Raw genomic sequence first — 56350 nt, forward strand, 5'->3', positions numbered from 1 at the left:
CCCACCCGCACACCGGCATCGTCCTCGACGTCAGCTCCACCCCGTTCCGCGTGCCGGCGGCGCTGAAGAAATACCTGCGACTACGCGATGGAACCTGCCGCTTCCCCGGCTGCAACCGCGCCGCCGGCCACTCCGACCTCGACCACACCATCGATAAACAATTCGGCGGCCCCACCACCGCCACCAACCTCCACTTCCTCTCGCCCGCCCACCACAACCTCAAACACTTCAGCGCCTGGAAAGCCGTCGCCGACCCCGACGGCACCGTCCACTGGACCAGCCCCGCCGGCAAACACTACGCCACCGACCCCGCCACCCGCATCAACCCAACGCGACAACAAGCAGCACCACCGGCAGCAGCCCCACCCGAACCACCAGCCCCACCACCGCCCGACCCGCCCGCACCGCTGCCGCCAGCCGAACCGATCAGCGACCCGTGGAATAGCGACTGGAACGGCAGCTGGAACACCGCGTGGGACACCGACCCCACCGAGCCCCCACCGTTCTAGGGTCGACGGACAGGCTGAACAGCACCGATTCTCAGTGAATGCTGCGTCGCCAGATTGCTGTCGTTGGGCGCAGCCCCCGAAATGGAGGGTCGGGGAGTTAGCGGCGGAGGCGCAGCCAAAGACCGGCCAGGGGCGGCAGGGTCAGGGTCGCGGAGGCGGGGCGACCGGCCCAGGGCTCGTTGTATGCCTCGACGCTGCCCTGGTTGCCCACCCCGGAACCACCGAAGTCGCCGGCATCCGTGTTGAGAATCTCCTCCCACGCTCCGGCGAATGGCAGCCCCACCCGGTAGTCCGTGTGCGGCTGCCCGGCGAAGTTGAAGAAGCACGCGACCGGAACGCCGTGGTTGTCCCAACGCAGGAACGACACGATGTTTTGGCTCGCGGCACCGCCGTCGAGCAGCTCAAAACCACCCGGGTCGTTGTCGCGGCTCCACAGGCTCGCGTTGTCGCGGTAGACCCGGTTGAGCTGACCGACCAGGTTGAACAGGCCGCGGTGCGCCGGCTGGTCGAGCATCCACCAGTCCAGGCCGCGCTCCTCGCTCCACTCCGACCGCTGTCCGAACTCGCTGCCCATGAACAACAGTTGCTTGCCCGGGTGCGCCCACATGAACGAGAGGTAGGCGCGCACGTTGGCAAGCTGCTGCCAGGAGTCGCCGGGCATCTTTGACACCAGGGCGCCCTTGCCGTGCACGACCTCGTCATGGCTGATCGGCAGCAGAAAATTCTCGCTGAACGCGTAGATGAACGAGAACGTGATGTCGTTGTGGTGGTACGAGCGGTACATCGGGTCGACCTGCATGTACTCGAGCGAGTCGTGCATCCAGCCCATGTTCCACTTGAACCCGAAGCCGAGCCCGCCGCCGCTGGTCGGCGCCGTGACCCCGCCCCAGTTGGTGGATTCCTCAGCGATCATGATGGTGCCGGGGTTGCGTTTGTAGGCGGTCGCGGTGATCTCCTGCAGCAGGCTGATCGCCTCGAGGTTCTCGTTGCCGCCGTACCGGTTCGGCTCCCACTGGCCGTCTTCCCGCGAATAGTCAAGGTAGAGCATCGAGGCGACCGCGTCGACGCGCAGGGCATCAATATGGAATTCCTCGAGCCAGTACAGGGCATTGGCGACGAGGAAGTTGCGCACCTGCATCTGACCGAAGTCGAAGATGTACGTTCCCCAGTCCAGCTGTTCACCGCGGCGCGGGTCCGGGTGCTCATACAGGGCCTGGCCGTCGAAGCGGGCGAGGGCGAAGTCGTCTTTCGGAAAGTGGCCGGGCACCCAGTCCATGATTACGCCGATGCCGGCCTGGTGCAGTCGGTCGATCAGGTAGCGCAGGTCGTCTGGCGAGCCGAACCGGCTGGTCGGCGCGTAATAGCCGCTGACCTGATAGCCCCACGATCCGCCAAACGGATGCTCAGCCAGGGGCATGAATTCCACGTGCGTGAAGCTGAGTTCGTTCAGGTACCCGACCAGCTCGTCGGCGAGTTCCCGGTAGCCGAGCCCGGGTCGCCAGGAGCCCACGTGCATCTCGTAGATGCTCATGGCCTGGTTGTGCGGATCGGTGGCGCTACGGTTGGCGAGCCATTCGGTATCCGCCCATTCGTAGTTCGACGCCGTAACGACCGACGCCGTCTGCGGTGGAACTTCGGCGAGGCGGGCCATCGGGTCGGCCTTATCGACCCAGGCGCCGGACTGCGCGAGCAGCTGGAACTTGTAGTTGGTGCCGAGCGCCAGGCCCGGAATGAACAGTTCCCACACGCCGGTGCTGCCCATGTTGCGCATGGCGTGGGTAGAGCCGCTCCACCCGTTGAAGTCACCGATGACCCGCGCGGCCTGCGCGTGCGGCGCCCAGACCGCAAACGAGGTACCGGTCGAACTGGCCGTGACGCCCTGGTGCTGACGGTGGTGTGCTCCCAACACGTCCCATAGGCGTTCGTGGCGGCCCTCGCCGATCAGGTGCAGGTCGAGTTCGCCGAGGGTCGGAATGAAGCGGTAGGGGTCGTCGCAGATCCACGGTGGCGCCGACTCATAACGGGCTTCGATCGTATAGTCGCTGAGCCCGACGGTGCTTTCGCCCTGCCAGATGCCGTGCGCGAGGTGGGCCAGCTCAACGTGCGACCCGTTGGCGAGAATCGCGAACACCTCGGTGGCGAGCGGACGCAGCGCCCGGATGGAGACGCGCGGGTCGGACACGCCGGTCTGGTGGGCGAGGTGCTGGCCAAGGATTTCGTGCGGGTTGTAGTACCGGCCGGCGGCGACGGCCTCGAGCACGTGCTCGGGTATGGTCGCGGGTTCGATCGGGGCCGAGTTCTTCTGGACTGTGCTCGGCCCGGATTTCGGGGACTGTGCCTTCTTGCCGTCGATTTTCTTTGCCTGACCCTTCGTATCCGTGGACTCGTGCTTCTTGTGTTTCTTGTGTTTCTTGTCTTTTTCTTTGTGACCGCTCATGCTGGGGCCGAAGTGTGCGGTGTGACGTGCAGAATATGCACCGGCTCTGTGAAGGCGTCGAGTCGCACGAAGTTGTCGGCCGCCCAGGTCCAGGTGGCTCCGGAGACCAGATCGTGCACGTCGAAGTTTTCACCGCGGACAATGCCGAACCGGGTGACGTCGAGGTGCACGATACTTTCGCGCACGGAGTGCGGGTCGACGTTGGCGACGATTATGAGAGCATCCGCTTGGCCGGTGCCGGTGAACGCGGCGTCGAGGTACTTGCTGTAGACCAGAATCGAGTCGTCGTCACTGGCGTGGATGTCGAGGTTGCGCAGTTGCGCGAGCGCCGGATGCTCGGCCCGAATGCGGTTGAGCAGGGTGAGGTAGGGCGCGAGGGACTTGCCGAGCTCCTCGGCCTTGCTCCAGTCGCGCGGCCGATACTCGTACTTCTCGTTGTCGATGCTCTCTTCGGCGCCGGGCCGGGCGACGTTCTCGAACAGGTCGAAACCAGAGTAGACGCCCCAGCTAGGCGCTGCCGTAGCGGCGAGGGCCGCGCGAATCTTGAACGCGGCCGGGCCGCCGAACTGCAGGTACTCGGTGAGAATATCCGGCGTGTTCACAAACAGGTTGGGGCGCAGAAAATTGGCCGTGTCGTTGGCGAGGCCGTCGAAGAATTCCTCGAGCTCAGTCTTCGTGTTGCGCCAGGTGAAGTAGGTGTACGACTGCTGGAAGCCGACCTTGCCGAGCGCCTGCATGATCGCCGGGCGGGTGAACGCCTCGGCCAGGAACACCACGTCGGGGTCGGTCTGATTGACTTCGGCGATCAGCCACTCCCAGAAGTCCAGCGGCTTGGTGTGGGGGTTATCGACCCGAAAGATGCGCACGCCGAGGCTGATCCAGTAGCGGAGCAGGCGCAGCGCCTCGAGCCGGATGCCGGCCGGATCGTTGTCGAAATTGATCGGGTAGATGTCCTGGTATTTTTTCGGCGGGTTCTCGGCGTAGGCGATGGAGCCGTCGGGCAGGGTCGTGAACCACTCCGGGTGCTGCTGCACCCAGGGGTGGTCGGGGGAGGCCTGCAGGGCAAAGTCGAGGGCGATCTCAATGCCGAGACCGGCGGCCTTTTTCAGGAAGGACTTGAAGTCGGCGACGGTGCCGAGGTCGGGGTGGATGGCATCGTGGCCGCCGTCGGCCGAGCCGATCGCCCACGGCGAGCCAGGATCACCGGGGGCGACTGTGAGTGAATTGTTTGGACCCTTGCGGAAGGCCTGCCCGATCGGGTGGATCGGCGGCAGATACAGCACGTTGAACCCCATCGCCGCGACGGCGGGCAGGCGTTTCGCGGCGGTGGGGAACGTTCCGCTCTTCCAGCTGCCATCTTTTTGCCGAACGGCGCCCTCCGAGCGCGGGAAGAACTCGTACCACGAGCCCACCCCAGCCCTGGCACGTTCGACGATGATGGTGCGTTCGGCCGAGAGCGAAGCCAGCCCGGCGAGGGGGTGAGCGGCGATGGCTTGCCGCAGCGCGGCATCCGAGACCGCGAGTAGTCGTGCGGCGGCCGGCTTGCTGGTGTCGGCGAGGGCGGTCGCTGCGGCCTGAAACAGGCGGCGGGCCGCGAGCAGGCGATTCTGGTCGATGGCGGCCTGCTGCAGCAGCGCGCCGCCGATGCTGAACATGAGTTCCACGTCGATGCCGGCCGGAACCTTGATCTGCGCGTTGTGTTCCCAGGTGGCGAACTCGTCGGCATAAGCACGCACCCGATACCGCCAGTGGCCGGCGACGCCGAGGAGCACCTGCACGCCGTAGCGGTCGGTCCCCTCGCCCTGCAGCAGCATGGGATGCCGGGTTTCGCTGCCGTCGGGCGCCGTGAGCTGCAGGTCGACGCCGATCAGGTCGTGGCCCTCACGAAAAGCGGTCGCGCCAAATGGGACGACCTCGCCGGCGAAGGCGCGGGCCGGCCATTGGTTGTCGTTCAGCTGAGGCGAGAGGTCGAGAACGGGGATACGGCCAATGGCTGCGCCGGAGGCACCGCTAGCCTCTTGTGGAGACGCACCGGCCGTGGCGCTGCTCGATGCTGTCGGCAGGATCGTCTTTTTTGCTGCTGTCTTGGCCACAGAATGACCGTAGCGTGAAAGCGTGGCAATCATGCTCGCCTCGCGCCAGCCTCGCCCTCGGGACGCGAACATTCGGCGTTACGTGTTCGTCATCTGGCACCCCTAAGGTTGACCTCGTGAAGGCCATCCGCAAATTTACCGTCCGTGCCGTCCTCCCCGCGCCCCTCGCGGCGCTGGAGGAGCTTGCCGGCAATCTTCGCTGGTCGTGGCACGAGCCCACCCGCCAGCTGTTCGAGCGCATCGCCCCCGAGCTCTGGCGCGAGATCGGCACCGACCCGGTCGCCCTGCTCGGCGCCGTCGACCCGCACCGTCTCGACGATCTCGCCCAGGACCACGATTATGTGGCCGAGGTCAACTCCGCCCGAGACGCCCTGCGCGACTATCTGGAGCAGCCGCGCTGGTATCAGAGCCTCGCCGGCGAGAAGCCCGCCGCGATCGCGTATTTCTCACCGGAATTCGGTATCGCCGCCGCGCTGCCGCAGTACTCCGGCGGCCTGGGCATTCTGGCCGGCGACCACCTCAAGAGCGCCTCCGACCTCGGCCTGCCACTCGTCGGCGTTGGCCTGTTCTACCGCGCCGGCTACTTCAGCCAGGCCATCTCGCCGGACGGCTGGCAGATGGAAAGCTACCCGCTGCTCGACCCCGACGGGCTGCCGCTCTCCGTGTTGCGCCGAGCCGACGGCTCTGCAGTGCAGGTCTCGCTCGCCCTGCCGGATGACCGAACCCTGCATGCCCGGGTCTGGCAGGCCAAGGTCGGTCGGGTGCGCCTGCTGCTGCTCGACGCCGACATTCCCGAAAACGCCGACGACCTGCGCCTGGTCACCGACCGGCTCTACGGCGGCGGCGGCGAACACCGCCTGTTGCAGGAGCTGCTGCTCGGCATCGGCGGCGCACGCGCCGTCAAACTGTGGAGCTCGCTGCACGGTCTGCCCGAACCCGAAGTGTTCCACACCAATGAGGGCCACGCCGGTTTTCTCGGTCTGGAGCGCATTTCGAGCCTGATCGGCGAGGGCTTGAGCTTTCAGGAAGCCCTGCAGGTGGCCCGCGCCGGAACCGTCTTCACCACCCATACCCCGGTCGCCGCCGGCATCGATCGGTTTGAACGCTCCCTGGTTCGCCGCTATTTCGGCACCGACCTGCTGCCCGGCGTTGACGTCGAGGACCTGCTCGCTCTCGGGGCCGAAAGCTACGCCGGCGGTTCCTCCGACGTGTTCAACATGGCCATCATGGGCCTGCGCCTGGGCCAGCACGCCAACGGCGTGTCGACCCTGCACGGGGAGGTCAGCCGCCGCATGTTCAACGGCCTCTGGCCCGGTTTTGATTCAGCGGATGTCCCGATCACCTCGATCACGAACGGCGTGCACGCTCCGAGCTGGACCGACCCTGCGCTCAAGAGCCTCGCGCTCAATAAACTCGGCACCAGTGACACGTCAACGGCCAACTGGGCCTCCGGCGAGGTCTCGGACCAGGATCTCTGGTCGGTGCGCGGTCAGATGCGCCTGCAGTTCGTCGAGGATGCCCGCCGGCGCTTGCTGAACGCCTGGCGCGACCAGAACCCGGGCGGCATCCCCCCGGCCTGGATCGGCCGGGTCTTCGACCCGAACGTGCTGACCATCGGATTCGCCCGCCGCGTGCCCACCTACAAGCGACTGACCCTGATGATGCACGACCCAGAGCGGTTGCGTGCCCTGCTGCTGCACCCGGAGCATCCGATTCAGATCGTGATTGCCGGCAAATCGCACCCCGCCGACGAGGAAGGCAAACGGCTGATCCAGAAGATCGTGCAGTTCGCCGCCGACCCGGCGCTGCGCAGCCGCATCGCATTTCTGCCGGACTACAACATTGCGATGGCCCAACTGATGTATCCGGGAACGGATGTCTGGCTCAACAATCCGCTCCGCCCGCTCGAAGCCTGCGGCACGAGCGGCATGAAGGCTGCGCTGAACGGCGCGCTCAACCTGTCGATCCTTGACGGTTGGTGGCCGGAATATTACGACGGCAAGAACGGCTGGGCGATTCCCTCGGCCGATTCCGCCGGGGATTCCGCTGAACGTGACCGGCTCGAGGCCGAAGCGCTCTACGAGCTGATCGAGCACCAGGTCGCGCCGATGTTCTACGAGCGTAACGCCGACGACGTGCCCGAACGCTGGGTCTCCAACATTCGGCACACGCTGTCCACGCTGTCACCGCAGCTGTCAGCGGATCGGATGGTGAGCGAGTACGTGCAGCGCCTGTACCGTCCGGCCGGTCATTTTGAGGCGCTGATGTCGACCAACAACTATCGGGCCGCCCGCGAACTGGCTGCCTGGAAGGGCAAGATCGTCTCCGCCTGGCCCCAGGTTGCCGTGACCCACGTCGAATCCGGCGGGGTCTCCTCGGTGCCCGAAGTGGGCGACGACCTGCACCTGCGGGCGCACGTGCAGCTGAACGGGCTGTCCGCCGACGATGTGACCGTCGAAGTCGTCTACGGCAAGAGCCTCGGTACCGACGAACTGCGCGATGTCGCGATTCAGGCGCTCGCTCCGGCTTCGCTGAAGGAAGCACCGGCCGGCGGAGCGTCCCTGTTCACCGGAACGGTCGAACTCGACCGGGCCGGAGCCTTCGGCTACACCGTGCGGGTCGTGCCCAAGAACGCGCTGCTGATCAGCCCGGCCGAGATGGGTCTGGTCGCCGTCGCGAACTAGCGGTTGCGGCCGGCCCACCGGTTCACGCTGGCCGGCTCATGCTGGTCGGTCAGGGGCGCGCGGTGCTGCGCGGAACGAACGCGCCGTGCGCCCGCATCAGCTGCATCGAGGCCCCCGGCACGAACAGGCGAGCGCCCGGCGCATGCTCGATGACCGAATCGCACAGGTCGTCGTGACTGGAATCCCAGAGCAGCGTGTAGGCATCCACTCCCTCGTGTTTGGGCAGGGTGACGGTCTCATCCTGCTCGCGCGCGTTCACCACGAGCAGGATGCGGTTGAAGGCTTCGTGCTCCGGTGTGGACGCCGCCATGTACTGCAGGGTGCGTTCGGTGGGGGAGTTCCAGGCGTCACCCTGCAGCGCGTCACCGGCGATGTTGTACCAGTCCAGTTGGCTGGCGCTCGGGGTGGTCTCGCCGAACCGGCCGAAGTGCACCGGCCGTAATGCCGGGTTCTCCCGGCGCAGCTGCAGCAGCCGCCGGGTGACTCGGTGCAGGTCCTGCTGCCAGTCGTCGAAGTCCCAGTTGAGCCAGGTCAGCTCGCTGTCCTGGCAGTAGGCGTTATTGTTGCCGCGCTGGCTGCGACCGAATTCGTCACCGGCCGTGAGCATCGGAATTCCGGCCGACAACAGCAGCGTGCCGAGCAGATTACGCATGGCCTTGCGCCTTGTGGCCAGAATCGCCACGTCGCGGGTCGGGCCCTCGACGCCGTGGTTGTACGAGCTGTTGTTGTCGGTTCCGTCGCGGTTCGACTCGCCGTTGCCGAGGTTGTGCTTGCTGTTGTACGCGGTCAGGTCGGCGAGCGTGAACCCGTCGTGTGCGGTGATGAAATTGAGCGAGGCGAGTGGGCCGCGCTCTTTGGAGAAGGTGTTCGACGAACCGGCGACGCGGGTCGCGAAGCGTCCGATGCCGCTGCCGGCCGAGCCGGTCAGGCGCAGGCTCTGCATGTCGGACAGCCAGAAGTCGCGCATGCGGTCGCGGTAGCGGTCGTTCCATTCGGTCCAGCCGGGCGGAAAATTGCCGGTCTGCCAGCCGCCCTGGCCGACATCCCAGGGTTCGGCGATGAGCTTCACCCCGGCCAGCTCCGGGTCGTCACGAATATCGCGCAGCAGCGGATGCTCCGGGTCGTAGACGACGCCGGCGTCACGCCCGAGGGTCGCGGCCAGGTCAAAGCGAAAACCGTCGATCTGCACTTCGTTCGCCCAATACCGCAGCGAATCGAGCACGAGCCGCCGGGGCACATCATGGCTGAAGTTGACGGTGTTGCCGCAGCCGGTCACGTCGATGTAGGCACCGGACTCGTCCTGGCGGTAGTAGGCGGCGTTGTCGATGCCGCGCAGGCTGGTCACCGGGCCGTTGCGTCCCTCTTCGGCGGTGTGGTTGTAGACCACATCGAGGATGACCTCGAGCCCGGCCTCGTGCAGCAGCTTGACCATGCCCTTGAATTCCCGCAGCACGGCTTCCGGACCGGCCGACTGGGCGGCCTGGGTGGCATAGTCGGCGTGCGGCGAGAAAAAGTTGAGGGTGTTGTAGCCCCAATAGTTGATCAGGCCCTGTTTGATCAGGCGCTGCTCCGACACGAAGGCCTGCACCGGCAACAGCTCGATCGCGGTCACGCCGAGATCTGTCAGGTAGCGGATGGTCGATTCATGGGCCAGACCGGCGTAGGTTCCGCGCAGGGCAGCCGGAACGAGCGGGTTGAGCCGGCTGATCCCACGCACGTGCGCTTCGTAGACGACGGTGTGATCGAGCAGCGTCGCCGGTTTGGTGGCACCGTTCCAGTCGAACGCGTCATCGACGACCGAGGACTGCCACAGCCCGGCACCGACCCGCACCAAACCACGGGAATACGGCTCGATCAGGGTTTTCTCCGGGTGAAAGGAGTTATTGGGGTTCGCCGGACCGGAGACGCGAATGCCGTAGCGCCGTCCCGGTGACAGGGTGCGAGATTTACCGGACCAGACGCCGTGCACGTCCTTGGTCATCGGCACGCTCTTGATGATCCAGTTGGGGTCGGTGTCGTCGAACAGACACAGGTCCATGGCATCGGCGTGTTCGGCCCAGACGCGCAGTTCACCACCCGCGCTGGTGAGGCGCACGCCGAGATTGCGCAGGGGGTCGGCGGAGCTCATGAGTTCAAGAGTAAGCCGTGATCAGCACTGGCATCCGCTCATCTGTAAAATAGGGGGATGGTTGTCTATTTGGATCATGCGGCGACCACGCCCATGCTTCCCGCCGCTATTGTCGCTTACGCCGAGGCGATGGGGGTCGTCGGTAACCCCGCGTCCGTGCACAGCCAGGGTCAAAATGCGAAACGGATGCTCGAAGAGTCGCGTGAAATCGTGGCCGCGAGCCTCGCCTGTGACCCGATCGAGGTCGTCTTCACCGGCAGCGGCACCGAGGCGATCAACCTCGGCATCAAGGGTTTGTACTGGGCGCGCGCACCACGCCGGCGCATTCTGGTTCCCGGCGGAGAACACCACGCCACGCTCGACACGGTCGAGTGGCTGGCTCAGCACGAAGACGCCATCGTCGAGTGGATTCCGCTCGACGACCGGGGCCGCATCGACCTCGGTGCGCTCGAGGCCGCCATTGCGCGTGACCCGCTCGATATCGCCCTGATCAGCGTGATCATGGCCAACAACGAGGTCGGCACCATCGAACCTGTCGCGGAGGTGGCGGCGCTCGCCGCAGCCCACGGCATTCCGGTGCACGTCGATGCGGTCGCTGCCTACGGCTATATACCGGTCGATTTTCGCATCCTCGCGGCCGCGGGCGTGTCGGCGCTGAGCGTCTCGGCGCACAAGGTCGGCGGCCCGGTCGGCATCGGGGCGCTCGTGCTCGGTCGTGCCACGACCGTCGAACCTCTCATTCATGGTGGCGGCCAGCAGCGCAAGGTGCGCAGCGGCACCCAGGATGTCGCGGCGGCGGTCTCCTTCGCGGTGGCGGCATCCGCTCTCATAGCGCACGGCGATGTAAACGCTCGCCTGATGGCGCTGCGCGACCGCGTCATCGCCGGTGTGGCCCTGGTCGCGCCGGGGGCGCAGCTCAACGGTGACCCGACCCACCGGCTGCCCGGCAACGCCCATTTCAGTTTTCCGGGCTGCGAGGGCGACTCGTTACTGTTCGCCCTCGACGTTGCCGGCGTGTCGGTGTCGACCGGATCGGCCTGCCAGGCCGGCGTGCCTGAGCCCTCGCACGTGCTGCGAGCGATGGGACGCAGCGAGGTCGAATCCCGTGGGGCGCTGCGCATCACGCTCGGGCACACGTCGACCGACGTCGACGTCGACGCGCTGCTGGCGGCGCTGCCCGCGGCGCACGCCCTGGCGCTCGCCGCAGGCATGGCCGATCGAGTGCCCGGGCACTGACCGTTACGTTTGCGGGGTCAGCACTGGCGCGTACACTCGTTGGGTGAAGGTTTTAGCAGCAATGAGTGGCGGTGTTGATTCCGCCGTCGCAGCCGCGCGCGCGGTCGAAGCAGGGCACGAGGTGGTTGGCGTGCATCTCGCACTGAGCCGCATGCCGGGCACGCTGCGCACCGGCAGCCGCGGCTGCTGCACCGTCGAAGATTCGATGGATGCCCAGCGCGCCGCCAATATCATGGGCATTCCTTACTACGTCTGGGATTTCTCCGAACGGTTCAAGCTCGACGTCGTTGACGACTTCATCGCCGAGTACGCGGCCGGCCGCACCCCGAACCCCTGCATGCGCTGCAACGAGAAGATCAAGTTTGCCGCCCTGCTCGAAAAGGCCATCGCCCTTGGCTTCGACGCCGTCTGCACCGGCCACTACGCGAGCATTCTGACGGATGCCGACGGCAACAAGGAGCTGCACCGCGCGGCCGCCTGGGCCAAGGATCAGTCCTATGTCCTCGGCGTGCTCACCGCCGACCAGATCAACCACTCCATGTTCCCGCTCGGCGCCACGCCGACCAAGGCCGAGGTGCGGAAAGAAGCGGCCGAACGCGGCTTTTCGGTGGCGAACAAGCCCGACTCCTACGACATCTGCTTCATTCCTGACGGTGACACCAAGGGCTGGCTCGGCGAACGCGTCGCCCCGGTCACCGGCGACATTCTCGACCGGGAGGGCAACACGCTCGGCCAGCACGACGGCGCCGTTGCCTTCACCGTGGGCCAGCGTAAAGGGCTGTCGATCGGCACCCCGGCCGCCGACGGCAAGCCGCGCTTCGTGCTCGAGGTGCGCCCGATCACCAACACCGTCGTCGTCGGCCCGAAGGAGGCGCTCGCCATCAAGGAGATCGCCGGCAACAAGTACACCTGGGCCGGGCTCGCCCCCGAACATCCAGAGGTGGAATTCGCCTGCCACGTGCAGATTCGCGCTCACGCCGACCCGGTTCCGGCCGTCGCCCAGATTGTGTCGACCACGGCCGTGACCGGCGTTGACGGTTCTGTCGAACTGCGCATCATTCCGAACGAACCACTCAATGGCGTCGCCCCCGGCCAGACCGCCGTCGTCTACGTCGGTACTCGGGTGCTCGGCCAGTGCACCATCGACCGCACGGTCAGCGCCGTACCGATCTCTTCAGGCAGTTCCGTCTCAGCACCTACCGCTTCGGCCAGCCCCGTCCCGGTCAATGCCTGAGTCCGTCGCGGATTCCACCCCTGACGCGCTGAGCGCAGCGGCAGCCGAGGCTGCTGATATCACCACCCGCGTGCTCGCTGCCCGCGACGCCTACTACGGGCAGGACGCGGCCGTTTTCTCCGACGCCGACTACGACCGGCTGGTGCAGCGCCTGGCCGAACTCGAACGGCTCTACCCCGAGCTGCAAAGCCAAGACAGCCCCACCCAGACGGTCGGCGGGCGCGCCGAAACGACCCTGTTCGACCCGGTCACCCACGCCGAACGCATGCTCAGCCTCGACAACGTCTTCTCGATCGAAGAATTCGAGACCTGGGCTCGCAAGGCCGCGGAGAATTCCGGCCGCGCCGTGCACTACCTGTGCGAGCTCAAGATCGACGGCCTAGCCATCAACCTGCGCTACGCCAACGGCGTGCTCGTCTCGGCGGCCACTCGCGGCGACGGCGTCGTCGGCGAAGACGTCACCGAGAACATCGACCTGGTCCCCGGCATCCCGTCTCGGCTGGCCGGCAGCGGGCATCCGTCCTTGATGGAAGTACGTGGCGAAGTCTTCTTCCCAGTGGCTGCGTTCGACGAACTCAACGCCGCGCAGTCCGCCGCGGGAGAGCGGGTGTTCGCGAACGCCCGCAACGCGGCGGCCGGGTCGCTGCGACAGAAAGCCGCCGGCAAGAACACCGACCAGTTGGTTCTGATGAAGGCCCGCCTGGGCCGGCTGCGCATGCTCGTGCACGGCATCGGCGCCTGGGAGGACCCGCCCGTGCAGGCCCAGTCCGAGGTCTACGGCCTGCTCGAAAGCTGGGGCCTGCCGACCAGCAGCTACTTTCGCGTGGTCGAGTCTGTCGCCGAAGCGGCCGAGTTCATCGAGTACTATGGAGCCCACCGCGGCAGCGTCGTGCACGAACTCGACGGTATCGTCATCAAGATCGACGAGCTCGCCCTGCACGCCGAACTCGGCGCCACCAACCGCGCGCCGCGCTGGGCCATCGCCTACAAATACCCGCCGGAGCAGGTCAACACCAAGCTGCTCGACATCGTCGTCAGCGTCGGCCGCACCGGCCGCGCCACACCGTTCGCCGTGATGGAAAAGGTGCTCGTGGCCGGCTCCGAGGTGCGCCAGGCCACCCTGCACAACCAGGATGTCGTGAAGGCCAAGGGCGTACTGATCGGCGACACCATCGTGCTGCGCAAGGCCGGGGACGTTATTCCCGAAGTGCTCGGCCCGGTCGTGGAACTGCGCGACGGCACCGAACGCGAATTCGTCATGCCGATCAACTGCCCCGAATGCGGCACCCCGCTGGCCGCGGCCAAGGAGGGCGATATCGACCTGCGCTGCCCGAACGCGCGCAGCTGCCCCGCCCAGGTGCGCGGCCGCGTCGAGCACATCGGCAGCCGCGGCGGCCTCGACATTGAGGTGCTCGGCGAGGTCGCGGCCTCCGCTCTCACCCAGCCGACCGTGCCCTCGCGGCCGCCGCTGCCGACCGAGGCTGGACTGTTCGACCTCGAATTGGCCGACCTGCTGCCGATCCAGGTGATCGTGCGCGACGCCGAAACCGGGCTGCCCAAGGAAGACGACGACGGCACAGCCCGGCAGCGCATGCCCTTCCAGCGCAATCCCACGGCCGCCGAGAAGAAGCAGGGACTGGAGGGCCCGCAACCGTCCTCGAACGCGCTCAAACTCCTCGTCGAGATCGATAAGGCCAAAACCAAGCCGCTGTGGCGCATCCTGGTCTCGCTCAATATTCGTCACGTCGGCCCGGTCGCCGCCCGCGCCCTGGCTAACCATTTCGGCTCCCTCGACGCCATTCGGGCGGCGTCCCGCGAGGAACTCGCCGAGGTCGACGGTGTCGGCGGCATTATCGCCGACGCGGTGTTCGCCTGGTTCCTGGTGGACTGGCACGTGGACATCGTCACCCAGTGGGCCGCGGCCGGCGTGCAATTCGCCACGCCGGGCCACCCCGGTCCAGGCGCGGCCGAGACGGCCGGGGGAGTGCTCGCTGGGCTGACCGTCGTGGCTACCGGCTCGCTCGAGGGCTTCACCCGGGAGGGCGCCCAGGAGGCGATCATCGCCGCGGGCGGCAAGAGTGCGTCCAGCGTGTCGAAGAACACCGACTTCGTCGCTGCCGGGCCGGGTGCCGGGTCGAAGCTCGGCAAAGCCGAAACCCTCGGCATCCGAATCCTCGACGCCGACGAGTTTCGAACCCTGCTCGCGGAGGGGCCGGCCGGGTTGGCGCCGGCACCCGAGTCCTCCGCCGCGCCGCCCCACTGACCTTCTCCTTGATTTCCCGCGAAACTCCGTCGGCTGCGCCCGATCTGACCCGCTCTACCGAATCACCCCGCGTCACCACGGTCAACGACAACCACGATGAATGCTCCGCCGGAGTCTTCCGGCGGAGCATTTTCACACCGCGCAAACAGCACAATGCAGATGCTGCGGCGAGTTCGTTCGGCAGCGGCCTACTCGGGCTTGAGGATGACTTTCGTCCACCCGTCGGTGCGGTCGTTGAAGTTCTTGTAGGCGTCCGCGGCTTTGCTGAGCGGGACCTCGTGGGAAACGATCCACGATGGCTTAGCCTTGCCCACGGCAATCAGGTCCCGCAATTGCCGGTTGTATTTCTTCACCGGGCATTGGCCGCTGCCCATGCTCTGGCCCTTGAGCCACTGCAGGCCGTAGTCAATGGCCAGCTTGCCCTGCTTGGCGTTCTCGTCGAAGCCGCCGGGATCTGCCGGCAGAAAAACGCCGACAACACCAATGCCCCCGGTGATGCGCACGGACTGAATCAGCCGATTCAGAGTCATGGCGGGATCTTCGGTGCCCTGTGGGTCGTGGGCCTGATAGCCCACGCATTCACAACCACGGTCCGCGCCGATACCCTTGGTCTGGTCCAGTACGAACTGAACCGGGTCCGTCTTCGAATCATCAACGGCAATCGCACCGATCTGCTCAGCGAGGGCCAGCCGGTCCGGGCGACGGTCCACAACCCAGACTTTACTCGCGCCCTTGATCGTGGCAGACAGGGCGGCCATGAGCCCGACCGGACCCGCACCATAAATCACTACTGTGTCACCGGGCATCACGCCGGCCATTTCGGTAGCGTGGTAGCCGGTAGGAAAAATGTCCGACAGCATCACGTAATCGTTTTGCTTTTCTACCGCGTCTTCACCCAGGCGCAGGCAGTTATTGTCGCCGTAGGGCACACGCAGCATTTGGGCCTGCCCGCCGGGATACGGACCCATTCCGGCGAAGCCGTAAGCGGCGCCCGCGCCGACCGGATCTGGTTGTGTGGTCATGCAATAGTTGGTGAAACCGCGTTCGCAGTTCTTGCAAAACCCGCAGGAAATATTGAACGGCAGCACCACGTGCTCGCCGACTTTGACCGCATCGACGCCGTTACCGACCTCGATGACCTCACCCATGTTCTCGTGGCCAAACGTGCGTCCCACCGCGAAATCGGTGCGTCCCTCGTACATGTGCAAATCTGAACCGCAAATATTTGTCGCCGTAATGCGTACCAGAACGTCAGTGGGACGTTCAATCTTGGCATCCGGAACGTCGTCAACACTGACCACGTTGGGACCCTGATAAACGACTGCCTTCATTTTCTTCACTCCTCGAATTTCATGACCGTGAAGACGGACGGTCCGTCTTCACTCTCGGAGATGTACTCAGGATGAATGTCCGACAGCCTGAGACTGCGCGGAAAGTGTGTGTAACTCAGGTCTATCACGATCGCACTGGACCGCCCAGTCTGTCTCGTACGGATCGAGAGCACTCGACTCTGCCAAATATTGCCTTCACAAAAGAGCCGACGGCGTCACAGAATATCGAGTGGTTGCTTGCTGCGCGGCGCCGGAAATGCGTTATCCAGCAACAGACAATCCTCGGCGTCGAGGACGACCGCGCCCGCGCCGACGTTCTGCTGCACGTGCTCGAGCGACGATGCCTTGGGGATCGCGATGACGCCCGGGTGCCAAATGACCCAGGCGAGCGCGATCTGGGCACCCGTTACTCCGTGGCGCTCTCCGATTTCGGCCAGTAGGGGATGCTCAAGCAGGGTCGGTCCCTGACCGAGTGGCGAATAGGCCATGAGCGGCATGCCCCGGCGTTGTTGCCAGGGCAGGAGGTCAAACTCGATGCCCCGACTGCCGAGATTGTACAGAACCTGATTGGTGGCGCATCCGTCTGGTGCTCGCCTCAGATCATCCCGGTCGAAATTCGATAACCCCCAGCTTCGAATCTTGCCAGCCGCACGCAGGTGTTCGAACCCGTCGACGGTCTCGGACAGGGGAAAGCTGCCGGACCAATGCAGTAGATAGACATCGAGCCGATCGGTTTCGAGCCGGCGCAGGCTGCGCTCGCACGCAGCCACGACGCCGCTGCGGCTCGCGTTGTGCGGGTAAACCTTACTGACCAGCACGACGTCATCGCGGTGACCGCGGATGGCCTCGCCGACCAGTTCTTCCGAGGCGCCATCGCCATACATTTCGGCGGTGTCGATCACGGTCAGGCCAGCGTCGATCCCCGCGCGCAGGGCCGACACCTCGGTCTTTCGCTTTGCGGCGTCCTCACCGAGATGCCAGGTTCCCTGGCCAATGACGGGCACCTGAACGCCGTTGAAGAAGTCAGTTTCGCGCATGCGGTTCCTTACCTAGTGTGCATTTCCAGACGGTCTGGCTCACGTATTCAGAACACTGAGAACGATCTTGCCGAGGTGGGAGTTCGCGGCCATGAGATCCTGCGCTTGTTGGACTTCGGTCCAGGGCAGGATCCGATCAATCAATGGGCGCAGTGCTTCGGAAGCCGGGTCGACCTCGGACAGCAGCGCGGCGACGATGTCGGCTTTTTCGGCAGCGTCACGGGTACGAAAGGTGACCCCAATGATGCTCAATCGTTTGAAGGCCAGTGCTTCCAGATCAAGATCACCGTGGGCACCACCGAGGCGCCCGACACCGACCAGGCGTCCCAGGAGTGCGGCGCAGCGAATATTGTCCGCAAGATATGGGCCACCAACGTGGTCGACGATGACGTCGACCCCGCGGCCATCCGTCAGTTCCAAAACCCGATCTGCGAAACCGGCCTCGCCCACCTCGACCACATGATCGGCACCCTGAGAACGGAGCAGGTCAGTTGCCCGGTTTGTGCGAACGGAAGCAATGATGAGTCCGGCGCCCAGGTATTTTGCCAGCTGTACGCACTGAAGCCCCACCGTTGAGGCCGCCGCATGAATGAGCACCGTTTCGCTCGGCTTGAGGTCGCCCGCAGTGCGGAGCGCGTTGTGCTCGGTCATCAATCCGAGGATGGCAGCAGCACCCTCCGCGTAGGTCCACGCCGGCGGAATCGGTACAACCAGCGCAGCGTCGACAACGACTTCCTCGCTCAATCCTCCACTGACGGTGGCCATGACGCGGTCCCCGACGTGTATGCCCCTCACCTCGCTTCCCACCGTGACGACGTCGCCCGCGGCATCCAGCCCCACGACGACCGGAGCGCTGCCTGGGCTGACCGGCTGGTGGGTTCCCGCGCGCTGGCCCAGGTCGGCACGGTTCACCGACGCAGTCCGCACACGGATCTTCACCTGACGCGGGCCCGGTTCAGGGCTCGGCAGATCCCGCATCGACAGCACGGATCCGCCCGGATTCTGCTCAACAACAATTGCTCTCATATCTGCCAGTGTGCTACTTCACGGTTACTTCCTGCTGAAATTCTGGCTCAGTGGAGACTTTTCTCTCGTCGTCGGCGATGCCTGGTTTCGTATGATCAACGCGAATCGCCAACCGGTGCCGGCGCCGGTGTCGGCGCCGGCGCCGGTCCTGGGCAGCGGATACGGACTTCACTGGGGGCGCGGGTGCGCACCTAGTGCGGTCGGTGAATCGGGCGCGCGGCGGCTGGCGAATAGGATTGGACTATCCACCCCAATGCGTATCGGAGCACCATGTCTGAAATCACGGCCGAGCAGGTTGCCCATTTGGCATACCTTGCCCGGATCGACCTCAGCCCCCTCGAGATCACCAGTCTCACCCGTGACCTCGGCCAGATCGTCGACTCGATTGCCAAGGTCTCCGAGGTGGCCACCGCTGACACCCCGGCCACGAGCCACCCGATGCCGCTGACCAACGTCTACCGTGAGGACGTTGTCGTGCCGTCGCTGACGGTCGAGCAGGCCCTGTCCGGCGCCCCCGACCGCGCTGGCGACAAATTCCGCGTGCCCGCCATTCTGGACGAGGAGTAACCATGACCTATCTCACCAAGCTCTCCGCCGCCGCGCTCAGCGACCTCCTGGTGCGCAAGGAGGTCAGCGCGGTTGAAGCGACCCGCGCCCACCTCGACCACATCACGGCCGTCGACACCGACCTGCACGCTTTTCTGTACGTCGCCGCTGACGCAGCCCTGGCGACCGCCGCCGAGATCGACGCCCGCCGCGCAGCCGGCGAGGCGCTGAACCCGCTCGCCGGCGTACCGATCGCGATCAAAGACGTGCTCGCCACCCAGGACATGCCCACCACCGCCGGGTCTAAAATTCTCGAGGGCTGGGTTCCGCCCTACGACGCGACCGTCGTCGCCCGCCTCCGCGCGGCCGGCCTGGTTCCGCTCGGCAAGACCAACATGGACGAATTCGCCATGGGGTCCTCCACCGAACACTCCGCCTACGGAATCACCCGCAACCCCTGGGACCGCGAGCGCATCCCGGGCGGCTCCGGCGGTGGCTCGGCCGCGGCCGTCGCGTCCTACCAGGCACCGCTTGCCCTTGGCAGTGATACCGGTGGGTCCATCCGTCAGCCCGCCGCCGTCACCGGCTCGGTCGGCGTCAAGCCCACCTACGGCGGGGTCTCCCGCTACGGTGCCATCGCGCTCGCCTCGAGCCTCGACCAGGTCGGCCCGGTCTCCCGGTCGGTCTATGACGCCGCCCTGTTGCACGACGTCATCGGTGGCCACGACCCGCTGGACTCCACCTCGCTCACCGACAGCTGGCCGTCGATGGCCGCCGCCGCCCGCGACGGACTCAAGGATGGTGCCCTCAAGGGCGTGCGCGTTGGAGTCATCAAAGAGCTCTCCGGCGACGGTTTCCAGGCCGGCGTCACCCAGCGGTTCAACGAGACCCTCGCGCTGCTCGTCGCCGCCGGCGCCGAGATCACCGAGATTTCCGCCCCGAACTTCGAGTATGCCGTCGCGGCCTACTACCTGATTTTGCCGGCCGAGGCGTCGAGCAACCTGGCCCGCTTCGACTCGGTGCGCTTCGGCATCCGGGTCAACCCGGCCAGCGGTTCGCTCACGAGCGAACACGTGATGAGCGCCACCCGGGAGGCCGGTTTCGGCCCCGAGGTCAAGCGCCGCATCATCCTCGGCACCTACGCGCTGAGTGCCGGCTACTACGACGCCTACTACGGCAGCGCGCAGAAGGTGCGCACGCTGATCCAGCGTGACTTCGCCGCCGCGTTCAGCCAGGTCGACGTGCTCATGTCGCCGAGCGCCCCGACCACCGCGTTCAAATTCGGGGAGAAGCTCGCCGACCCGATGGCCATGTATATCAACGACATCACCACCATCCCGGCGAACCTCGCCGGTGTGCCCGGCATGAGCATCCCGATCGGCCTGGCGCCGGAAGACGGCCTCCCCGTCGGCCTGCAGATCATGGCGCCTGCCAAAGCTGATGCCCGCCTTTATACCATCGGCGCCGCCATCGAGCAGCTGCTCGAGGCGAACTGGGGGCACACCATGCTCAGCCAGGCTCCGGCCCTGACCCCGACCGAAATGTTTGCCAGCGAAGAGGGAGCCGTCTGATGCCTAACGCAGAAAAAAAGAACCGGGCTGAATTGATGGACTTCGACAAAGCGCTCGAATTGTTCGAGCCGGTGCTCGGTTTCGAGGTGCACGTCGAACTCAACACCAAAACCAAAATGTTCTGCGGCTGCGCCAACGAGTTCGGCTCCGGCGCCAACACGAACACCTGCCCCACCTGCCTCGGTCTGCCGGGCGGACTGCCGCAGGTGAACAAGAAGGCGCTGGAATCCAGCATCCGTTTGGGGCTGGCATTGGGTTGTGAAATTGCGGAACACTCGCGGTTTGCCCGCAAGAACTACTTCTACCCCGACACGGCGAAGAACTTTCAGACCAGCCAGTACGACGACCCGATCTGCCACGACGGATCGATCACGATCGAACTCGAAAGTGGCCGCTTGGTCACCGTTGAGATCGAACGTGCCCACATGGAAGACGACGCCGGCAAGCTCACCCACATGGGTGGTGCGACCGGACGCATCCAGGGTGCCGACTATTCGCTGGTCGACTACAACCGCGGTGGCGTGCCGCTGGTCGAAATCGTCACCCAGATGATCGAGGGTGCCGAACACGACGCCCCCGAGATCGGCAAGACCTACGTCGCGGCCATTCGCGAGATCGCCAAGGCGCTCGGCGTCTCCAACGCCCGGATGGAAGAGGGCAACGTGCGCTGCGACGCCAACGTCTCCCTGCGCCCGCGCGGGTCGAACGTGCTCGGGACCCGCACCGAAACCAAGAACGTCAACTCCCTGAGAAGTGTCGAACGCGCCGTGCGCTACGAGATCCAGCGTCAGGCGGCCGTGCTGTCTGGCGGCGGTACCATCACGCAGGAGACCCGGCACTGGCACGAAGACACCGGCATCACGAGCGCCGGTCGGCCCAAGAGCGACGCCGACGACTACCGCTACTTTCCGGAGCCCGACCTGCTGCCGATGGCGCCGTCGCGCGCCTGGGTCGAAGAGCTGCGGCTGACCCTGCCGGAGCCGCCGGCGGCCCGCCGCAAGCGCCTGCAGGCCGCGTGGGGTTTTGTGAACCTCGAGTTCCAGGACGTCGTCAACTCCGACCTGCTCGACGCGGTCGAGGCGACCGTCGCCGCCGGGGCATCCGCTCAGGCTGCGCGCAAATGGTGGACCGGCGAGATCGCCCGGCTTGCCAACGTGGCCGGGGTCGCGGCCGACTCGCTCGTCACGCCGGAGCAGCTTGCCGCGCTGATCCAGCTGGTCGAGGCTGGCACGCTCACCGACCGCCTGGCCCGCCAGGTGCTCGAAGGCGTCATCGCCGGCGAGGGTACCCCGGCCGAGGTCGTCGAGAGCCGTGGCCTGGCCGTGGTGTCCGACGACGGCGCGCTCATCGCGGCCATTGACGCCGCGCTGCTCGGTCAGCCCGACGTGCTCGCTAAGATTCGCGATGGCAAGGTGCAGGCCGCCGGCGCGGTCATTGGCGCGGTCATGAAGGCCATGCGTGGCCAAGCGGATGCCGCGCGCGTGCGCGAACTCGTGCTCGAACGCGCCCAGGCGATCGAGTAGCACGTGACAACTCAGGCTTTCGGCGTGGGCGTGCAGGTGATCGTGCACCTCGACCGCACCCGCTTTCCCGACTCCCTGATCGACGACCCGATCGGTGTGATCGTGGCTGCGGGGGAGTCGGAGGGGTCTGGGCTGTACGCACCGACCGTGGTGCGAGAGAAGTTCTGGGTGGTTCAGTTCGAGCAACCGTTCTTCGGCCTCGATGGCTCCGGCCCGCACGATTCGGCGCGCATTCCGCAGGGCTTCCTCGAAGCGGCGCCGGAGGCGTGACCGCTCCGGGGCCGGTCGGGCGTGAGCCATCGCAGCGGGACATCCGTCGGTGGCGGCAATACCTGGCCGACGAGCGGGCTGAGGCCGCGGTCTATCGTGACCTCGCCAACCGTCGGGCCGGTGAGGAGCGCCAGATTCTGCTCGCCCTCGCCGAAGCCGAGGGACGACACGAAGATCACTGGCGCCAACTGCTCGGCAGCGACGTGGGCTCGCCACGTCGTGGTGCCCTGCGCACCCGGTTTCTGGGGCTGCTGGCCCGCCGGTTTGGTTCGGTGTTCGTGCTCGCTCTCGCCCAACGGGCCGAGGGCCGCTCGCCCTACGATGCGGATGCCGACGCGACTAACGCGATGGCGGCCGACGAAACCGTGCACGAAGAGGTCGTGCGCGGCCTCGCCGCGCGCGGTCGCAAACGCCTGTCCGGTACCTTTCGCGCCGCCGTGTTCGGCGTCAATGACGGCCTGGTCAGCAACCTGGCCCTCGTGCTCGGCATCGGCGCCACCGGCGTACCGGCTGCAACGATTCTGTTCACCGGGATTGCCGGGTTGTTGGCCGGGGCGCTCTCGATGGGCGCTGGCGAATACGTCTCGGTGCGGTCCCAGCGGGAGTTGCTCGAAGCATCCACTCCGGCGGCACCGGCCAAGAGTGTGCTCTCGCACCTCGACCTCGCCGCCAACGAGCTGACCCTGGTCTACCGGGCCCGCGGTATGTCCGAGGATGAGGCCGAGACCTATGCCCGTGGCGTGCTGGCCACCGCGTATGCGGCGACCGGTCCGATTTCCGCGGTCACCAACGCGGCCGTCGAGCCCGACGAGCACGAAGCCATCGGCACGGGCACCGCCGCGGCCCTGTCGAGCTTCTGCTTCTTCGCATCCGGAGCGCTGCTGCCCGTGCTGCCCTACCTGTTCGGCCTGACCGGCTACCCGGCCATGATCCTGGCGACCGTCCTGGTCGGCGTGGCCTTGCTCGCGACCGGCGCCGTCGTCGGTTTGCTCTCCGGCGGGCCGCCGCTGAAGCGTGCCCTGCGGCAGCTCGTTATCGGCCTCGGCGCAGCCGCGGTGACCTATCTGCTCGGGTGGGTGTTCGGCGCCTCGATCGGCTGACCCGCGGCCGGGCCGACAACGACGGCGAGTCCGGTCTGACCGCACCACCGGAACGCGTGTGCCCCATCGGCCAGTAGAGCCGGTGTCGGCGCCGGGTCGCGCAGGCGCTCGGTCAGCCCCGGCAGGCGCAGCAGAGCGCCGGTGGCGAGGTGGGCGTCGGTCGAGACGACGACCCGCGCGCTGGCGTTGATGAGCGTCACCGGCACACCGCCGGCGCCGAGGCGCGGCACGAGTTTGCGCTCGAGCTGATCCACCGACAGGTCGATTCCGACCACACCGATCAGCTCGGTCCCGCCGCGGTAGACCGGCAGGGTCAACGTGAGGGTGTATTCATCGGTGCACAGATAGTCCACGTAGGGCCCGGTCACGTGGCGGCGCCGGGTCTGGGCGGGAACGCGCCACCATTCCAACGCCGTGTAGTCGCGAAAACTCTCGTCGCGGGGGTCTTCAACCGTTTCCAGATGACGGATGCCGGTGGCCGGCAGCGCAGACCCCGCCGGGTTCTGCCCGCCCAGCCACCAGGCCAGGTGCCAGCCCAGGAAGCTCGGCGCGGAGACGAAACCGGCTCCGATCATCATCCCATCGGCGTCGGCGAATTCCGTTCGCACCAGGGTCTCGATCAGGGGATCGAGTGTGGTTCGGCCGCCCTCGGGCTGGCTGGCGCAGTCTTCGACCTGCGCGGCCCAGCCCTCGAGGCGTGCGAACACCGGGTCGAAGACGGCCGCTATCCAGGACACGCTGGCGAAGCCGTGCGCCTCGTTGTGCAGGAGCGGTTCGAACGTCATGAGCGGGTGTCCTCGCGCTCCGGTGTCGTTGTTCTGGCTGGCATCGGTGACACGGGTTCCTGTTCCAGGATTGACTTGGCCTCGATCAGCCACTCGATGGAGTCGGTGATCTGATTCACGGTGAGCTGCCTGGCTCGAGCGCCGTTCTCGGCGACGAGGGCGGCGACCGTCTCCCGTTGCACCGCACGGCAGCGTTCCCGCCGAAGTGGTTCGCTCAGGCTGAGCCAGAGCAGGGAGCCGAATTCGGCCTGCAAGCGCAGTTCTTCGCGCACAAGCCGGGCGGACTGGCTCAGCGCGGCTACCTCGAGACGGAACGTACCCTGACCGCGGCGCGCGGCATCCGCTGTGAGGGCATCGGAGCGATCGAGGATGCGCTCGAGGTTGTCTATATCGGCTGAACTGGCGCGGTCGGCGGCCAGTTCGGCGGCCAGACCGGCGATCGCGGAATAGTGCACGCCCAGGTCGCGCACCTGAACCCGTGACGAGGCCAGCAGTCGTTCGTCCTGCAGGTCGTTGGCGGCCCGCCCGGCGAACGTGACGAAACTGCCGCCGTCGCGGCCGCGCTTGGTGTGCACGAGCTTATTCCGACGCAGAATCTCGAGTGCTTCCCGGGCGGTGACCGTGGCGACGCCGAGCTGCCTGGCCAGCTCGGCCTCGCTCGGCAGACGTTCGCCATCGTGCAGCACCCCGAGCACGATGGCGTCGGTGAGACGCTGCAACACCAGTTCGGCCCGGCCGGCACCGTCGAGCGGCGCGAAAATAGCCGCGCGGGTTCCCGATCCGGCACGGATGGACTGCGGCATGGGCTGCTCATTTCAGGTTGTGACACGACCGTAACATCACGGCGCACTTTCATGACATCTAACTCCATATGATTACCCTGTGAGTGAGCAGGGAGATGTTCAATGAGCAGGGAGCAAATGTGACCGGTGCGCAGCCCGCCATCCGCTTGAGCGGCCTGACCAAAAGTTTCGGCTCGGTCAATGCCGTCGACGGGGTCGATCTCGACATCGTCGAGGGGGAATTCTTCTCCATGCTCGGGCCGTCCGGGTCGGGCAAAACCACGGTGCTGCGCCTGATCGCCGGCTTCGAACAGCCCACCAGTGGAACGATCTCGCTGCTCGGACAGGACGTCACCGACCGGGCGCCGTTCGACCGCGACGTCAACACCGTGTTTCAGGACTACGCCCTGTTTCCGCACATGAGTGTGCTCGATAACGTCGCCTACGGGCTCCGGGTGCGCGGGGTTGCCAAACGGGCCAGGCAGGAGCAAGCCCGAGCGGCCCTCGACACCGTGCGGCTCGGCGGATTCGCCGATCGCAAGCCGAGCCAGCTCTCCGGCGGACAACGCCAGCGGGTCGCCCTGGCGCGGGCAACCGTCGTGCAACCCAAGGTGTTGCTGCTGGACGAACCCCTCGGCGCCCTCGACCTCAAGCTGCGCGAGCAGATGCAGGTCGAGCTCAAGGAACTGCAGCGCAACCTCGGCATCACATTCATCTTCGTCACCCACGATCAGCAGGAAGCGCTCACCCTCAGCGACCGCATCGCGGTGTTCAACGAGGGCAGGATCGAGCAGCTCGGCACCCCGGCCGAGATCTACGAGCGCCCATCCTCGCCCTTCGTCGCCGCTTTCGTGGGCACGTCCAATATCTTCGTCGATGACATCTCGCGCGCGCTGCTCGGCCGGAACGGCACCCACTCGGTGCGTCCGGAGAAGATCAGCGTGACCACGGAGAACCTGCCCCTGAACGCCGATCGCACCGCGGCCGGTGTTCTCGCGGAGGTCATCTACGTCGGAAGCAGCACCCAGCTCATCGTCGACCTCGACGTCGGAACGCGCATCGTCGTGCTCGAGCAAAACGATGCGCACCGCGTGGCGACCAATGGACGCGGCGCCCGGGTCGCCGTCGGCTGGAATGACTCCGACATCGTCACCCTCGCCGAACCTGCCTTCTCTTCCCGCCCCTGACCGATTCACGAATGGAGAACGTCATGAAACGCAACCCCGCACGCCGAACATCGCTCGCCCTCACCGGCGTCGCGATCCTGTCCACCGCCCTGCTCCTCACCGCCTGCGGTACCAGCCAGGGCGGCGGCACGACCGAACCGACCGAGGCTCAGACCGAACTCGGCGAGCTGGAGGGCAGCGTCTCCCTGCTGGCCTGGCCCGGCTACGTCGAGGACGGCAGCAACGACCCGGAGGTCGACTGGGTCAGCGCCTTCGAAGACGAGACCGGCTGCACCGTCACCAGCAAAACCTACGGCACCTCCGACGAAGCGTTCAGCCTCATGAAGACCGGTGACTACGACGTCGTCGCCGCCTCCGGTGACGCCTCACTGCGGCTCGTCGCGGCGGGTGACGTGGCCCCGGTCAACACCGACCTCATCCCCAACTATGAGGGCATCTTCGACTTTCTGAAGATGCAGTCCTGGAACAGCGTCGACGGCGTCTCCTACGGCATCCCGCACGGCTACGGCGCCAACCTGCTGATGTACAACACGGAGGTCGTCACCCCGGCGCCCACGTCCTGGGACGTCGTATTCGACAAGTCGTCCGCCTACAAGGGAGCGGTGACCGCCTACGATTCGCCGATTTCCATAGCGGATGCCGCCGTCTACCTCATGACGCACCAGCCGGAACTGGGAATTGAGAACCCATATGCGCTGGACGAGACGCAGCTGGCGGCATCCGTTCAACTATTCAAGGATCAGCGCGTGAACATCGGCGAATACTGGTCGGACTACCTCAAGGTGGTGCAGGCCTTCGAGACCGGCGACACCGTCGTCGGAACCACCTGGCAGGTGATCCGCAACTCGCTGGCCGAGGGCACCCCGGCCGAGGTCGTGCTGCCCGACGAGGGGGCGACAGGCTGGTCGGACACCTGGATGATCGCCGCCAACGCCCAGAGCCCCAACTGTGCCTATGCCTGGCTCGACTACATCGCGAGCCCGGAGGCCAACGCGCAGGCCACCGAGTACTTCGGTGAGGCACCCTCCAATGCCGGTGCGTGCGACTTCACGGTCAACCCCGATCACTGCAAGAGCTACCACGCCGGCGATGCCGAGTACGCGGCGCAGATCTGGTACTGGTCAACGCCGATCGCCGAATGCCTAGATGGGCGCACCGACGTGGAATGCACCGACTACTCTGACTGGACCACGGCCTGGCAGGAGATCAAGGGCTAACGGCCCGAATCGAGGTAGATCATGACGGTTGACGCTCCCGCGCCACCCCGCCGGGCGGTGGTGCCCCAGCAGCGGGGCACCATTGCCCGGCGGGGCTCGGTCCTTCTCAGTCGGCATCCGCGCCTGCGGCTGTCTCTGCTGCTGAGCGCACCCCTGTTCTGGCTCGGGCTGGTCTACATCGCGGCCCTAGCCGCGCTGTTGATCACCGCTCTGTGGACGGTCGACTCGTTCACCGGGCAGATCTCGCAGACCTGGACGCTCGACAACATCGTGGCGGTGCTGACCGGCTCGCTCTACCAAACCGTGACGCTGCGCACGGTGGGGGTGGCCTTGCTGGTGACGATCATCGACATTGTGATTGCCCTGCCGATCGCGTTCTACATGGCCAAGGTGGCCAGCCCCCGGGCTCAGCGCATCCTCGTGATCGCCATTCTGATGCCGCTCTGGGCGAGTTACCTCGTGAAGGCCTACGCTTGGCGCTCTGTTCTCTCGCAGGGCGGCATCTTCGAATGGCTCGTGTCTCCGTTCGGCGGGCACAGCCCCGGTTACGGGCTGCCGGCGACGATCATCACCTTGTCATACCTCTGGCTGCCGTACGTGATTCTGCCGATATATGCGGGACTGGAGCGGGTACCGGATTCGCTGCTCGAGGCATCCGCTGATCTCGGTGGGGGTACCTGGTCGACGCTGCGCCTGGTGGTGCTGCCGATGATCTGGCCGGCTATCATCGCCGGGTCGATCTTCAGCTTCTCGCTATCGCTCGGTGACTACATCACCGTGAATATCGTCGGCGGGGCCAACCAGATGCTCGGCAACCTCGTCTATACCAATGTGGGCGCGGCGAACAACCTGCCGCTCGCTGCGGCGATCGCGCTCATTCCCATTCTGATCATCTTCGCCTACCTGGCCGCTGTGCGGCGCACGGGTGCGCTCAACAACCTGTAGGAGCCTGTCATGCGTCTGAGTCGACCGGCCCGCGGACTGCTCGCGGGCATCACCGCCGTGGTGTTGGCCCTGATCTACCTGCCGCTGCTCGTGGTGTTCGTGAACTCGTTCAGCACCAGCAAGAATCTCACTTGGCCGCCGCCGGGCTTCACCCTGGAATGGTGGGCGAAGGCCTTTCAGAGCGAGGGTGCCCTGGACGCGGTCGTGACCAGCCTGCAGGTGGCGCTCGCCTCGACGGCGATCGCCCTCGTGCTCGGCACGCTCATCTCGATCGGACTGCAACGCTTCGAATTCTTCGGCCGCGATGCCATCAGCCTGCTGGTCATCCTGCCGATCGCACTGCCCGGAATCGTTACCGGAATCGCCCTGAACAACGCCTTTCGCACCGGGTTGGGCGTGCAGCTGTCGATTTTGACGCTCATCATCGCCCACGCCACCTTCTGCATCGTGACCGTGTTCAACAACGTCATCGCCCGGCTGCGCCGCCTCGGTACCAGCCTCGAAGACGCATCCTCAGACCTCGGCGCCGGCATCTGGACCACATTTCGGCTGGTCACCTTTCCACAATTGCGCTCGGCGCTGTTTGCCGGGGGACTGCTCGCCTTCGCGCTGAGCTTTGACGAGATCATCGTGACGACGTTCACGGCCGGGTCGAGTGTGAAGACGCTGCCGCTGTGGATTCTGGACAACCTGTTCCGGCCCAACCAGGCCCCGGTCGTCAACGTGATCGCCGTGGTGCTCGTGCTGATCTCGATCATTCCCATCTACTTCGCGCAGCGGATCGCCGGCGCCGAGAAGGTCGTGCGCTAGCCGTTTCGCCCCCTCCCTGCGCATAACTCCTGCAGAACGTGAGAGCGGATGCCGCCCACCCGCGTGAATGGACGGCGGCGGCCTCAGCCGGCAGGGAATTGCAGGAGTTATGCAGGAGATCGCTCGTCACCGGGAGGTAGTGCCGCAGGCCGGGTTCGGGTTAGGGTTTTTCGGTGGGTAGTCAGGACGGCAGTGGGCGGCAGGTGTCGGCGCGGGACGTCGACGACCGTTCTGCGACCGTGCTGCACGTCGACCTCGACGCGTTCTTCGTGTCGGTCGAGTTGCTGTCGCACCCCGAATTCGTCAACCTGCCCGTGATCGTTGGCCACCGCGGCGGTCGGTCGGTCGTCACTGCGGCCAACTACATCGCCCGCAAATACGGCGTGAACTCGGCTATGCCGATGGCGCTCGCGCTGCGGCAATGCCCGAATGCAATCGTGCTCGAGCCGCACATAGGGCTCTATCGGGACTTTTCCAGCCGGGTCATGAGCATTTTCGATGACGTGACCCCGCTGGTGGAACGGCTCGGCATCGACGAGGCCTTCCTCGACGTGGCCGGCGCGACCAACCTGTTTGGCTCACCGGGCGTGATCGGCGAACTCATTCGCGCCCGGGTGTTCGCCGAGACCGGGCTGGTCTGCTCGGTGGGCGCGGCCTCTACCAAGTTCGTCGCCAAACTTGCCTCCGGCCTGGCCAAACCGAACGGGCTGCTCGTCGTTCCCGCCGAGGATACGGTCGAGTTTCTGCATCCGCTGCCCGTCGCCGCGCTGTGGGGCGTCGGGGCCGCCACCGAGCAGGCGCTGAGCAGACTCGGCCTGAAATTGATCGGCGACATCGCGCACACGCCGCTGGCGGTGCTGCGCAAAGCGCTGGGGGAGGCATCCGGTCAGAAACTGTTCGAGCTGTCCTGGGGTCGTGATCCGCGCGTGGTGACGCTGGAGCGGGAGGAGAAGAGCATCGGCCACGAGGTGACCTTTGAACACGATGTGACGGATGTCGACCGGCTGCGCAGCGAATTGCTGCGGCAGTGCGACCTCGTTGCCGTACGGCTGCGGCGGGGCGATCTCGTGGCACGGCGGGTCGCCCTCAAGCTGCGCTACACCGACTTCAGCACGGTGACGCGGTCGCGCACCCTCGCCGAACCCAGCAATGTGGGGCGGCGCATCTACGAAGAGGCGGTGGCCGCGTTCGACCTGCTGGCAGCCTCCGGTATTCGGGTGCGGCTGATCGGGGTGCGTGCGGAGCAGCTCGGCACAGCATCTGGATCGGTCGGACTCTGGGACCCGGACGAAGACTGGCGCGGCGCGGAGCTGGCCGTGGACACCGTGACCGAGCGATTCGGAGCGGGAACCGTGCGCCCGGCCTCGCACTTCAAACCTCGCCCCTGAAGTCTCAGTCACGCTAACCTGATGGCATGACCAGCCTCCCGGAAAAACTCGCAGAAACGTTCCGTTCCGCCGGTGTGAAGTCGGCGTACGGTGACCCTGTACAGATCGATGGCGTCACCCTGGTGCCCGTCGCGCTCGCCTACTACGGCTTCGGCGGCGGTGATGCCGGTGAGGGCGGGGCCGGGTCCGGCGGGGGCGGAGGCGGCGTTTCGCTGCCGATCGGCGCGTACGTCAAGTCTGGCGGTACAGCCCGGTTCGAGCCGAACGTCATCGCCCTGCTCGCCGTCGGTGTGCCGTTCCTCATCGTCGCCGGCCGCGCCTTGGCCCGGGTGATCCGCGCCCTAAAGAAGTAGTCGCTTTCTGCACGGGGCCCGGGCCCGGAAACCGGGCCCATGATAGATCATGGGCCCACGGAGCTAAGGTGGGCCCGGGCGGGTGTGGCGCAACCGCCGCGCTGCGCGCGGGCGACGCGCGAAGCGTCGCCGCGCCCAGCGCGGCACTCTTGGGCGCAACCAGGCCGGAAAGTGCCAGGGGCCGCTCACCGGCAGACCCTGCGCAATTCGCCGCCGCCGTAGAACGAACCGGCGCATGAGCAGCAGGTACAGGGCCGCCAAAACGAGCAGAATGCCGATGCTCATGTCGTGATCCCCATATCGTCAGTCTAAACGGGGCACTATACTTGAGCACGATCACGGGAGTCCGGTACACCGGGCTGAGAGGAAGCTGACCAAGCTTCGACCGTCGAACCTGATCTGGATCATGCCAGCGCAGGGAGGCTTCTCAATCCCGTGCCCTGTATTTACCTACAGAAAGGGCACGAAACAGTGCACGCTACAACGAGTTCACTCAAGCAATCCGCTCCCGCGGGAGCCACGAAGCGCAACTTTCGCTGGCGCGTCGTCGACATCGTCGTCGCCAGCGTCATCGGCGTCGCGAGCGGTGTCATCTTCCTCGTCTGGAATCAGGCGAGCAACCCCCTGAGCGGTCTGCTTTCGCCGCTGCTGCCGGGCCTGTCTGCCCTCCTGGGCGGAGGCTGGCTGTTCGCTGGCGTGCTCGGCGGTCTCATCATTCGCAAACCCGGGGCCGCGCTCTACACGGAGCTCCTTGCCGCCGTCGTTTCCACGCTGATCGGCAACCAATGGGGACCACTGACGCTGGTGTCTGGCCTGGTGCAGGGTCTTGGCGCCGAGCTTGTCTTCGCTCTGTTCCTCTACACGAACTATCGTCTCTACGTCGTGTTGTTGGCGGGCGCTGGGGCCGGACTTGCCATGGCCATCAATGACCTGGTGCTGTGGTATCCCGGTTCAGCGAGCGCATTCGCGACGATTTATATCGTGAGCGCGATTATTTCCGGCGTCGTTATCGCCGGGCTCCTGTCCTGGTTCGCTGCGCGCGGCCTGGCTCGCACGGGCGCGCTCAACCGCTTCGCGGCGGGTCGCATCGCCGGTCGAACCGCGATCTAGGCGAGCGGATGCTGGTGGGCGCGACGCGGGGAGGCGCATCCGTCGACGTTCGCGACTGGGGTTGGCGCCATTCCGGTCGGCGGCGCTGGGCGGTGAGCGAGCTGTCCCTCCGCATCGAGCCTGGCGAGCGGATTCTCCTGCTCGGTGCATCCGGTTCGGGAAAATCGACGCTGCTGCACGCGCTGGCTGGCGTGCTCGGCGGCGACGAAGAGGGCGAGCAACGCGGTACTCTGCGCGTGAACGGCACCGAGCCTGGCAACGCCAGGGGTCAGGTCGGCCTGGTCCTCCAGGACCCCGACTCGCAGGTAATTCTCGCTCGCGTCGGCGACGATGTCGCCTTCGGTTGCGAAAACATCGGCGTGCCGCGTGAGGAAATTTGGCGGCGCGTACAGGATGCCCTCGAGATGGTCGGCCTCGATGTCCCCGTTGGCCACCCGACGTCCGCCTTGTCGGGCGGCCAAAAACAGCGTCTTGCTCTCGCCGGAGTGTTGGCCATGCAGCCGGGTCTGCTGCTCCTCGACGAGCCGACGGCAAATCTCGATCCGGTCGGCGTGCGGGAGGTGCGCGAGTCCGTCGCCCGCGTTCTGGCACACACTGACTCGACGTTCATCGTTATTGAACATCGGGTTGAGATCTGGAAGGACCTCGTCGACCGGGTGATCGTTCTGGGCGCCGACGGGGGAGTCCTGGCCGACGGATCCCCTAGCGACGTTCTCCTCGCGCAGGGAGTTGCACTGACCGCCTCCGGCGTCTGGGTACCCGGTGTGCCACACACGCTTCCCGTAAGGCCTCCTCGAGAGACCGTTCAGCCAACGCTCTTGTCGACCAGTTCTCTCGCGATTGCGCGCACTCGGGATTTTGTGGTTGCCGAAAATATCGACCTTGAGGTGCCGGAAGCCTGCGCTCTGCTCATCACCGGACCCAACGGAGCCGGCAAGTCCACCCTCGCGCTCACCCTGGCGGGGCTCCTGCGCCCCGCCGCCGGGCGGGTCGTCGCCAGCAGCGCTCTCGCCGCTGGCGCAGGGAGCGACCCGATCCGCTGGAAATCGCGACAGCTTCTGAGTCGAGTGGGCACCGTCTTTCAAGACCCGGAACACCAGTTCGTCGCTGGCACCGTGCGCGCCGAACTGGCCGTCGGACCGCGAGCCCTCGGTCTGTCGGACGCACTGCTGCACCGGCGCGTCGACGATCTGCTGGATCGCCTTCGCCTGGACCACCTGGCCGAGGCCAACCCATTCACCCTGTCCGGTGGCGAGAAACGACGTCTGTCGGTCGCCACAGTGCTGGCCACCCAACCCCGACTTCTGGTGCTGGACGAACCCACGTTCGGTCAGGATTTTCGCACCTGGCAGGAGATCGTTGCGCTGCTGCGTGACCTCCTGGACGCGGGCACCGCCATCGTCGCGGTCTCCCACGACGCAGACTTCGTTGCCGCCGTCGCTGATCGGGAATTTCGAGTCGAGGGCCGCGGCTCCAAGTACGATCTCAGCGCGGTTCTGCCATGAGTGTCTTGACACCCACGCGGGGAGTGCGAGCGATCGACCGGATCAATCCGGTCGCGAAACTCGCTGCCGCGCTCCTGCTCGCCGCAGTCCTGGTGCTGACCATCGATTGGGTCTCCGCCGCCGTCGCCCTGGCCTGCGAAATGCTGCTCTTTCTGTGGGCTGGGCTTACTCTTCGAGTCTTCTTGTGGCGAACCGCGCTGGTCTGGCTGGCTGCACCGTCCACCGGGATCACGACGCTGCTGTATGGCCAGGCCTCCGGTCAGGAATATTGGTCATTCGGATTCATCCAGGTAACCGATGGCTCAATCGATCTGGCCCTCGCCACGACCCTGCGGGTGCTCGCGATCGGGCTGCCTGCCGTCGTCCTGTTCATCACCGTCGATCCCACCGATCTCGCCGACGGGCTGGGACAGGTCGTGCACTTGCCAGCCCGGTTCGTGCTCGGCGGACTTGCGGCGCTGCGGATGGTCGGGCTGTTCATCGAGGACTGGCGGGCCCTGGGACTTGCCCGCCGGGCACGCGGGGTAGCGGATGGCGCGGTGCTGCGCCGCCTGGGCAACCAGACCTTCGCGCTCCTCGTGTTGTCCATTCGGCGGGGCAGTAAACTCGCCACCGCCATGGAAGCTCGTGGCTTCGGTGCTCCCACCCAACGCACCTGGGCTCGGAGTTCAACCTTCGGCCTGCGGGAATGGTCACTCATCGGGATCGGGCTGATGATCGCCGTTTTGGCCGTCACGATCTCGGTATCCACCGGAAACTGGAACTTTGTCTTCGCGTGAGTCTCTGCGCGCCACGACCCTGCTGGCGCCGGTGTTCCAGGCCGTCGCCGCTGCCGGGCCGAACCCGGTGGTGCTCATCGACGGACCGAGTGGCGCGGGCAAGAGCACCCTCGCCGACGCCCTCGTGGCAGAGTGGCCGGGCAGTCAAACCCCGCAGCTTGTGCGCATGGACGATATCTACCCCGGCTGGGACGGCCTCGACGCGGCCATCGATCACCTGCGCCGGTACCTTCTCGAACCCCGACGCACCGGGCGGCCGGCGGCCTGGCAGCGCTACGACTGGAGCGCGAATCAGCGAGCCGAGTGGCATCCGCTGACTAAAGAACGACCACTGATCGTTGAGGGCTGCGGAACGCTCGCGGCCGCGCATGAGCCGCTCAGCGACGTGCGCGTGTGGCTCGCCGCCGACGACGACCTGCGCAAACAACGAGCGCTCGACCGCGACGGCGAGGCGTTTCGAATGCACTGGGACCAGTGGCAGGACGAATGGACGGCCTACCTCACGCAGGAGGCACCGGAACGTCGTGCCACCGTGCGCCTGCGGGCGGGCGGGTAGGCGACGAGAGCGGGCGACACGCGCCAGCAAGCCCACCGGGTAACCCGGGGCGCACAGGACTAGATTAACTGCCATGAATACTTCCGACCGTGACGATGCCGGTGCCCCCACCCTGTATATCGCCGAGTTCATCGACGGCCCGCTCGACGGCCAGATCGATTCCCGGGCGCTCGTGCGCGGTAAACACGCGGCCCGCATCAGCATGGTCGCCGCCGTCGCCGGTCTGGAATCGGTGTTCTGGTACGACGAGGTCGACGAACGCGACGTCAACGGGCAACGCCGCGTGCGCTACTCCTTCGACAAGGGCGAGAGCGATCCGATCGACACCGAGTTGGAGCCGATTTAACTACTGATCGAGCAACGCCGTGATCATCACGATCGGGTGCAGCAATCGCCACCCCAGCCCCGGATTGTTGATCGCCTGGTCGAGTTTCAGCGCGGCCGAGAGTTCCTCTCCGGCCACGGTGAGCTGCACCTCTCCGACGTTCGCGCCGGTGCGCGCGGTGGCGAAATCCTTGAGTGTGACCGTGGCAGCCTCCGGCGTGGCGGCCTGCCAGGCATAACGGGTGCGGGAGACGCCGACCACGGCGGAAGCCTCGTCACCCCAGGCCGATTCGAACGTCGCGTACTCGTCGCCGGCGGCCAGTACCGGCAGCGGACCGACTCCAGCCCTGGCGCTCTCCATCAGTGCGGTGAGGTCCGCGGTGAGCGCATCGTAGGTCGGTTCGCCGATGAAAGCGCCCGAGAACGTGAAGCTCGACGCGCCGTCGCTGACCGCGGCGGTGAACAGAAAACAGACGCCGGCGGCATCCGTGTAGCTGCGCGAAATACCGGTGATGCCCTCCTCGGGCAGAAACGAAGTGGTGTTCTCGACACCGCGACGGTCCGCCAAAGCGGATGCCGGGCGCTCCAGGATCGAAGACACGATCGGGTCGGTCGCGGCGAGACCCGCGAGGCGAGCCAAATCGGTAGCGGTCCCAGCGCTGCCATCGCCCAGGCCGGTAGCGTCGACAACGGCGGAGCCGGTCAGCCCGTTGTCGGCGAGCCAGGCGTTGGCGGCTTCAACGTAGGCGTCGAGCGAGCCGAAGGCCCAGCGCGCCACACTGTCGGCGTGGTTGTTGCTCGAGCCCAGCAGCAGTGCCTGCAATAATTCCAGCTCCGTCCATTGCTCGTCGGCGAAGACCGTGACCGAGCGGGCACCGACCTGGTCGTAGTCCAGATAGCTCTGAAAGTCGGCGGCAGTCAAAGTCACCACGGGGCCGGATTCCCCGTCCGCGATCGGCTTGGCATCGAGAACGACGAGGGCGGTGACAACCTTGGCGATGGATGCCATCGGCAGTGCTTCCGCCGTTCCCGCGACGGCGATCGGCTCCGCAGCTTGCGAAACGGCACCGGTCGACGTGGTACCGGTCGACGTGGTGCCGGAGACGTCACTCGTCGTCGCGGCGAGCACGGCGATGGCGCTCGCGCCATTGGCGGAGAGCGCCGGGGGAGTGAGGGGCGAGGCACCGGCGGCGGGCGTGACGGTGGTGGCGGTCACGGCGGGTAGCGGACCGAGAAGCATCGCGGGGCCGTAGACACCGAGGCCGAGAATCACGACGGTTCCGACCAGAATTCCGATCAGACGGCCAGGACGGAAGGAGCTCATTCTGCAAGGCTAGACCGCTTGCGGTCAGCTCCAGCCGAGCTCATGCAGCCTGTCGTCATCAATGCCATAAAAATGGGCGATTTCGTGCACGAGCGTGATGTGAACTTCGTCGTGCAGGTCGTCGAGTGTCGTACAGATAGCTAGTAGCGGCTCCCGGTACAGCACGATGCGATCGGGCATCTCCCCGAAGCCGTACTGGCCGCGTTCGGTCAGCGCGACGCCGTCGTAGAGGCCGAGGGTGTCCAGGGTGCCGTTCTCGGGCCGGTCCTCGACCACGAAAATAATATTGTCGAGACCATCAACCATGTCATCGGGCAGCAGATCGAGCTCGCCGACAACGAGGGCTTCGAATTCGGACGCGTCCAGCTCTAGCATCACTGACCAAATCGTGAACGGTGAAACATTGGGGTGAGTAACGGGGATTGAACCCGCGACCTCCTGGACCACAACCAGGCGCTCTGCCAACTGAGCTATACCCACCATGCGTCCCCGCGTCTACAACCCGGGGCAACTCAGCAATCCTATTACACCTCGGAGGCGAATAAGTGCACAACCTCCGCAGCCTGTGACTTGGCTTCGTCACTCGAGGGTCCGGGTTCGGCCACAAACACCGTCTGGCGGTAGTACGCGAGTTCGCGAATCGACTCGAGAATGTCGGCCAGGGCACGGTGGCCGCCGTCCTTGGCTGGGGCGTTGAAGTAAACGCGTGGGTACCACCGTCGGGCCAGCTCTTTGATCGACGACACGTCGACATTGCGATAGTGCAGCTGGTTGTCGAGGCGCGGCATGTAGCGGGTGAGGAAGGCACGGTCGGTGCCGATGGAGTTGCCGGCCAGCGGTGCCTTTTGTTCGGCCGGAATGAACTTCAAGACATACTCGAGTACCTGGTACTCGGCTTCGGCCGCGCTGATCCCGTTCGAAATCTCGGTGATCAGCCCAGACGAGGTGTGCATGTTGCGCACGAAATCGCCCATGTTTTCGAGGGCAGAGTCGTTGGGCTTGATGACGAGGTCAAGACCGGGGTCGAGCACATTGAGGTCGTAGTCGGTGATGACGACGGCGATCTCGACGAGCTCGTCGCGGTCCAGGTCAAGCCCGGTCATCTCGCAGTCGATCCAGACCAGGCGGTCGGGGCTCTTCGAGGTCGGGGAGGCGGTCGGGGCGGTCGTTGGTGCTGTATCCGTCGTGCTGTTCGTCATGCCTTGAGTCTACCGGTGGCCCCCGACAGGGCCTGTAAACTTGAAAACACTGTTCTTTTGCGCTGATCTGCGAGGCTCCTGATGGAATTCACCCTGTATTCGTCGTCATTCTGCGAGCCGTGCATGCAGACGCGTGCCGTGCTGGCCGAGGCGAAGCGACTCGTTCCCGGTTCGACCGTGCGCGAGATCGATGTTGCCGGTGCACCCGAGCAAGCCGAAGCCCTGCTCATTCGCAACACCCCGACCGTCATCATTACCAACGGCGAAGGTGCCGAGGTTTTTCGTGCGGCCGGCGTACCGACCCTGGCCCAGGTTCTCGTTGCCGCGGCCAAAGCGCTCTGAGCGATGAGAGCCCCCACCCGGCGCACGATTCTCGCCAGCATCACGGGGACGCTGATCGCGTCGCTGGCCCTGGTCGGGTGTTCCGCCGGAACCGCGTCCACGGACGGTGGGCCGGACACGACGTTGACCGTTGGTCTGCTCGCTACGCCGGGCAACCTCGACTACACCACGACCGCCGGTGCGGCCATTCCGCAGGCGCTTCTCTATAACGTCTACGAGGGCCTCGTGAAACTCGACAACGAGGGCACGATTATTCCCCTGCTCGCCGAGTCCTGGACGGTCAGTGATGACGGCCTGGTCTACGATTTTGTCCTGAACGAGGGCGTGACCTTCTCGGACGGCTCCCCGTTCACCGCCGACAGCGTCAAGTTCAGCCTCGAACGCGTGAAAGACAACTGGACCGCGAACGGGCCGGCCTACCTCGATCCGATTGCCGGCATCGAGGCCGTCACGGACACCCAGGCTCGTATCACTCTGTCGACACCGAGCAACGGCTGGCTCTTCAATATGACCGGCCCGGTCGGCACCATGTTCACCGAAGCCGGCATTTCCGACTTGGCTACAGCCCCCGTCGGAACCGGGCCGTACACGGTCAGCTCCTTCAAAACCGGCGACAGCCTGGTCCTGGCCGCCAACGCCGACTACTGGGGAGAGGCGCCGTATCTGACCGATGTCACACTGCGCTACTTCACCGATGCGACCGCGCAGACCAACGCCCTGCTCAGCGGTGATATCAACCTCATCTCGGGCATCTCGCAGTTTCAACTGGTCGATCGGTTCAAATCAGACGCCGACTACCAGGTGTTCGAGGGCGCCAGCACCGGTGAAGTTACCCTGTCGATGAACAATGCCAGCGATGCGTTTAGCGATGTTCGGGTGCGGCAGGCCGTCATGTACGCCATCGACCGGCAGGCGGTCATGGACACGGTGAGTAGCGGCTACGGTCTGCTGATCGGCTCGATGGTACCGCCGACCGACCCCTGGTACGACGCCAGCCTCGCTGACCTCTACCCCTTCGATCCCGCCCGGGCCATCGAGCTTCTCACCGAGGCAGGCAGCAGCGACCTGACCGTCGCGTTCAAGATTCCGAACCTGCCCTACGCCGTGGCTGGCGCGCAGGTAGTCAAGGCCCAGCTCGCCGAAGTCGGCATCACCGCCGAGGTGACCCCCCTCGAATTTCCGGCGGTGTGGCTCGACGAGGTGTTCGCCGACCACGATTACGACCTGTCGCTCATCATGCACAGCGAGCCACGGGACGTCAGCGTCTTCGCCGCCGCCAGCTATTACGCTGGCTATGATTCGCCCGCGGTGATGGCAAAATTCGCTGAAGCGGATGCCGCCGACCCGGCCGTTTATGTGGAACTCATGAAGGAGGCGACGCGCACGATGGCAGAGGAGGCATCCGCTAATTGGCTGTATTTGCAACCGGCGATCTCGCTGGCCGACGCCGATCTGAGAGGTGTGCCGAAGAATACGCCGAGCCTCGCGCTAGACCTGTCGACCATCACCCGGTAACGGACGAAGCCGTTCACCCCTACGGTTGATGTCGAGCGGATGGCGCATCCGTTTCACGCGCTTTCGAGAAAGTCTGCAATGGTTCTGGTGATTCTGCGTCGCATCGGTGTCTTCGCGACGACGGGCATCGTGGCGTCGATCGTGACGTTTCTGCTGCTGGCTATTCTGCCCGGCAACGCCGCGCGCATCGCCCTGGGCGTGCAAGCCACCGAAGCGGATGTTGCGGCGCAGGCCACAGCGATGGGTCTCGACCGCCCAGCGGTTGTGCGTTACCTGGACTGGATCGGGCACGTGGTCGTCGGCGATTTCGGTACCTCCACCGTGTCGCGTCAGCCGATCGGCCCCGACATAGCGGATGCCCTCGGCATCACGGTGATCCTTGTGCTGACCAGTGTCGTTCTGGCGCTGTTGTTCGCGATTCCGTTTGGAATTTTGACCGCGGTCCGGCAGCGGGGACCGGACGGCGCGATTTTTTCGGGCATCAGCCAGATCGGTGTTGCCGTGCCCGGGTTTCTGGCCGGGCTTCTGCTGGTCACCGTCTTCGCCGTGACGCTGCGCTGGCTTCCGGCGGGCGGCTGGGTTGACCCGGCGGACGATTTCAGTGGCTTCATGGAGCACCTCATTTTGCCGGCGATCGCCCTCGGCAGCGTGCAGGGCGCCGTGCTCAGCCGTTATGTGCGATCGGCGGTTCTCGACGTCATGCGCGACGACTTTATGCGCACGGCCAGGGCCAAGGGCCTCGGAACAGCGCGCGCCCTCTTTCGGCACGGGCTTCGCAACGCGGCCGTTCCGGTGATGACCGTGCTCGGCCTGCAGATCGCCACCCTGCTGATTGGCGCCGTGGTGATCGAGCGGGTGTTCAGCATTCCCGGCCTGGGCAGCCTGCTGCTCGACAAGGTCGCCCTGCGCGACCTGCCCGCAGTGCAAGGAATCGTGCTGGTGCTCGTCGTGTTCGTGCTGGTGCTGAACTTTCTCGTCGACCTGGCCTTCACTGTGATCGATCCGCGACTGCGGAGCGCGTCATGACCGCCAGCAGGCCCGCGAAATCCTCTCGTCGTGCGGTTCGTGGTGGCGACGCAACGCTCCGGCTCGGCCTCGTGCTGATCGGTCTCGTCGTGCTGGCCGCCGTCGTGTCTCTGTGGTGGACGCCGTTCGACCCGGAAGGGGTCTTCTCTGACTCGATCCTGCTGCCGCCCGGCGCGGAACACCTTCTCGGCACCGACAGCTTCGGGCGTGATGTCTTCAGTTCCCTCCTGCGCGGCGCTCAGATCTCCCTACTTGTGGGCACCGTCGCCGTTTCAATCGCGGCCGTGCTCGGTGTGCCGTTCGGCATCGTGGCCGGCATGAATCCGGGCAGGCTGGACCAATTCCTGATGCGCGGCAACGACATCTCCCTCGCTTTCCCGGCCCTGTTGCTTGCGATCATTTTCGGTGCCATTTACGGCGCCGGAACGGTCACCGCGATGGTCGCGCTCGGCATCGGTACGGCACCGGCGTTCGCCCTCATCTCCCGCAGCGGAACCCGGCAGATCATGAGCCGCGAATACGTGCTGGCCGCGCGCGCCGCGGGCAAGAACGGCCTGTTCATCGGGGTGCGGCACGTTCTGCCCAATATCAGCGGCATGCTCATCGTGCAGGCCTCGGTGTCGTTCGGCATCGCGGTGCTCGCCGAGGCCGCGCTGTCCTACCTCGGGCTCGGCACGCCCCCACCCACGCCCTCGTGGGGCCGCATGCTGCAGGATGCCCAGGGCTACCTGTTCATCGAACCGTTGCTCATCGTCTGGCCGGGGATCGCTATCGCCATCGCGGTGCTGGGCTTCAACCTGCTCGGTGACGGTCTGCGCGATCGCTTCGACCCGCGCATGCAGGTGAAACGGTGACCGCGCCCGCCCTCAGCGTGACCGACCTGCGGGTCAGTTCGCCCTTCACTGAACTGTTGCACGGTATCAGCTTTGATATCGCCGCCGGCGAACGGGTCGGCCTGATCGGGGAATCCGGGTCGGGAAAGTCGCTCGCCGCGACATCCGTTATGGGGCTGCTGCCCGACACCCTCACGGCCACCGGTTCGGTGCGCCTGGGCGGCGTCGATGCCAACCTGCTCACGGCCGGCGAGCGCCGCCTGAACCAGGTGCGCGGGAACACCATGGCGATGGTCTTTCAGGAGCCGATGACCGCCCTGAATCCGCTCATGCGGGTCGGAGCGCAAATCGCCGAAATCATGACGGTGCACCGCACCCAACCCAGTCGGCGACAGGCCCAGGACCGTGCCGCCCTGCTGCTGGCCCAGGTCAAGCTGCCCGACCCGGCCCAGGCGGCCCTCGCCTTTCCGCATCAGCTCTCCGGTGGTCAGCGCCAGCGGGTTTTGCTCGCCATGGCCATGGCGAACGACCCGCAGCTGCTGCTCTGCGATGAACCAACCACGGCCCTCGACGTCACCGTGCAGGCCGAGATGCTGGGGCTCATCGGGAGTTTGGTGGCTGACCGGGGGTCCTCCCTGCTCCTGATCACCCACGACATAGCCGTGGTCGCGCAGGTCTGCCAGCGGGTGCTCGTGATGCACCGGGGGACGATCGTCGAGGAGGGGCCGGTGGGGCAGGTGTTGGCCGCGCCGCAGCATCCGTATACGAAGAATCTCATTGCGGCCGCCGATCTCTCCGCGGTCGACGACCGAGGCCGACTGCGCACGCCCACGCCCACGCGCACGCCCACGTCCGCGCCCCGGACACGAATCGGACCCAGCCGAACCGGTCCCAGCCGAACCGGACCCAGCCGAACCGGACCCAGCCGAATCGAAGCGGATGCCGCGCCGCTGCCGATCCCGCCGCCGCACCGCGCCGCCCACCAGCGCCTTGAACCCGGAGGCCCTCCAATAATCTTCAACGAGGTGGCTGGCGAACCCGCCATTTCGGTGCGCAACCTGAGCCGGCAGTATCGGCGGAACGGTGGCCGTCTGCTCGCCCCGAAACAGATCGTGCACGTCCTGCGCGACCTGTCCTTTGACGTGGCTGAGGGGCAGCGGCTGGGCATCGTCGGCGAATCAGGGTCCGGCAAGTCCACCCTCATGCGCATCCTGTGCGCCCTCGACCAGCCCAGTTCTGGCACGGTCGACGTGCTCGGTCAACCGCTCGGGGGAACCTCTGAACGGAAACTACGCGAGTTTCGCAGGCAGGTGCAGATGGTGTTCCAGGACCCGATGGGGTCGCTGGATCCGCGCATGAAGGTGCGCGACATCGTCGCCGAACCCCTTCAGCACGTCGGTCGGGCTGAGGCTCGAGCCCGGGTTCAAGCCCAGCTGGCCGCGGTCGGACTCGACGCCGACGTGATGGACCGGCATCCGCACCAATTCTCCGGAGGCCAGCGACAACGAATTTCCATCGCACGAGCGCTCATCACGAGGCCGCGGGTTCTGGTCGCCGACGAAGCGGTCAGCGCCCTGGACGTGTCGGTCCGGGCCCAGGTGTTGAACCTGCTCGCCGAACTCGTCGACCAGTACCGGCTCACGCTCGTGTTCGTCTCGCACGATCTCGGCGTCGTCCGCCACCTGTGCGATACCGTGGCCGTTATCTCCGACGGACGTATCGTCGAGTGCGGCCCCACCGGCGATGTCTACGACCGGCCCCTGCACCCGTACACCCGAAACCTGATCAGTGCGACACCGTCGATGCCCGACCTGGTCCGGCGGCGCGCCACCTGACCTGGCAGGCTTCGTCGACCTGAGCGCTTCGGCGACCCGACCCCGCTCGCGACCTGTAACCTTGTACAGTCCCGCCCCCGTAGCTCAGTGGATAGAGCACCGGCCTTCTAATCCGATTGTCGTAGGTTCGATTCCTACCGGGGGCACCGAAAAATTTATCTGACCAGGGTTTCTTGTCCTCACCGAAGGGGCAAGACTTGATTCACTCAACGTTTATTCAACGTTTATTCCGCGGCGCCCGCCCCGTGTGGGCGCTCGTAGAGAAGGTATGCGACCCAGTTCGATTCCCCTGGTGTGACCTTGGGCACCTACGGGTTATGGATGCTACAAGTCTTTCGGGGCTCGGTTTGGAGCCCGTACTCACAACGAGCGAGCTCGCCAAGTATCTCGGTGTGCACGTGCAGGCGATCTACGACCTGCGTACCGATGGCCGCGGCCCATCCGGCATTCGAGTCGGACGGGAGATTCGCTACCGCGTCTCCGATGTTCTTCGGTGGCTGGACGGTCTTCACGAGCCCGTCCCGTCCATGGGCGGCCGCGAGGGCGAGCACTGATGGCCGGCCGACCACGACTTCCGATCAGCACGTTCGGCGCTATCAAGACGACCGAGGTCGGTGCTGGGCGCTTCCGGGCGATGGCTCGTTTCCGCGACTGGGACGGTCAGTCGAGGCAAGTCACCGCGACCGGCTCGAGTCGCAACGCGGCGGAGCGCGCGCTTAAGGTCGAGCTGGCCGCGCGTATGCGCGTCGGTAACGTCGGCGACTCCGCGAACGCGGGCTCGCCGTTCAGAATGCTGGCCGAGGCCTGGCTGGAGGACCTGATGCTCGACGTCGACCGCGCGAACGGTACAAAAATCGTCTACGAGTACGAGCTGCGCGGGCTTGTGCTGCCCTTTTTCGAGCACTTCACGGTTCGCGAGGTGACCGTCGGCCGCATTGAGCTTTTCCTGAAGCTGCAGCGAGCGATCTCGTACACGCGAGCCAAGTACTCCCGCACGATCCTCAGCATGGTGCTGGGGTTTGCCGTGCGGCGGGGAATCATCGCGCGCAATCCCGTGAAGGAAACCTCGCGGATGAAGAAGCCCCAGCACACCCCGAAGGCGCTCACCCCGGATCAGGTAGCCGCAATCCGACTCGCGGCCCGCGACTGGCGCACAGCGAAGGGCAGGATGCGGCCCAAACCCGACGGGCAGGTACGGGACCTGATCGAAGTGATGCTCGGCACGGCGACGCGCATCGGCGAGACGCTCGCGCTTCGAAAGTGCGACATAGATATGACCGCCGACCCGCCTTGGGTGCACATCCGCGGAACGCTCGTCATGCACAGTGGCGTCGGTGTACTTCGTCAGGCGCATCCCAAAACGCATGAGTCGAACCGGGTCGTCGCAGTGCCGCAATTCGCGGCAGAGGTGATACGACTACGTCTAACACTGATCGAGGCGGAGGACGGAGAACATTTACTGTTCTTCACGCGGAACGGCAAGCCACTCGCGCCGCACAACGTCCGGCGCACATTCCGCGAGATTCTCCGGAACGCTGGCCTCGAAGGCAAGGGGATCCCCCACGCCTTCCGCCGAACGGGGGCGACGCTGCTCGCCAACGAACTGGGTATGCAGGCGGCGGCGGATGTACTCGGACACACGTCGATGGCGACGACAAAGGCGCACTACGCGGAGCCTGACCGCGCCGTAAAATCCGAGCCGGCGACGGTGCTGCAGCGGCTGGCTCCGCCTTCGTAAAGAATACCTTGATCCTCTAAACGCCAACGTCGAGCGTTTTCTCCTCCGGGAGATCGAAGCGACTCTCCTGTGGTGGGAGCCTGGCTGCGTTCACACGAAATCGGCGTGAATTCCTGGGCGGTCACAAGGGAACCCTGAGCGGGCGCTCGACCGCGGAAATGCTTTCTTCCGGATCTCGTCAAAGAGTGACGCGAGAGTCGCGAAACGCTCGGATTCCGCCCATCATTTTCAGTATGCGCGCAACGTATTATATGGTGACCCATGATGGAGTGCGAAGAGCCACTGGTCCAAGTTCACGAAGCTCCTGCCCGTCCCCGACCCTCGGAATCAGTCAGCGCATCCCGACGACTTTTGTCTGGAAGAATTGATAAATGACTGTGACCCTTCAGCGAATCCTCACCAGCGAGTTCCCGTCGTGGTTGGACCGTAGCTGCACCGAATACGTCGGTGATTTGGTTACTCAGGGTGGATCGCGCGAGGAAGCTCAACGCACAGCGGCCGAGACTATAGCTCGTTCGTTCCCGGATGGTGCTCCGAGCCCTGGCAATGAGGTCTTTCACGTCATGAACGAGGCGGGAGCGGCTGTGGGATACCTGTGGATCGGGCAGGATGTCAGCGCCGATCCAGGGGCGTGGTGGGTCTGGGACGTTGTCATCAACGCTGACCAGCGTGGTCAGGGTTTCGGGAGAGCGGCGATGCTCCTCGGCGAGGAATACGCTCGCTCACAAGGTGCACATTCTCTCGGCCTCAGCGTCTTCGGATTCAATACCGGCGCCCGGGGGCTGTACAACTCGCTTGGGTACGAAACAACTTCGGTGAAGATGCTCAAGACGCTCATCTGAGCCTTCCGAAAGAGACAGGAGAGCCGCACGACTCCAACTGCCACCTTCGTACTGGTCAACCTCGGCGTGATGGTGATGTCCTTCGCTATTCCTGGATCGCGTCGCAGCAGGGCAAGGGCCCGAGATAAACGCCCGTAAACCGAACGATGACCGGGCAACTCAAACGGAGTGCACTGCCTGGAAATTCCCCGGTTCGGTCGGTACGGTAACGAAGCAACGAACACCCGGTGGGCACGGTGATCGAATGGAACAATAATGACAGGCACCACGCTGGCACCAGTTATACACACGGCGTGGCAGCTGAAATCGCAGATAACCAGGTCGCGCATGCTGCAGGCCGGCAAGGCCGCAGTAGCCGTCGGCATTTCATGGTCAATCGCTCCGTACTTGCCCGGGGTCGCCGACAACTACCCCTACTACGCACCTCTCGGCGCCCTCGTGAGCATGTATCCCACGCTCATGGGTTCGGTTCGGAATGCTCTGCAGACCCTCGGCAGTCTCGCAGTCGGCATTGTGCTCGCCGCGGCTGTGCTCGTCTTCAGCCAGCCGAACGTGGTGACGATTTCGGTCGCCGTCGGCATCAGCGCGCTGATCGCCGCGACAGGGTGGTTCGGCAACAACCGCGAATACATACCCGTGACGGTCTTGTTCGTGCTGATCGTGGGTGGGCCCGATGCCGACTCTTACTCCATCGGCTATGCCGTGCAAATCAGCCTCGGCATCGTCATCGGGCTCCTGATCAACATGTTGGTCTTTCCCGCGCTGAACCTCAATGCCGTGGGCCAGAACCTCTCGAACTATCGCTCGGCGCTGGCCGATCACCTATCCGAGGTCGCCGAAGCCCTGGCCGAGAACTGGCCACCGGAGCGGGATGGCTGGGCGTCGCGCAAAGACTCGCTCATCAAACTTTCCAGCGGGCTGCGAACTGCGCTGCAGCAGGCCGACGAAAGCCGCAAAGTCAATCCGCGGGCTCCAATCCATCGCCACCGAGACCTGAGCGCCGACTACGAGGACCTTGCTGCGCTCGAAACCATCGCCTTTCATGTGAGGGATCTCACGGAGGTACTGGCCGGGGCAGTGTGGGGCACCCCGATCAAGGTACAACTGAGAGAGGACTTGCGCCCGTCGGTGAGCCTGGCGCTTGACGCGCTGGCTGCGGCGCTGCGTGATTGGGATTCAGGAAATACGGATCTGACGGCGCACTCCGCTGCCGCGGATGCGCTTGCGTCCCTCATGGCCGAGCTTGACAACATAGAGGACTCCACTCCGGCGACGTCGATGGGCGCCGCGATATCCATCGCGATGGATATCGCCCGAGCGCTCGCAGCCCTACTCTCCCGCCTCGAAGGTCCGGCGACAGATGACTAGTTGCGATGACCTGACGCCAGGGCATTTTGACTTTCGCATCGTTCCCTGGCTAAATTCGGCGAAGCATTTGTTACCGCAGACCCGCTGCCGGTCGGTGGTTTCGTTCAGGCATTGTGCAGTTCCTGCTCTGGGTAGGCGCCGTCCTCCTGGTCAGCGCAGTCATCGCATGGGCCATCCGCAGCCTGTCGGGCCGCAGCCGCTGACGCGTGTGACCGACAAGGTCGAGCGGGAGGACGAGGCGGCCGAAACCCCACGCCAAGAATTGCGGCGGACAACACACAGCTACGGTCATCCGCAATAGCCCCGCGTGGGTTCGCATTTGGGAAAGGTATTTGGGACCGAAGAGGTGGCCTCGATCGCGGTCAATGGTGTCTCCTCGCGTCCCATTCCACGTTCGACGAATTCATCCCTTCGTTGCGACGACCGCTGGAATTCGCCGAACCTTGATCAACGCAGATTGGGGACCAGGCTCAGAGTCAGGGGCAGCTCGCTCAATGTTTCATAAGGCAACCCCCTACGGGACGCTCAAACTCTCGATGACGACGGCATTCGTCAGGTCGATGGTGCATTTCAGTGCTGGACGGGAGTCGCCGACCGTTTTACGACGGCGATGCCGGCGGGGCGTCCGGATACGAATTTGTGCAGTGTGGCGTTGACGCTCGCAATTTCCGCAGTGGTCAGCAACTGCTCGATGAAGCCGTGGAGTGTCGCTTCGACCTCTCGAATGCTGATTTCCTTCTCCCGACCGGCGTCGGTCAGGGAGAGGATCACCCGCCTCCGGTCCTCGACTGCCGACATCCGCTCGAGCAGGGTCGCCGCTACCAGGCCATCGACCAAGCGGCTGGGGCTCCCGGTTTCACAGACCAGCAGCACGCCGAGGTCGACAAGGGAGAGCGGCCCGTGATCGGCCAGCACGCGAATCACCTCAGCCTGGGACGGTGACACTCCAAGGGGTCGAAGGAGATCGAGCAGGATACGGTTACCTTCACGCTGGGCGGCAAGGACGAGAAATCGGAGCTCTTCGGCGGAATTCACGACGCGACACTGTGAGCCGACGCGTCGACCGGCTGCAGGCTATCCAGGAAAGCGCGGATCGTGTTCGAGTACAGGGTTGGGTGCGTGAAACGGAACATGTGACCAGTTTTCGGCAACACGATTTCTGACGACTGACGGATGCCATCCAACAGCTGGCGCGCAGCGTCCGCGCCGACCAATCGGTCATCGGCCGGCGTGAGCACGAGCGTTGGCACCCGAACCAGAGCCAGGTCGTTGAGCAGATTGAAGTGAGTGACGGACGTCACTCGTGCGGTGTAACTCGATCGTGGAGTGTTCTGCACAAACAGGTGTCGGTAGTCGGTTTGCGTCTGCGGCACTTCTGCTGCCGCGTCGAAGTGGGAAGCGAGCTGGGAGGCGTGAAACCGCAGCGTACCGTGCCGATACAAGGCTCCGTTAGCAAACCGAGACAGCTTCGCCGCGACGCCCTTCCACCTCGGAAGAGGATTCGCTGCGAAACCTCCGGATAGAACAAGTCCCACGAGGCCTTTGGGCTGGCGAATGGCAAGAGCGAGGCTGATGACGGCGCCGAAGGAATCGCCCACCAGAACGTAGGAGTCGAGGTCGTGAACCTGTTCGGCTAAAAAGTTGGCGTAAGCGTCGACATCCGTCAGGGCCTCGGGCAGTCGCATGGTGCGAGTGGGAAGACCATCGAGTCCGGTGAGGACCTCGAGGTCCCACGGTGCGCCTGAAAAGCACGGCACGCACACGACTGTCGGCAGTAATGCCACGAACTTCGATGACACGTTATTGAATAACATGTCATCAATGTAGCGTACGGAGAAGGATTCGAAAGTCGATGCCCGCCTCGAGTCTCAACTCGTGGCTCTGAGCTGCGCCGAATAACCAACCCTCTACGGGAATTTGGCGCAGCCAGTGAGCTGATAACCCAGCGGTCCCCACCCAGCACTACGCCGCTACCACCGAAACACTGTGGCTAGGATCTGCGCTTCCTGTGCGGTCTCTTTTTCTTCGTGATCGGTCCCTCCTCGGAGGAGGTGGCCGCTGACGCGTTGGTCTTCGAACTCGGCAATACTACGGTTGGATACGCCGAGGAGGAGGCCCCGCCCCCGGAAGTCGATTTAACGACATCGGCCAGAATTATGGCCACCGTAATGACCACTCCACCTATCGAGCGCAGCACGGTAAAAGTACGTCTGAATGGCGCGCGGCTCCGGCTTTCTGTTCCCATTTTGAAGTCCCCCTTACGATTTAGCCTATCGAGTCCATAAGAGCTCACCACGAGTCACGACCACTTCGATTAGACGATGGCCGCAACTTGAGTAAAACCGCAGGTCGCGAGGGCAAGCGCTAGCGTCGGCGCGCCTTACGTGCACCCGCAAGCCAACCATCAGTGGACGGGGTGCTAGCTGAGCGCAAACCCCGAACCGCTGAGCGTCCATAAGGGCGCGGCAACGGCAACTAAGAGAAGCACGATCAGAAGGGTCCGCAAGGCTTTGTCGCGGCGACCGATTCGAGTTGTCGCACCGACCCCCATGAGTGCCACGAATAGGACAACGAGACTGGTGCTGCCGACAATTGCGGCACCAAGGCGCGCTCCGGGAGCGCAACTTGGCGGCGCGGGGTAAATCGCGGGGCAAATGATGGGAAGCGCTTCAACTATCCAGACAAGAATAATTGAAGAGGCAGCGATAACAGCAGCCGGTACTATCCACCGCCATAACGGTCCCGCTTCAGCTTGAATATCTGGTTTGATCGTCTCCTAACTCAGGCTAGCGGTGGCTTGCCCTGCTCATCCGTTGGTGAACTTTGGATCACCCTGTCCGCAAGGCGAACCCCCACCGGAGGGCTTCTCTCAGCGAGGCCAAACGGCGTCACTAGTGTCCTGCGCCGTAGATCCATAAGTCCAATGGTGGATCAGGAATAGGGCGAACTGGAGGCACGACGGCCGTGCATCCCTCACGCGACTTCGTCATTCAATTTATGGCGCAGTTCACTAGGTCTGCTGCGGCTATATCGTTCGACCAATTGGAACTCGCTGGACAGTTTTAAGAGGGCAATTTCGCTAGGGTCATCCCATGGGGATGGTGTCGAGTGATGCGTGGTGGAACAACAGTGGAGCGCCTACGCCCGAAGAGTGGACGGCCCTCTTTGCCGGCGGGACTCTGGTCGTCGCCAGCATCGCGGCGATATTCGCTTTAGTGCAACTTCGAGCGTTCTTCAATGCCCAATGGGACCAGGCCAGGCCCTATCTCGTTGTGGATTTTGTCTTTCGCTCAAGCCTCATGCAGGTGGAGATTCGAAACATCTCACGCACCGCCGCCGCAGAGGTTAACCTCCGCGTTGCCCCGAATTTCATGTCGACGAACGCTGAAGACGCCGCGACTCTAAACTTCATCTTCTCTCCATCCTGGCAGCTCGAACTCCTAGCTCCAGGTAGAAGGATTTTGCATACCCTTGATACGGCCTTCTTGTATGTCGACCATCCTGAATTCCCACAGGAGTATGTGGTCCACGCGACGTATCGGGATGCGAACGCGCGATATCGCTGGCGCTGGCGCAGAGGACGGCCAAGAAGAACAACGGTCAAATACGACGAGACGTTTCGACTGAGCTTCACTCAGTGGAGTAGGTCTTCATTAGAACTCGATCATGACGGCAAGAACTCCGCGAGCCTCAGCCGAATCGACAAATCTCTGGACAGAATCGGAGGTGCTGCGATGTTCAAAAACACCATTCGTCCCCCCAGCACGCCCGCACCGACCAATGAGAGTGTCCAAGACTGGCTAGGCAGGCAGTGACGTCGACGGGCTTTGCGGTATTTGAATCTTTCATCGCGATAGACCGATCAAACCAATGGGTGTCCGAACGCGAACCGAGCGCTCAGAGGGGCGCGTCGTAGACCAACGAGTACCGCCAGAAAAGCCAGCGACGGATTCGTGCGCCGGGTAGGAAGCGTGCAGCTTCAGCAGAAATCTCTGCGAGCGATTCGCTTGCGGGTGCGGTAGGAGCAGTCATGCCCTCCGGAACGACACGTGCGCGTCGTGGACTTCTTGAAGCCGTAGATGGTGCAGCACGGCGACGAGCGTGATGGTTCCGTATCTATCGCTTGGGTCTCGTTGTTCGAAGGGCTCCGGTCGGATCGTGACGGCCCCATTGACTGCGAATCGTTCGGTCGTGATTTTCGCTGTTGCTTTGTGGGGTTCCAAGCCCGTGATCGTGGTTGCCCACGGCACCAGGCGAGCCACAAGGTTCCCGGTTCCGCACCCAACGTCAAGAGTGTGTTGAGCTTCGCCTGACCTCACCTGACGGACAACCCACGGGCCATAGAAGTCGTTATGACTCCAGGGTGATTGGCGTTCAGGCGATTAAGTCAAGCATGGACTCTCACCGTCTCAGCGTACCGAGCGAGCCAGTCCAGTAATGGCGTCCGCAAGCCGGACGTCGAGCGCGCCAAGACTGGGGCTAAACTACCCGGCGTCCGAGTTCGCCGACGCTGTGTCGCAGAGGAACCTTCTGCGGGACTCTTCACGGTGCCGATAGCGGATTGTTTGGGCAATCTGGACGGGGCTAAAGTACTCGTCCTGAAAGTGCCTGCAACGCGAGGACCTAGGGCAAGGCTGCGCCGAACGCGACGAGCGCCAACCCCTTGTCGTAGCCGTTGGTCATGCCACTGAAACTGCGGCCCTCATAACTGGCTGCCGGCACCGAGATCACCGTGCACAATGAGACTCGCAAGGAGGACTACCCCGCCCGGCAGAACTTCTCACAGCGGCAGATCGACATGCTGCTCGCGGGCGGACTCATTGCCTGGCTGAACGAGAGGAGCGCGAACCCGGCTCGCGATCGAGACTGAACCGTGCCGTTTGCAGGCCCGTCCCCAGCGGGCCCGACAGCGTGATCTGGATTTGATGACCCGGTTGTCGTAGGCTCAAAGTCATCTCTTCGTGAAGGGAGCCCCGCCACTGTGACGTACGTTATAGCTCTTCCCTGCGTCGATGTGAAAGATCGGGCCTGCATCGAAGAATGCCCGGTCGACTGTATTTATGAGGGCGAACGGATGCTGTACATCCACCCCGATGAGTGCATCGACTGCGGTGCCTGTGAACCGGTATGTCCAGTCGAGGCGATCTACTACGAGGATGACGTGCCGGAGCAATGGGCCGATTACTATAAGGCTAACGTCGAATTCTTCGACGGCATCGGCTCCCCGGGCGGGGCCGCCAAGGTGGGCACATTTGCCAAGGATCACCCCTTGATTGCTGTACTACCGCCGCAGGCTGCCGCCTGAGGCACCCCATTCTCGATCGTGCGCCCCCCGAACTCCTATGGGTCATCGATTTGGGGAACTCATCACCGAGTCTTTGCCACCGTGAACAGTACCGCCGCGTCTTCTACTGCTTCGAGTGCGTGTCGACCCTCCGGCACGATCAGCAGATCGCCCGGTGAGCCACTCCAGGAGTTCTCACCCGAGATGAGGACGACGCGTCCGTGCAGCACGAAAAAGGTCGCGTCACCGGGATTCTTATGCTCATCCAGTTTGGCGCCCGCACGCAAGGCGATCACAGTCTGGCGGAGCGTGCGTTCGCTGCCTCCGTATACGGTCTTCGCACTTCGGCCGCTGCTGACCTGCCGGGCATGATCCAACTCGTGACGCACAAGCGCAGTCAACGACGACTTCATCATGAGGCACCTCTCTTCGCGCGGCACTGCGCTTGCTGATGTAATCCCCAGCATACTGTCGCCTCCAGACCATGTGGCGAGCGCGGCTACAGAAGCCGAACCCTCCGCCCCCCCTCTGTGATTAGATCGACCAGGCGAACCGGAACTTCTCTGGCAGTTGGTCGGCGTCGGCCGCCCCGTAGTGATCGAGTTCCCAGCGTCGAACTGCAAGCACGGCCTGGATGATCTGAGGTCCGAGAATGTGGGCAGCGAGTTCGGAGGCGGCGAGTGCGTCGAGCGTTGCTCCCAGAGCGGAGGGAAGCAGCACCGTCGCCGAGGCGAGTTGCTGCTCTTCGGTCTGGTCGGCCGGATTCGTGGTGACCTCCGCTGGAAGCGCCGTCGATGACCGGATGCCCTCGAGCGCGGCGCCGAGGATGACCGCGGTCGTCAGGTAGGGGTTCGACGACGGATCGACAATCTTGACTTCGACGTTGGCGCCTTGCGGATTGCCGCGGGTGGCTTCGAGGAAACGAACCGCCGCCCCGCGATTCTCCCGACCCCAGCAGGCATATGCGCCCGAAAAGAGTCGGGGCCGCAACCGCGCCCCCGAGAGGATCGATCCGCCGAGAACGCCCTGGATGCCGGGGAGTGCGGCGATCACCCCGGCGATGGAAGACGCTCCATCGGTGGTCATGCCGTGGGGTCCGTCGCCGCCGGAGAAGAGAGGTTCCCCATTGCGGCTGAACGAGTAATGGACGTGCGCCGCATTCCCGCCGCCCCCGCTGATAGGGAAGGGCGAGAAAGATGCCCGCAGGTTGTGTTTGCGCGCCAGCCTCCCAGTGATCAGGCGGGCGAGCACTACCCCGTCGGCCGCCTGAAGTGGTGTGGCCGGTGGCAGCGAGAACTCGACCGTGGAGGCAAAGAACTTGGCGTGTAGTTGCTCGAGCGGGATACCGGCGGCGGCGGTGGCGGAGAGCAATTCGGTGATGAAGGCCTCGTGGTCGAGTACCGGACCGAGACCGTACGGTGTCCAGCCCGCGCGTGGGAGCGGGGTTCCGTCCGCGGCGGTGATGGTGAACTCGATCTCGTGCCCCACGAGCGCCTCAAGCCCGGCTTCCTCGATGTCGTGTTGGATGCGGCGAAGCCGCCCCCGCGGATCGATGGCGAGTGGTGCGCCGTTCTGGTCGAAGATCTCCGTTGGAGCCCAAGCGAGACCTCCATCGAGGATTCGGAGAGCGTCGAGATCGAGTCTCAGTCTCATATCGCCGACGACGCCGAGGTCGGGTGTGAATGCAATGCCGCCGTCGATGCAGAAGATGTTCCACACCGGCGGGGCGCCGAGACCGGATGAAGCGAACGTCGCCAGTCGATCAACCGGGATGGTCTTGGCCAGGTAGATGCCGGCTGGGTTCGCCAGCGTTCCTACGATGATGCCGACGCCGGCTTCGGAGAGCCGTTCGGCCACCTCGCCAATCCGGCTGTCGCTGAACTCGGGGAGAATAGACTCTGTCGCCATACCGACATGCTGGCAGGACTGAGCGTTGTTACGAAATTCACATTGACACTCGGCCGCGGGTCCCAACGGGTGAGTGAGTGCTGGTCGGGAACTGGCGCACCGAGGGAATGGCTGGCCGACGCCGTGGGCCCTGGCATTGGGGTCATGAACCAGCTCAGGAGCCGCCGTTGAGGCTGCGCCGACGCTGGGCCTCAGCCGACGAGCCGGCGTAGCTCGCGCACGGCCGCAGCCACCTCGTCGAGCGGAGCGCGCGACTGCACCAGCCGCTCGACAACCGCGGCCTGCTCCGATCCGGGCCGGCGGTAGCTGCCCAACGCGCCGACGAGCTTGTGGGCGGCGGACTCGGACTCGTCGGCCAGCACATCGCCCGAGCGGTCTCCACCTCCGGCCTCGACGTACCGCTCGAGTGCCGCGACGCGCTGGTCGGCGAGACACCCGTACCGCTCCCACATCTCGGCGAGGAAACCGTCGACCGCGTCGGTCACGGTCCCCATCCCAGCGACTCGGACACCAGACGCGGCAGCCCCATCGGGTCGAGGGGCTTCGCCAGCACGCCACGCACGCCCTCGGCCAGCCACCGCTCTCGCTCGGTGGCATCGGCCCGTTCCGCGGCCTGCGCTGCGCCAGCACGACGTGAACGTGGAGCCCTGCCCGAGGATGCTGTCGACGTCGATGCGGCCGCCGTGCGCATGCACGATGCTTTGGCAGATGGCGAGCCCGAGGCCAAACCATCACCAAGTGTCAGCTGACGGACGTCGAGCGACACAGTTTTTTGGGACAAAGCACCCGGTGGCTGAGTGCGCCGACGCTGTGTCACACGGGAACCTCCAGCTGGACAGGGCCGAGGCTGGTTCGCTCCGTACTGCGTAGTCAGGACTTACCCGACGAATCGTACGATGCATCTCACCATGTCGCGATGACGATGGAGATGGTGGTCGGTAGGTCGATGTCATCCGGGCGAATTGAGCCGTCCCCAGCAGTGTTAGTCGGGTTTGGTGACGTGGGTCGGCTCGGCAGCGGGGGCTGGTCCCGCGGGGATGTCATGGTGTCGCGCTGAGTGTTTCGCGGAGTCGGGCGCGTGCCCGCGAGTAGCGTGCTCGCGCGGAATCCGGTCGGATGCCGAGGATTTGGCTGGCGTCGGCGACCGAGAATCCTTCCCACGCAACTAGCAAAACCAGCTCGCGGTCGTGATCGGTCAGGCTGCCGAGTGCTGTTCGAAGCTCGATGTCGACTTCAGGACCGAGGATGACCTCCTCACGAACGACGACGCGTAGCCGGTCGGCCAAGGCCGTGTGGCGGCGGCGACCACGTCGTGTCGTGTGGAGAATCTTGCGTGCCACGCCGAATGCGTATCGTCGAGTATCTTCGGTGCTGGCCGGCACCGCGCGCTCCTTTCGCCACAGAACGAGCAACGTCTCAGCTACCGCGTCGGCGGCATCCTCACGATCATCTAACCGGTTCAAGAAATAGCCGAGGAGGTCCGGGATCAGTTCCCGCATGACGTCCTGAAGGGGCACGGCCAGCGCGACCTGGTCCACCAATACGAGTCCATCGATTCCCTCAACGGTGCTCACAGTGACTCAAAGATGTATTTGGTGAAGAGCTCCGCGATGAGGGCATCACGGTCGATTCCGTCCCATGCCGGGTTGCCGTCATATTGTGCTGCGGCCTGCGCGACCTCAGCGTCGCCGTCGGCCATTTCATCCACGAATCCGGCCATCAACTTAGTGATACCGCCGCCGTCCGTGGCTACCAGTGCCGGCCAGGTCGGAGTGTCCTCCAACACGACAATGGCGGCCGTCATCCGCGCTTCATCGCCCGCATCGTGGGCGGCGATAAACTTCCCATCTCGAAGGGGAACCCCCAGCGGGACAGTTCAGGTTGCCCGTTGGCGGACGGCTCACAGGCAAGGCATCGTGTCAGCGGCTGCTCGTATGGGCTGGCCGCACGGATCTGCCTGTCCGGGCCGATAGGACGCTGGGATGGTCGCCCGTTACCCCAAACGCGATGGTGGGTGGGCACGACAGAATTCGCGCACGGCGTTGTTCAACGGTTCGGGCCGCTCGAGACTGCTCATGTGGCCTGCGTCCTCGATCGTGACAAGTGTCGTGTCCGGGATCGCCTCCTCGAACTGGCGGGCGACGCTGAGCGGCGAGCGAGCATCAAATTGTCCCCAGATCAGCAGCGCCGGGACTGATATGTGAGGCAGCAGGTCGCTCAAGTCGGTCTCGGCCATGATGTCAAGTTGGTACCTGAGGGTGGCGGGGCGGACGTCGGCTGCGATGGCGGCGAGCAGAGGCACAAACTTCACAGGCGGATCGCCAGCGAAGAGTCCGGGAAGCGTGGGGTCGAAGTCCTCCTGCGGCGAGGCGAGCATCTGGCGGGCGTGTGCGACCCGCGCGCGTAT

General features: G+C 64.9%; 54 protein-coding genes, 2 tRNA genes and 1 riboswitch (1 of these 57 cut by a window edge). Of the genes, 34 read left to right on the forward strand and 22 right to left on the reverse strand.

Annotated features, from left to right (window positions below; genetic code table 11):
* The coding region (locus tag E3T31_RS17770) for an HNH endonuclease signature motif containing protein (protein WP_166788454.1) at window positions 1–509 on the forward strand (509 nt) is incomplete at its 5' end.
* A 97-nt stretch (window positions 510–606) separates the two neighbouring features.
* Here E3T31_RS17770 and glgB read toward each other — a convergent pair.
* Both glgB and E3T31_RS09305 read right to left on the reverse strand, forming a co-directional pair.
* The gene (gene glgB, locus E3T31_RS09300; protein ID WP_134468501.1) at window positions 607–2946 is read right to left on the reverse strand and encodes a 1,4-alpha-glucan branching protein GlgB; all 2340 of its coding nucleotides are present in this window, start codon (window positions 2944–2946) and stop codon (window positions 607–609) included.
* A complete protein-coding gene (locus tag E3T31_RS09305; protein WP_370304418.1) occupies window positions 2943–5039 on the reverse strand; it encodes an alpha-1,4-glucan--maltose-1-phosphate maltosyltransferase in 2097 nt (698 codons plus the stop codon). The genes glgB and E3T31_RS09305 overlap by 4 nt, the downstream gene beginning before the upstream one ends.
* Window positions 5040–5155: 116 nt before the next feature.
* Here E3T31_RS09305 and glgP point away from each other — a divergent pair, with 116 nt between their 5' ends.
* A complete protein-coding gene (gene glgP / locus E3T31_RS09310; protein WP_134468503.1) occupies window positions 5156–7723 on the forward strand; it encodes an alpha-glucan family phosphorylase in 2568 nt (855 codons plus the stop codon).
* Between the two features lie 49 nt (window positions 7724–7772).
* Here glgP and glgX read toward each other — a convergent pair whose 3' ends face one another.
* Window positions 7773–9851, reverse strand: coding sequence for a glycogen debranching protein GlgX (glgX, locus tag E3T31_RS09315; protein WP_134468504.1), 2079 nt, complete (start codon window positions 9849–9851; stop codon window positions 7773–7775).
* Between the two features lie 57 nt (window positions 9852–9908).
* Between glgX and E3T31_RS09320 the strand changes: the two genes are divergently transcribed.
* The 3 genes from E3T31_RS09320 to ligA all read left to right on the forward strand — a co-directional run bounded on the left by E3T31_RS09320 (window position 9909) and on the right by ligA (window position 14584).
* Entirely contained in the window at window positions 9909–11087 is a 1179-nt protein-coding gene (locus E3T31_RS09320; RefSeq protein ID WP_134468505.1) for a cysteine desulfurase family protein, read from the forward strand.
* A gap of 61 nt (window positions 11088–11148) precedes the next feature.
* Complete coding sequence (mnmA, locus tag E3T31_RS09325; protein WP_134468506.1) at window positions 11149–12321, forward strand: tRNA 2-thiouridine(34) synthase MnmA; 1173 nt, start codon at window positions 11149–11151, stop codon at window positions 12319–12321.
* On the forward strand, window positions 12314–14584 hold the full coding sequence (gene ligA, locus E3T31_RS09330; protein WP_134468507.1) for an NAD-dependent DNA ligase LigA: 2271 nt from the start codon (window positions 12314–12316) through the stop codon (window positions 14582–14584). The genes mnmA and ligA overlap by 8 nt, the downstream gene beginning before the upstream one ends.
* 188 nt (window positions 14585–14772) lie before the next feature.
* Here the strand turns inward: ligA and E3T31_RS09335 are convergent, their stop codons facing one another.
* The 3 genes from E3T31_RS09335 to E3T31_RS09345 form a co-directional block, all read right to left on the reverse strand.
* A complete protein-coding gene (locus E3T31_RS09335) occupies window positions 14773–15915 on the reverse strand; it encodes a glutathione-independent formaldehyde dehydrogenase (RefSeq protein WP_134469200.1) in 1143 nt (380 codons plus the stop codon).
* A gap of 215 nt (window positions 15916–16130) precedes the next feature.
* Window positions 16131–16952 (reverse strand): aldo/keto reductase, encoded by an 822-nt coding sequence (locus E3T31_RS09340; RefSeq protein ID WP_134468508.1) that lies wholly within the window; start codon window positions 16950–16952, stop codon window positions 16131–16133.
* A 39-nt stretch (window positions 16953–16991) separates the two neighbouring features.
* Window positions 16992–17978: a zinc-binding dehydrogenase gene (locus E3T31_RS09345; protein WP_134468509.1), complete on the reverse strand. Its 987-nt coding sequence runs from the start codon at window positions 17976–17978 to the stop codon at window positions 16992–16994.
* A 270-nt stretch (window positions 17979–18248) separates the two neighbouring features.
* On the opposite strand from E3T31_RS09345, the gene gatC reads away from it, so the two are divergent.
* Genes gatC through E3T31_RS09370 form a run of 5 tightly spaced genes read left to right on the forward strand, consistent with a single transcriptional unit; the run spans window position 18249 to window position 22988 of the window.
* Entirely contained in the window at window positions 18249–18545 is a 297-nt protein-coding gene (gene gatC, locus E3T31_RS09350; protein WP_092451940.1) for an Asp-tRNA(Asn)/Glu-tRNA(Gln) amidotransferase subunit GatC, read from the forward strand.
* A 2-nt stretch (window positions 18546–18547) separates the two neighbouring features.
* Window positions 18548–20095 (forward strand): Asp-tRNA(Asn)/Glu-tRNA(Gln) amidotransferase subunit GatA, encoded by a 1548-nt coding sequence (gene gatA / locus E3T31_RS09355; RefSeq protein WP_134468510.1) that lies wholly within the window; start codon window positions 18548–18550, stop codon window positions 20093–20095.
* The gene (gatB, locus tag E3T31_RS09360; RefSeq protein ID WP_134468511.1) at window positions 20095–21618 is read left to right on the forward strand and encodes an Asp-tRNA(Asn)/Glu-tRNA(Gln) amidotransferase subunit GatB; all 1524 of its coding nucleotides are present in this window, start codon (window positions 20095–20097) and stop codon (window positions 21616–21618) included. Before gatA ends, gatB begins: the two co-directional genes overlap by 1 nt.
* 3 nt (window positions 21619–21621) lie before the next feature.
* Window positions 21622–21888, forward strand: coding sequence for a hypothetical protein (locus E3T31_RS09365; protein ID WP_134441146.1), 267 nt, complete (start codon window positions 21622–21624; stop codon window positions 21886–21888).
* The gene (locus E3T31_RS09370; protein ID WP_134468512.1) at window positions 21885–22988 is read left to right on the forward strand and encodes a VIT1/CCC1 transporter family protein; all 1104 of its coding nucleotides are present in this window, start codon (window positions 21885–21887) and stop codon (window positions 22986–22988) included. The genes E3T31_RS09365 and E3T31_RS09370 overlap by 4 nt, the downstream gene beginning before the upstream one ends.
* Here E3T31_RS09370 and E3T31_RS17775 read toward each other — a convergent pair.
* Together E3T31_RS17775 and E3T31_RS09375 are read right to left on the reverse strand one after the other, a co-directional pair.
* The gene (locus tag E3T31_RS17775) at window positions 22949–23773 is read right to left on the reverse strand and encodes a cache domain-containing protein (RefSeq protein ID WP_166788455.1); all 825 of its coding nucleotides are present in this window, start codon (window positions 23771–23773) and stop codon (window positions 22949–22951) included. The two genes, E3T31_RS09370 and E3T31_RS17775, sit on opposite strands and share 40 nt — an antisense overlap.
* Window positions 23770–24576 (reverse strand): FadR/GntR family transcriptional regulator, encoded by an 807-nt coding sequence (locus E3T31_RS09375; RefSeq protein ID WP_134468513.1) that lies wholly within the window; start codon window positions 24574–24576, stop codon window positions 23770–23772. Before E3T31_RS09375 ends, E3T31_RS17775 begins: the two co-directional genes overlap by 4 nt.
* A 95-nt stretch (window positions 24577–24671) precedes the next feature.
* On the opposite strand from E3T31_RS09375, the gene E3T31_RS09380 reads away from it, so the two are divergent.
* From E3T31_RS09380 to E3T31_RS09405, 6 genes are all read left to right on the forward strand, one after another.
* Entirely contained in the window at window positions 24672–25742 is a 1071-nt protein-coding gene (locus E3T31_RS09380) for an ABC transporter ATP-binding protein (protein WP_134468514.1), read from the forward strand.
* Between the two features lie 23 nt (window positions 25743–25765).
* Window positions 25766–26959, forward strand: coding sequence for an ABC transporter substrate-binding protein (locus E3T31_RS09385; protein WP_134468515.1), 1194 nt, complete (start codon window positions 25766–25768; stop codon window positions 26957–26959).
* 21 nt (window positions 26960–26980) lie between these two features.
* Window positions 26981–27904 carry an ABC transporter permease gene (locus E3T31_RS09390; RefSeq protein WP_134468516.1) on the forward strand — a complete coding sequence of 308 codons (924 nt, stop codon included), beginning with the start codon at window positions 26981–26983 and terminating at the stop codon, window positions 27902–27904.
* 9 nt (window positions 27905–27913) lie between these two features.
* Entirely contained in the window at window positions 27914–28714 is an 801-nt protein-coding gene (locus E3T31_RS09395; RefSeq protein ID WP_134468517.1) for an ABC transporter permease, read from the forward strand.
* 173 nt (window positions 28715–28887) lie between these two features.
* Entirely contained in the window at window positions 28888–30102 is a 1215-nt protein-coding gene (dinB, locus tag E3T31_RS09400) for a DNA polymerase IV (RefSeq protein ID WP_134468518.1), read from the forward strand.
* 26 nt (window positions 30103–30128) lie between these two features.
* Window positions 30129–30455: a hypothetical protein gene (locus E3T31_RS09405; RefSeq protein WP_134468519.1), complete on the forward strand. Its 327-nt coding sequence runs from the start codon at window positions 30129–30131 to the stop codon at window positions 30453–30455.
* A gap of 63 nt (window positions 30456–30518) precedes the next feature.
* Here the strand turns inward: E3T31_RS09405 and E3T31_RS09410 are convergent, their stop codons facing one another.
* Window positions 30519–30740 carry a hypothetical protein gene (locus tag E3T31_RS09410; protein WP_134468520.1) on the reverse strand — a complete coding sequence of 74 codons (222 nt, stop codon included), beginning with the start codon at window positions 30738–30740 and terminating at the stop codon, window positions 30519–30521.
* A gap of 43 nt (window positions 30741–30783) precedes the next feature.
* Window positions 30784–30893, forward strand: a riboswitch (TPP riboswitch).
* Window positions 30894–30926: 33 nt separating this feature from the next.
* Here E3T31_RS09410 and E3T31_RS09415 point away from each other — a divergent pair.
* The 5 genes from E3T31_RS09415 (at window position 30927) to E3T31_RS09435 (ending at window position 34751) form a co-directional block, all read left to right on the forward strand.
* Window positions 30927–31565: an ECF transporter S component gene (locus E3T31_RS09415; RefSeq protein ID WP_092451916.1), complete on the forward strand. Its 639-nt coding sequence runs from the start codon at window positions 30927–30929 to the stop codon at window positions 31563–31565.
* A gap of 8 nt (window positions 31566–31573) precedes the next feature.
* On the forward strand, window positions 31574–33070 hold the full coding sequence (locus E3T31_RS09420) for an ABC transporter ATP-binding protein (protein ID WP_174844868.1): 1497 nt from the start codon (window positions 31574–31576) through the stop codon (window positions 33068–33070).
* Window positions 33067–33849 (forward strand): energy-coupling factor transporter transmembrane protein EcfT, encoded by a 783-nt coding sequence (locus tag E3T31_RS09425; RefSeq protein WP_134468521.1) that lies wholly within the window; start codon window positions 33067–33069, stop codon window positions 33847–33849. Before E3T31_RS09420 ends, E3T31_RS09425 begins: the two co-directional genes overlap by 4 nt.
* Window positions 33836–34405, forward strand: a complete 570-nt coding sequence (locus E3T31_RS09430; protein ID WP_241977807.1) for an AAA family ATPase — start codon at window positions 33836–33838, stop codon at window positions 34403–34405. The genes E3T31_RS09425 and E3T31_RS09430 overlap by 14 nt, the downstream gene beginning before the upstream one ends.
* A gap of 73 nt (window positions 34406–34478) precedes the next feature.
* Window positions 34479–34751, forward strand: coding sequence for a hypothetical protein (locus E3T31_RS09435; protein WP_134468522.1), 273 nt, complete (start codon window positions 34479–34481; stop codon window positions 34749–34751).
* Here the strand turns inward: E3T31_RS09435 and E3T31_RS09440 are convergent, their stop codons facing one another.
* From E3T31_RS09440 to orn, 4 genes are all read right to left on the reverse strand, one after another.
* Entirely contained in the window at window positions 34752–36053 is a 1302-nt protein-coding gene (locus E3T31_RS09440; protein ID WP_134468523.1) for a hypothetical protein, read from the reverse strand. It lies immediately after the preceding gene.
* A 24-nt stretch (window positions 36054–36077) separates the two neighbouring features.
* On the reverse strand, window positions 36078–36428 hold the full coding sequence (locus tag E3T31_RS09445; protein ID WP_092451908.1) for a metallopeptidase family protein: 351 nt from the start codon (window positions 36426–36428) through the stop codon (window positions 36078–36080).
* 29 nt (window positions 36429–36457) lie between these two features.
* Window positions 36458–36533 (reverse strand) — tRNA-His (locus tag E3T31_RS09450).
* 44 nt (window positions 36534–36577) lie between these two features.
* A complete protein-coding gene (gene orn / locus E3T31_RS09455; RefSeq protein WP_134468524.1) occupies window positions 36578–37252 on the reverse strand; it encodes an oligoribonuclease in 675 nt (224 codons plus the stop codon).
* Window positions 37253–37333: 81 nt separating this feature from the next.
* Between orn and E3T31_RS09460 the strand changes: the two genes are divergently transcribed.
* The 10 genes from E3T31_RS09460 (at window position 37334) to E3T31_RS09505 (ending at window position 46751) form a co-directional block, all read left to right on the forward strand.
* Window positions 37334–37594: a thiol reductase thioredoxin gene (locus E3T31_RS09460; RefSeq protein ID WP_092451904.1), complete on the forward strand. Its 261-nt coding sequence runs from the start codon at window positions 37334–37336 to the stop codon at window positions 37592–37594.
* A 3-nt stretch (window positions 37595–37597) separates the two neighbouring features.
* Window positions 37598–39109, forward strand: coding sequence for an ABC transporter substrate-binding protein (locus E3T31_RS09465; RefSeq protein ID WP_134468525.1), 1512 nt, complete (start codon window positions 37598–37600; stop codon window positions 39107–39109).
* A 78-nt stretch (window positions 39110–39187) separates the two neighbouring features.
* Window positions 39188–40135 carry an ABC transporter permease gene (locus E3T31_RS09470; RefSeq protein WP_134468526.1) on the forward strand — a complete coding sequence of 316 codons (948 nt, stop codon included), beginning with the start codon at window positions 39188–39190 and terminating at the stop codon, window positions 40133–40135.
* Window positions 40132–40989 (forward strand): ABC transporter permease, encoded by an 858-nt coding sequence (locus tag E3T31_RS09475; RefSeq protein WP_134468527.1) that lies wholly within the window; start codon window positions 40132–40134, stop codon window positions 40987–40989. The genes E3T31_RS09470 and E3T31_RS09475 overlap by 4 nt, the downstream gene beginning before the upstream one ends.
* The gene (locus E3T31_RS09480; protein WP_134468528.1) at window positions 40986–42803 is read left to right on the forward strand and encodes an ABC transporter ATP-binding protein; all 1818 of its coding nucleotides are present in this window, start codon (window positions 40986–40988) and stop codon (window positions 42801–42803) included. Before E3T31_RS09475 ends, E3T31_RS09480 begins: the two co-directional genes overlap by 4 nt.
* 73 nt (window positions 42804–42876) lie before the next feature.
* A tRNA-Arg gene (locus E3T31_RS09485) sits at window positions 42877–42949 on the forward strand.
* A gap of 171 nt (window positions 42950–43120) precedes the next feature.
* Window positions 43121–43357: a helix-turn-helix domain-containing protein gene (locus E3T31_RS09490; protein WP_134468529.1), complete on the forward strand. Its 237-nt coding sequence runs from the start codon at window positions 43121–43123 to the stop codon at window positions 43355–43357.
* Window positions 43357–44541, forward strand: a complete 1185-nt coding sequence (locus E3T31_RS09495) for a site-specific integrase (RefSeq protein ID WP_134468530.1) — start codon at window positions 43357–43359, stop codon at window positions 44539–44541. The genes E3T31_RS09490 and E3T31_RS09495 overlap by 1 nt, the downstream gene beginning before the upstream one ends.
* Window positions 44542–44912: 371 nt before the next feature.
* On the forward strand, window positions 44913–45383 hold the full coding sequence (locus E3T31_RS09500) for an N-acetyltransferase (protein ID WP_134468531.1): 471 nt from the start codon (window positions 44913–44915) through the stop codon (window positions 45381–45383).
* 255 nt (window positions 45384–45638) lie between these two features.
* Window positions 45639–46751, forward strand: a complete 1113-nt coding sequence (locus E3T31_RS09505) for an aromatic acid exporter family protein (RefSeq protein WP_134468532.1) — start codon at window positions 45639–45641, stop codon at window positions 46749–46751.
* 570 nt (window positions 46752–47321) lie between these two features.
* Here the strand turns inward: E3T31_RS09505 and E3T31_RS09510 are convergent.
* A complete protein-coding gene (locus E3T31_RS09510; RefSeq protein ID WP_134468533.1) occupies window positions 47322–47786 on the reverse strand; it encodes a MarR family winged helix-turn-helix transcriptional regulator in 465 nt (154 codons plus the stop codon).
* Window positions 47783–48565: an alpha/beta fold hydrolase gene (locus E3T31_RS09515; RefSeq protein ID WP_134468534.1), complete on the reverse strand. Its 783-nt coding sequence runs from the start codon at window positions 48563–48565 to the stop codon at window positions 47783–47785. The genes E3T31_RS09510 and E3T31_RS09515 overlap by 4 nt, the downstream gene beginning before the upstream one ends.
* Window positions 48566–49843: 1278 nt before the next feature.
* On the opposite strand from E3T31_RS09515, the gene E3T31_RS09520 reads away from it, so the two are divergent.
* Complete coding sequence (locus E3T31_RS09520) at window positions 49844–50566, forward strand: hypothetical protein (RefSeq protein WP_134468535.1); 723 nt, start codon at window positions 49844–49846, stop codon at window positions 50564–50566.
* A gap of 213 nt (window positions 50567–50779) precedes the next feature.
* Here the strand turns inward: E3T31_RS09520 and E3T31_RS18695 are convergent, their stop codons facing one another.
* The gene (locus E3T31_RS18695) at window positions 50780–51070 is read right to left on the reverse strand and encodes a class I SAM-dependent methyltransferase (protein WP_370304429.1); all 291 of its coding nucleotides are present in this window, start codon (window positions 51068–51070) and stop codon (window positions 50780–50782) included.
* Window positions 51071–51483: 413 nt separating this feature from the next.
* Here E3T31_RS18695 and E3T31_RS17780 point away from each other — a divergent pair, with 413 nt between their 5' ends.
* A complete protein-coding gene (locus E3T31_RS17780) occupies window positions 51484–51621 on the forward strand; it encodes a hypothetical protein (protein ID WP_166788456.1) in 138 nt (45 codons plus the stop codon).
* Between the two features lie 111 nt (window positions 51622–51732).
* Complete coding sequence (fdxA, locus tag E3T31_RS09530; protein WP_134468536.1) at window positions 51733–52056, forward strand: ferredoxin; 324 nt, start codon at window positions 51733–51735, stop codon at window positions 52054–52056.
* 62 nt (window positions 52057–52118) lie between these two features.
* On the opposite strand, the gene E3T31_RS09535 is transcribed toward fdxA, so the two are convergent.
* The 6 genes from E3T31_RS09535 to E3T31_RS09560 all read right to left on the reverse strand — a co-directional run.
* On the reverse strand, window positions 52119–52451 hold the full coding sequence (locus E3T31_RS09535; RefSeq protein WP_134468537.1) for a cupin domain-containing protein: 333 nt from the start codon (window positions 52449–52451) through the stop codon (window positions 52119–52121).
* Window positions 52452–52569: 118 nt separating this feature from the next.
* Entirely contained in the window at window positions 52570–53943 is a 1374-nt protein-coding gene (locus E3T31_RS09540) for a glutamine synthetase (protein ID WP_134468538.1), read from the reverse strand.
* 191 nt (window positions 53944–54134) lie between these two features.
* Window positions 54135–54437, reverse strand: coding sequence for a hypothetical protein (locus E3T31_RS09545; protein WP_134468539.1), 303 nt, complete (start codon window positions 54435–54437; stop codon window positions 54135–54137).
* Between the two features lie 546 nt (window positions 54438–54983).
* Window positions 54984–55517 carry an RNA polymerase sigma factor gene (locus tag E3T31_RS09550; RefSeq protein WP_134468540.1) on the reverse strand — a complete coding sequence of 178 codons (534 nt, stop codon included), beginning with the start codon at window positions 55515–55517 and terminating at the stop codon, window positions 54984–54986.
* Window positions 55514–55747: a hypothetical protein gene (locus E3T31_RS09555; protein ID WP_134468541.1), complete on the reverse strand. Its 234-nt coding sequence runs from the start codon at window positions 55745–55747 to the stop codon at window positions 55514–55516. The genes E3T31_RS09550 and E3T31_RS09555 overlap by 4 nt, the downstream gene beginning before the upstream one ends.
* A 189-nt stretch (window positions 55748–55936) precedes the next feature.
* Window positions 55937–56350, reverse strand: the 3' portion of a protein-coding gene (locus tag E3T31_RS09560) for an alpha/beta fold hydrolase (protein WP_134468542.1). 390 nt of this gene lie beyond the right edge of the window; the window shows 414 of its 804 coding nt (coding positions 391–804); its start codon lies beyond the right edge, outside the window; its stop codon occupies window positions 55937–55939.

Origin of the sequence: Cryobacterium sp. TMS1-13-1 (genome assembly GCF_004403125.1) — a bacterium.
Lineage (GTDB): Bacteria > Actinomycetota > Actinomycetes > Actinomycetales > Microbacteriaceae > Cryobacterium > Cryobacterium levicorallinum.

Excerpts from the sequence above, each read along its gene's own strand:
- glgB (WP_134468501.1), bottom strand. The coding sequence starts at position 2,946 with ATGAGCGGTCACAAAGAAAAAGACAAGAAACACAAGAAACACAAGAAG.
- glgX (WP_134468504.1), bottom strand. The coding sequence starts at position 9,851 with ATGAGCTCCGCCGACCCCCTGCGCAATCTCGGCGTGCGCCTCACCAGC.
- E3T31_RS09320 (WP_134468505.1), top strand. The coding sequence starts at position 9,909 with ATGGTTGTCTATTTGGATCATGCGGCGACCACGCCCATGCTTCCCGCC.
- mnmA (WP_134468506.1), top strand. The coding sequence starts at position 11,149 with ATGAGTGGCGGTGTTGATTCCGCCGTCGCAGCCGCGCGCGCGGTCGAA.
- ligA (WP_134468507.1), top strand. The coding sequence starts at position 12,314 with ATGCCTGAGTCCGTCGCGGATTCCACCCCTGACGCGCTGAGCGCAGCG.
- E3T31_RS09335 (WP_134469200.1), bottom strand. The coding sequence starts at position 15,915 with ATGAAGGCAGTCGTTTATCAGGGTCCCAACGTGGTCAGTGTTGACGAC.
- E3T31_RS09340 (WP_134468508.1), bottom strand. The coding sequence starts at position 16,952 with ATGCGCGAAACTGACTTCTTCAACGGCGTTCAGGTGCCCGTCATTGGC.
- E3T31_RS09345 (WP_134468509.1), bottom strand. The coding sequence starts at position 17,978 with ATGAGAGCAATTGTTGTTGAGCAGAATCCGGGCGGATCCGTGCTGTCG.
- gatC (WP_092451940.1), top strand. The coding sequence starts at position 18,249 with ATGTCTGAAATCACGGCCGAGCAGGTTGCCCATTTGGCATACCTTGCC.
- gatA (WP_134468510.1), top strand. The coding sequence starts at position 18,548 with ATGACCTATCTCACCAAGCTCTCCGCCGCCGCGCTCAGCGACCTCCTG.
- gatB (WP_134468511.1), top strand. The coding sequence starts at position 20,095 with ATGCCTAACGCAGAAAAAAAGAACCGGGCTGAATTGATGGACTTCGAC.
- E3T31_RS17775 (WP_166788455.1), bottom strand. The coding sequence starts at position 23,773 with ATGACGTTCGAACCGCTCCTGCACAACGAGGCGCACGGCTTCGCCAGC.
- E3T31_RS09375 (WP_134468513.1), bottom strand. The coding sequence starts at position 24,576 with ATGCCGCAGTCCATCCGTGCCGGATCGGGAACCCGCGCGGCTATTTTC.
- E3T31_RS09380 (WP_134468514.1), top strand. The coding sequence starts at position 24,672 with ATGTTCAATGAGCAGGGAGCAAATGTGACCGGTGCGCAGCCCGCCATC.
- E3T31_RS09385 (WP_134468515.1), top strand. The coding sequence starts at position 25,766 with ATGAAACGCAACCCCGCACGCCGAACATCGCTCGCCCTCACCGGCGTC.
- E3T31_RS09390 (WP_134468516.1), top strand. The coding sequence starts at position 26,981 with ATGACGGTTGACGCTCCCGCGCCACCCCGCCGGGCGGTGGTGCCCCAG.
- E3T31_RS09395 (WP_134468517.1), top strand. The coding sequence starts at position 27,914 with ATGCGTCTGAGTCGACCGGCCCGCGGACTGCTCGCGGGCATCACCGCC.
- E3T31_RS09405 (WP_134468519.1), top strand. The coding sequence starts at position 30,129 with ATGACCAGCCTCCCGGAAAAACTCGCAGAAACGTTCCGTTCCGCCGGT.
- E3T31_RS09410 (WP_134468520.1), bottom strand. The coding sequence starts at position 30,740 with ATGAGCATCGGCATTCTGCTCGTTTTGGCGGCCCTGTACCTGCTGCTC.
- E3T31_RS09420 (WP_174844868.1), top strand. The coding sequence starts at position 31,574 with ATGCTGGTGGGCGCGACGCGGGGAGGCGCATCCGTCGACGTTCGCGAC.
- E3T31_RS09425 (WP_134468521.1), top strand. The coding sequence starts at position 33,067 with ATGAGTGTCTTGACACCCACGCGGGGAGTGCGAGCGATCGACCGGATC.
- E3T31_RS09435 (WP_134468522.1), top strand. The coding sequence starts at position 34,479 with ATGAATACTTCCGACCGTGACGATGCCGGTGCCCCCACCCTGTATATC.
- E3T31_RS09440 (WP_134468523.1), bottom strand. The coding sequence starts at position 36,053 with ATGAGCTCCTTCCGTCCTGGCCGTCTGATCGGAATTCTGGTCGGAACC.
- E3T31_RS09445 (WP_092451908.1), bottom strand. The coding sequence starts at position 36,428 with ATGCTAGAGCTGGACGCGTCCGAATTCGAAGCCCTCGTTGTCGGCGAG.
- orn (WP_134468524.1), bottom strand. The coding sequence starts at position 37,252 with ATGACGAACAGCACGACGGATACAGCACCAACGACCGCCCCGACCGCC.
- E3T31_RS09460 (WP_092451904.1), top strand. The coding sequence starts at position 37,334 with ATGGAATTCACCCTGTATTCGTCGTCATTCTGCGAGCCGTGCATGCAG.
- E3T31_RS09465 (WP_134468525.1), top strand. The coding sequence starts at position 37,598 with ATGAGAGCCCCCACCCGGCGCACGATTCTCGCCAGCATCACGGGGACG.
- E3T31_RS09470 (WP_134468526.1), top strand. The coding sequence starts at position 39,188 with ATGGTTCTGGTGATTCTGCGTCGCATCGGTGTCTTCGCGACGACGGGC.
- E3T31_RS09475 (WP_134468527.1), top strand. The coding sequence starts at position 40,132 with ATGACCGCCAGCAGGCCCGCGAAATCCTCTCGTCGTGCGGTTCGTGGT.
- E3T31_RS09490 (WP_134468529.1), top strand. The coding sequence starts at position 43,121 with ATGGATGCTACAAGTCTTTCGGGGCTCGGTTTGGAGCCCGTACTCACA.
- E3T31_RS09495 (WP_134468530.1), top strand. The coding sequence starts at position 43,357 with ATGGCCGGCCGACCACGACTTCCGATCAGCACGTTCGGCGCTATCAAG.
- E3T31_RS09500 (WP_134468531.1), top strand. The coding sequence starts at position 44,913 with ATGACTGTGACCCTTCAGCGAATCCTCACCAGCGAGTTCCCGTCGTGG.
- E3T31_RS09505 (WP_134468532.1), top strand. The coding sequence starts at position 45,639 with ATGACAGGCACCACGCTGGCACCAGTTATACACACGGCGTGGCAGCTG.
- E3T31_RS09515 (WP_134468534.1), bottom strand. The coding sequence starts at position 48,565 with ATGTTATTCAATAACGTGTCATCGAAGTTCGTGGCATTACTGCCGACA.
- E3T31_RS09520 (WP_134468535.1), top strand. The coding sequence starts at position 49,844 with ATGGGGATGGTGTCGAGTGATGCGTGGTGGAACAACAGTGGAGCGCCT.
- E3T31_RS09535 (WP_134468537.1), bottom strand. The coding sequence starts at position 52,451 with ATGATGAAGTCGTCGTTGACTGCGCTTGTGCGTCACGAGTTGGATCAT.
- E3T31_RS09540 (WP_134468538.1), bottom strand. The coding sequence starts at position 53,943 with ATGGCGACAGAGTCTATTCTCCCCGAGTTCAGCGACAGCCGGATTGGC.
- E3T31_RS09545 (WP_134468539.1), bottom strand. The coding sequence starts at position 54,437 with ATGGGGACCGTGACCGACGCGGTCGACGGTTTCCTCGCCGAGATGTGG.
- E3T31_RS09555 (WP_134468541.1), bottom strand. The coding sequence starts at position 55,747 with ATGACGGCCGCCATTGTCGTGTTGGAGGACACTCCGACCTGGCCGGCA.